This window comes from Mycobacterium sp. M26 (assembly GCF_001494595.1).
Taxonomy (GTDB): Bacteria; Actinomycetota; Actinomycetes; order Mycobacteriales; family Mycobacteriaceae; genus Mycobacterium.
In genome coordinates this window covers 1,290,734-1,344,232 of record NZ_LN929907.1, presented here as the reverse complement: position 1 = coordinate 1,344,232, position 53,499 = coordinate 1,290,734, and the positions used below count along the sequence as shown (strand labels likewise).

The window sequence follows — 53,499 nt, the reverse complement described above, 5'->3', positions numbered from 1 at the left end:
CGAGGACTGCACCAGGCGCACGTGCCCGGCGGCCCGCTCGCCGTCGATCAGGCTGGCCCGGGCCAGAGCCGCCTGGCGCACCACCTCGACGTCGTGCGGGAAGCTGTCCATCGCCTTGAGCACGGCATCGATGAGCGGTTCGTCCTTGGGCCGGCGTTCGAGCGCCTCGGCAAACCACTCGAAATGGGTTTCGTAGTCGGCGAACAGCACCGCTTCCTTGGTGGGGAAATGCCGGAAAAAGGTGCGCTGGGTGACGCCGGCCTCCTCGGCCAGTTCGGCAACGGTGACGTTGGCGAAGCCGTCACGGGCGAACCGTTCCAGGGCAACACGGCGCAACGCGTCGCGGGTGGAGCGACGGCGTTGTTCGTGCAGGTTGCTCGACATCGTGATGATCGTAGCCGATCAATTTGTCAGAACAGTCGCAATTGCGTCAGTACTGACATAAACTCCGCCGCATGACTGATTACGACGCCATCATCGTGGGGGCTGGACACAACGGATTGACCGCGGCCGCGGTCCTGCAGCAGGCGGGTCTGCGCACGCTCATCCTGGAACAGAACACCTATAGCGGCGGCATGGCGGCCACGGTCGAACTCATCGACGGATTCCACTTCGAAATCGCCGGGTCAATCCGTTTCCCCACCGCGGCCAAGATCAACAGCGAGCTCGGACTGGACACCCTGCCGGTCATCGAGAACGAGATCATGTCGGTCAACATCGGTGAGAACGGCGAAGAGCCGATGGTCTTCCACCACGACCCGATGAAGATGATGACCGAGATGACCGAAAAGCACGGCCTGGAAGCCGTGATGGGGATGGCCCAGCTCTACGCCTGGGCCACCGGTCCACGAAAGGCGTTGGGCCGCTTCGACGCACTGGAACCTCCGAAGACCATCGATGAGATGTACGCCTGCGCCGCCGACGAGAACGAGCGCCAGGCCATCCACGACATGCTGTTCGGCTCGGCGATGGACGTCATCGATCGCTACGTGCCGGATAAGGAGAAGCATGCGGTGATCCGCGGCATGCTCGCGTTCCTGGCCGTCAACTCCACCTACCGCGGGCCGTACACCCCGGGCAGCGCAACATGTTTGGCGTTCGCGCTGGCCATGCCCGAGGAGGGAGGCCAGATGACCACCAAGATCAAGGGCGGCATCGGCGCGCTGTCCGATCACCTCAAGAAGCTCTACCTCGAGGCCTCCGGCGAGATCCGCTATCGCGCCAAGGTCGACAAGATCCTCGTCGAAAACGCCAAAGTCACCGGTGTGCGACTCAAGGACGGCACCACCGTCACCGCACCCGTCGTTGTGTCCAACCTCGCGCCCGACACCACCCTGCTCGATCTCGTTGGCGCCGAGCACCTTCCGTCCTCGCTCGTCACCCGCCTCGGCGGCCGCGACCACCGCGGCTCCTATCTGCAGATCCACTTCGCGCTCGACGGCCTGCCCGAATACTCCGCGCCCTACGACTTCCTCAACGAGCCCGGAATGCAGATGTCGGTCGGCATGTTCGGTTCGCCGGAAAGCCAGCAGCGGCAGTGGGATAACTGCCGGTTCGGCGTCATCCCCGACAACCCGGCGCTGTCGATCCAGATCCCGACCGTGGGTGATCCGGAAATGGCGCCGGAGGGCAAGCACGCCGCCAGCGTGTACGTCTACGCCTTCCCCACCGAAGCACCCCGCGAGCAGCACGGTCACCTCAAGAACGAGATGGCCAAGGTCGTCATCGACAAGATCACCAAGTACGCGCCGAACTTCAAGGACATCGCGATCCGCAACATCACGTTCGCGCCGTACCACATGAACACCATGTTCGGCGCACCCAACGGTGACTTCTGCCAGGGCCTGCTGCAGCCGGAGCTGATGGGCCCGAACCGGCCCGGCCCCAAGGGTTTCCTCGACGAGCCCATCCCGATCGAGGGTCTCTACCTCGGCGGTGCGGGCTGCCACGGCGGGCCGGGCATCACGTTCATCCCGGGCTACAACGCCGGCTATCAGGTGCTCGCCGACGCCGGACGGTAGGTGCGCGGGCGGGCGTCACTCTGGCGTGACGCTCGATGCCGAGCGTTGCTCTGGTGTGACGCTCGGCGGCGCGACGCTAGGGCTTGACGGCGGCGTGCAGGGCGACGATGCCGCCGGTCAGGTTGCGCCAGCGCACCTGCGACCAGCCGGCCGCCTCGATGCGGCGGGCCAGCTCAGCCTGATCCGGCCACGCCCGGATGGACTCCGCCAGGTACACGTAGGCCTCGGGGTTGCTCGACACCGCCGTCGCCACCCGCGGCAGCGCGCGCATCAGGTACTCCTTGTAGACCGTCGAGAACACCGGCACGACCGGCGTGGAGAACTCGCACACCACCAGCCGTCCGCCGGGCTTGGTGACGCGGGCCATCTCGCGCAGCCCGGCGGAGTGGTCGACGACATTGCGCAGACCGAAGCTGATGGTCACTGCGTCGAACACCTCGTCGGCGAACGGCAGCTTGGTGGCGTCGGCGCCGACCTTGGGGACCGGGCGGGTGGCCCCGGCGTGCAGCATGCCCACCGAGAAGTCGGCGGCCACACACCACGCCCCGGACTTGGCCAGCTCCACCGTGGAGACCGCCGTCCCGGCGGCCAGGTCCAGCACCGAGTCGCCGGGTCCGATGCCCAGTGCCGAGCGGGTGGCGCGCCGCCAGGCGCGGTCCTGCCCGAGCGAGAGCACGGTGTTGGTGATGTCATAGCGGCGCGCCACGGCGTCGAACATCGACGCCACGTCACGGGGATCCTTGTCCAGCGTCGCGCGGCTCACGGACCCGACGCTACCCGAGTGGGAATCATCGGCGGGCTGAGGCGTTGGCTAGGACCATGAGCGAAAAAGTGTGGTTCATCACCGGAACATCCCGCGGCTTCGGACGGGAGTGGACGATCGCCGCCTTGGAGCGTGGTGACAAGGTCGCCGCGACCGCGCGCAACACCGACACCCTGGCCGACCTGGTCGAGAAGTATGGCGACGCGATCCTGCCGATCGCCCTGGACGTCACCGACCGGGCCGCGGACTTCGCCGCGGTGAAGAAAGCCCACGACTACTTCGGCCGCCTCGATGTGGTGGTCAACAACGCCGGCTACGGCCACTTCGGCTTCGTCGAAGAACTCAGCGAGGCCGACGCCCGCGACCAGATCGAAACCAACGTCTTCGGTGCCCTGTGGGTGACCCAGGCCGCGCTGCCGTTTCTGCGCGCCCAGGGCAGCGGGCACATCATCCAGGTGTCCTCGATCGGCGGGATCACCGCCTTCCCGCTCGTCGGGATCTACCACGCCTCCAAGTGGGCGTTGGAAGGCTTCTCCCAGTCGCTGGCGCAGGAGGTCGCACCCTTCGGCATCCACGTCACGCTGATCGAGCCGGGCGGCTTCGACACCGACTGGTCCGGCCCGTCCTCGCGGCGTTCCGAACCGCTGCCCGACTACGCCGAGTTGCACCAGCAGGTGGCCGAGGCCCGCGCCGCGCGCTGGGCCAAGCCCGGCGACCCGAAGGCGTCGGCCGCGGCGATCCTCAAGGTGGTCGACGCACCGACCCCGCCGCTGCGGGTGTTCTTCGGCGAGTCGCCATTGCAGGTGGCGCGTGCCGACTACGAGAGCCGGCTGGCCAACTGGGAGCAGTGGCAGCCCGTCGCCGTCGAGGCGCAGGGTTAGAGCCGTCGAGGCGCAGGGTTAGAGCCGTCGAGGCGCAGGGCTAGCTATATGACGTGCGCGTCGACTTGCAGAAGTTGGCGCGCCCGCCTAGCCATGCGTTCGCTGAGGTGGATCAGCCGATCCTCGTGCCCGGCCGGCATGGTGTAGGCCAACTTACGGAGCTCGACGGCAAAGGCTTGCAGTTCTTGACGAAACGTCGGGTCACTCATGAGGTCTCCCCAGACCTTGGGACTTCGGATACTGGCCAGTGTGCCCCCAATCACACTGGAACAAAACCTATCTCAGCAACAATTCAGCTGAGCGCCACGAAGTTGTCGGTATAACCGGTGCCCACCTCTCAGCGACTCGTGCAGAGCGCCACGCAACGGAGCGTGCCCGGTGAGTCGCTCAAAGGTGGGCAGTGATCATGCGGCCCGGATGCGCCGACGACCGTCGGCCTGCACCGCCTCGTAGTGCCCGAGCAGTTGGTCGCAGACCGCCGGCCAGGTCCGGCCGAGCACACTGCGCCGCGCTGCCTGCGCGTAGCGGGGCCGCTCGTCGAGCAGGTGCAGCACCGACTGGGGCAGCCGCTGCTCGAACTCGTCGACCGACAACAGCAGCCCGGTGCGATACGGGGCGACCAGATCGCGCGGCCCGCCGGCGTTCGGGGCGATCACCGGTAGCCCGGAGGCCATCGCCTCCTGGACGGCCTGGCAGAACGTCTCGTGCTCACCGGGGTGGACGAACACGTCCATGCTGGCGTAGGCGGCGGCGAGCTCGGGGCCGTAGAGCGCGCCGGTGAACACCGCACCCGGCAACAGGGCCTGCAATTTGGCCCGGTCCACCCCGTCGCCGACGATCACCAGCTGCAGGTCGTCGCGGTGCGCCAGGACGGCCAAGCGTTCGACGTGCTTCTCGGGCGCCAGCCGTCCGACGAACCCGACGATCGGCCTGCCCTGCGGTGACCACGCCGCCCGCAGCGCCGCGTTGCGGTTGGATGGCGCGAACCCGGTCACGTCGACGCCGCGACCCCAGTGATGCACTCGCGGAATATTATGGGCGGCAAGGTCTTCCATCGCCGCCGTCGACGGCGCCAGGGTCCGGTCGGCCCGCGAGTGCAGGTGCTTGGTCCACGCCCAGGCCGCGCGGGAGGCAACGCCGATGCCGTAGCTCTCGGCGAACCCGGCGACGTCGGTCTGGAACACGGCGACCGTCGGCACCCCGAGATGGCGTGCGGCGTGCAGTCCGCCGTAGCCGAGCAGGGCCGGCGACGCCAGGTGTACGACGTGCGGGTCGAAGCCGCGCAGCACGCCGACCATCCGCGGTCGCGGCACCCCCAGCGGAAGCGACGTCACCTTCGGGAACATCCGGGCCGGAACTCGGTGCACCCGGATACCGTCGTGGATGCGGTCGGCGGGACGTTCACCGCGCGGGTTGTCCGGGGCGATGACGAGTGCTTCATGACCCGTGCGGCGCAGATGCTCGAGCACCCGCAGCACGGAGTTGGTGACTCCGTTGACGTTGGGCAGGAAGGACTCGGCGACAATCGCAACGCGCACGTCCCAAGAGTGCCAGCGGCGCCTGTCAGCAAGGTTTCGTCCAGGCATACACGACACGAAAAGCTGGTGGGACGGTACGGTGCGAGCATGCGCTATCTGGCTGCGCTCGTCGTGACGCTCCTGCTGATCACCGGCTGCAGCCGGGCTGTCGCCGGTGTGGCACAAGTGGATCCGAACGGCCCGGCGACCGAGATCTCCAAGGACGGGTTCGGCGTGATCGCCGGCGACCCCAACGCCCCGGTGCAGATCGAACTGTTCACCGAACCGCAGTGCACCCACTGCGCCGATCTGCAGAAGGACTTCGGCGACGAGCTGGCCAAGTACATGAACCTCGGCCAGCTGGCCGTCACCTACCGGCCGCTGACGTTCCTGGACACCCCGAGTACCGGCGGCCATTCCGAGCGCGTCGCCAACGCGCTGTTCGCCGCGGCCGGCCCCAAGACGTCGGCGAAGGCCTTCCAGAAGTTCGTCGAGGACCTCTGGGCCCATCAGGATCCCGGCGGCAAGGGACCGAGCAACGACGAGATCGCCGACATGGCCCGGGAGAGCGGCATCGGCGCCGAGGCCGTCGCCGCCATCAAAGCCGGCAAGGACGCCGTCGACCTGAAAGATATGGCGGACACCAACTTCGAGTACCTCTACGAGGTGGATCCGGTGAGCACCGGAACGCCGACGGTGTACGACCTGAACAGCGGCGAGAAACTCGACATCTACGACAACAACTGGCTGTCCAAGCTGATCTCGTCCTGACGCGCCAGCCGGCGCTCCATCACCACCAGCCCGGTCAGTAGAATCGCGCCAACCAACCAACCCACAACGGCGACCGAAGCGGCCGGAATGATCGCCAGCGAGGCGTTACGGTCTTGCACGCGAACAAGATCCGGATCGTCACGGTCATATTCGACGTAGATGCGCATCCCGTCGGCCAGTTCCGACGGGTAGAGCACACCCAGTTCGGGGCGGTAGGTGACCCGGTCCGGGGTGACGAACTCGATGGTCGAGCGCCGCGGGCCCGCGGAGAGCACCTCGGCCTGCGCGACACCCATGTTCTGTTCGATCTGACGGTCGTTGCGCCAGGCACCGGCCACCAGCAGGATCGACTGCAGGGTCACCAGTCCGAGCACGATCCACACCGCGCATTTGCTCCACCGCAAGGCTTTTCGCGCGGGGGTGTCGACGACACCGGGTGTGCGCCGGGGTAGCGCGGGTTCCAGCAGGGCTCGCAGCCTGCGGATCACAGCGCCGCCTTGATCGCGGCGTGCAATTGGCGCAGCGAGGACCGGTCGGCCTTGACTTCCAAAACCCGCATACCGTCGTGGTTTTCGGCGAGCGCGTCGGCCAGTTCGGCGACCTCGATCTGACGCGAGTCGACGTGGTACGCCCGGCACAGCGCGCCGACGTCGACGTCGTGCGGGGTGCCGAAGATGCGCGAGGACACGTCGGAGAATCGTGGATCGCCCTGCTCGAGCAGCTCGAAGATGCCGCCGCCGTTGTCGTTGGACACCACGATGGTCAGGTTGGCCGGCGTCGGCTCCGTGGGACCGATCAACAGCCCCGAGCTGTCGTGCACGAACGTCAGGTCACCGATCAGACCGATGGTGCGGCCGGTATGTGCCAGCGCCGCGCCGATGATCGTCGACACCGTGCCGTCGATCCCGGCGACCCCACGGTTGGACCGCACCTTCAAGCCCTCGGTGTTCAGCCCCACCAGGGCGGCGTCGCGCACCGGGTTGGACGCACCCAGCACCAGCTGGTCGCCCGGGCCGACCGCGTCAGCCACCGCGGCCGCCACATGCAAGCCGGTGGTCAGCGGATGAGCCTGCAGTTGTTCGCGCACCGCGGCTACCGCGTGCCGGTTGGCGTCCGCGCAGCGTTCCAGCCAGGCCGGGTCCGGGGCGCCGATGGTCTCGGCGCGGGTGCCGGTGGCCTGGCTGTTACCGGAGACGTCGGGCCAGCGCGGTCCGGTGGTCAGAGCGAATACCGGTAGCGACGGGTCGGCCAGCAGGGTGGAGACGGGCCGGTGCAGGGTGGGCCGGCCGAGCATGATGACCTGCTGGGGTCGCAGCAGCGGGAGCGCCAGCGGGTGCAGCGCATTGGGTGCGTGCGGAGCGGTCGGCTCGGCAACGGTGGGCAGATGCGCGAGGTTGGGATGGACACCCGCGCCGTGCCCGGCGATGACGACGGTGTCCGGCGTCAGGTCGATCTCCAGCGGCTGGTCGAACGTCACCGGTGGGGTGTAGGTCCACGGCCTGCCGTCGGGACGGCCCGGCGGCACCTCACTCGGTGCGACGGCTTCGTCGGGAACCAGCGGCTCGCGCAGCGGGATGTCGAACTGCACCGGGCCGGCGTTGGCGGTGCGGGCCCCTGTCGCGGCGGCCAGCACCCGGCAGGTGGCCGAGCGCCACTGGGCGTTCAGCGAGTCCAACTTTTCGGGAGCGTCGTCGGCCAGACCCAGACTGATCGCCGCACGCACCTGGGTGCCGAAGTAGCCGAGTTGCTCGAAGGTCTGGTTGGCGCCCGTGCCCAGCAGTTCATAGGGCCGGTTAGCGGACAGCACGATCAGTGGCACCCGGGCGTAGTTGGCCTCGACCACGGCCGGGCCCATATTGGCCACCGCGGTGCCCGACGTCATCGCCACACAGACCGGGGCACCTTCGGCCACCGCCAGGCCGATAGCCAGGTAGCCCGCGGTGCGCTCGTCGATGCGGACGTGAAGCCGGAGTTTGCCCGCCCGGTCGGCGTCGTGCAGGGCGAAGGCCAGCGGCGCGTTACGGGAGCCGGGGCACAGCACGACGTCGCGGACGCCGCCGCGAATCAGTTCGTCGACGACGACCCGAGCCTGAGCCGTCGATGGGTTCACCACTACAGCGTGTCATATCGCCATTTGAGCGCCCAAACCAACAATTGGGCGTCAAAGCGCGAGTAGATCGCGCCAGAACGTCGAGTTCGGCGCAGCTCAGACGAGGGTGCCGGCGAAGAAGTCCAGCATCGCGCTGTTGACGGTGTCCGGGCGCTCCAGGAAGCCGAGGTGGCCGGTGTGCCCGATCTGGACGTAGCGGCCGTTGGGCAGGGCATCGGCGACCTCGCGGCCCAGCGCGGCCGGGGTGATGACGTCGTCGGCGAAACCGATCACCAGCACCGGCGTGGTGATCGACCGGTAGGCCGGTAGCCGGTTCTGGGTGGGCACCACCGTCAGCTGCGCACGCCAGCCGGGTGTGCGCTTGAGCGGGAACGCCGTGAACATCTCGTACCACTCGGTGATCGCACTGTCGTTGTTGATGGTCTTAGGTGAAAAGTTCTCCAGCACACGGACTTTCGCAGCATAGGCGGGCGGCAGTTCGATACCGGAGTCGGCCAGCACGTTCTCCGCGGCGCGGAACGACTGCCGGGTGGTGTCGACCCGGCCCCGGGTGCCCATGAGCACGGCCTGGCTGACCAGTTCGGGGCGGACCAGCATCAGCTCCTGGGCGATGAAGGCCCCCATTGACATCGCCACGATGCGGGTGGGGCCGCCGACCAGCTGCTCGATGATCGTCGCGGTGTCGGCGATCATCTGCTCGGTCGAGAACCCGCCGGCATTCTCGGTGGCGCCGATCCCGCGGTTGTCGAAGGTGATGCATCGGTAGCCGGCGGCCTGGAAAGCGGGCACCTGGTAGATGTGCCAGGTGCGGCCAGCGCCGCCGGTTCCAGCGATGAACAACACCGGCTCGCCGGAGCCCGTGTCGTCGTAAGCCAGGTTGATCACCTGGCAGAGGCTACGCGACCCTTCCTGCGCTTATTGCGGGCCGTCTGCAGTGCGCCCTGCCACAGCAGCCGCGCCGACTGAGAGAGCTGATGGCCGGCGATGGTCTCCTTGGACAGCAGCGCGGTGGCAGTGGCCTTGGTGGACGTCGAGGCCTTGGAGATGTGGCCGGAGTCGAACGGCGGATGCGGGTCGTATTCGATGACGAGCTGGATCGCCTTGGCGCGCGCCTCGCCGTTGATCTGACCGGCCAGCCACAACCCGAGATCGATCCCGGCCGACACCCCGGCTGCGGTGACGATCTGGCCCTCCCTCACGATCCGTTCGTCGCTGACCGGGGTGACGCCGAAGGTACGCAGCATCGGCACCACCATCCAGTGCGAGGTGGCCCGCTTGCCCTCCAGCACGCCGGCCGCGGCCAGGATCAGCGACCCCGAGCACACCGACGTCGTCCACGCGGCGGTCTCGTGCGCCTGCCGCACCCACGCGAGCACCTTTTGATCCTGGGCATGCTCGAAGGTGGACATACCGCCGGGCACCAGGATGACGTCGGGCGACGGCGTCTCGTCGAACGAGTGGGTGGCACCGACGATCAGCACACCGGAATCGGCAGTGACCGGTCCGGGCTCATGCCAGACGAAACGGACCTCGGTGTCGGGCAGGTTGCGCAACACCTCGTAGGGCCCGATGAAGTCCAGAGCAGTGAAACCGGGATAGAGCACGATGGCGATCTGGGTCATGATGTCTCCTCTAGGCGAAGGTCTTGCGGTACTGGTCGGGTGAGACGCCGATACGTCGGATGAAGTTGCGGCGCATGGTTTCTGCGGTGCCGAAGCCGCAGCGGGCGGCGATGGTCACGACGGTGTCGTCGGTCTCCTCGAGTTGCCGGCGGGCGGCCTCGGTGCGGACCCGTTCGACGTAGGCCCCCGGCGCCTCGCCGACCTCGTCGGTGAAGACCCGGGTGAAATGCCGCGGGCTCATGGCCGCACGGCGGGCCAGGTCGGTGATGCTGTGTGCGGCACCGGGTTCGGACTCGATGGCCTCCTGCACGTCACGGATCGGTTCGCGCCTGGCGCGCGGCATCCACACTGGCGCGGCGAACTGGGTCTGCCCGCCGGGCCTGCGCAGGTACAGCACCAGCCAGCGGGCGACGGTTTGGGCGACCTCGGTGCCGAAGTCCTCTTCGACGAGCGCGAGCGCCAGGTCGATGCCGGCGGTGACGCCGGCCGCTGTCCAGACCGTCGGCGTGCTGCGAATGAAGATCGGCTCGGAATCGACTGTGATGGCTGGGAATTCGCGGGCCATGCGATCGGCGAACGCCCAGTGGGTGGTAGCGCGATGACCGTCGAGCAGGCCGGCCTGGGCGGCCAGGAACGCGCCGGTGCAGACGCTGACCACCCGCCGTGAGTTGGCGACCGCCCGGTTGATCCACGCCATCGTGGCCGGGTCGGTGCGGGCGGCGTCGACACCCGCACCGCCGGGGAGCACCACGGTGTCGATATCGCGCGGGTCCGCCATGGCCTCGGCGACGAAGGCCAGACCGGTCGGGGTGGTGACCGGTGAGCCGTCCGGTGAGACCACCCTGACCTGGTAGCCGCCCTCGGTGAGCGCGGCCGCGCCGGTGAACACGTCGTGCGGCCCGACCAGGTCCAGCGCCTGCACGCCGGGGAAGCCGAGAATCACCACCGATCGCGTCATGGCTCTCAGTGTTCGCGCTCGCAGCCATGGCGTCTACGCCATGGAGCCCACAAATCAGGACATCGCAAGTCTTACGGCTGGGAAAATTCTTGAGAATCTGCTGCGAACTCCCTGTGTGGCGGCGTTAGGTTCTTGACTGAAGAAGGAGTCGCCATGACGAGATTCGTTATTGCTCCCAGTCTTGCCGGAATCGCCGTCACCGTCGCCGCGCTCACTGCGGCGCCTGCGCACGCGTCAGAAGAGTTGTCCTGTTGGGTGGAAGATCTCTGCGGCTCCGGCACTGCCAGCAGAACAGCGACAGCGAGTGCAACCACCAACCCGATCAGCGCGATCATCGGCAATGGCACCGCCGACCATCCCGACGCGGGCATTCTGATCGGCAACGGGTACAGCCCAGACCCTCTCACCTGTGGCCAGCAGTGCGACGGCGGCGATGCCGGCCGACTCTGGGGTAACGGCGGCAACGGGGCCAACGGCGGCCGCGGCGGCAACGCCTATCTGTTCGGCAATGCCGGCAACGGCGGTAATGGCACCGCCGCAACACGTTCTGGGACTGGGCAGGCCCGGCAACGGCGGCGACGGCGGCAAGGGTGGCGACGGACTTCCCGCCCTGGCCGGCGGTCCCGGCGGCCAGGGCGGATCCAGCGGCATTCTCGGCGGCCCGGGCGGCACCGGCGGAACAGGCGGTGAGGGCGGAGCGTTCGGCGGCAAGGGCGGCAACGGCGGGAGCGGCGGCAACGGCGGCGGCTTTGCCAGCGGCGGTACCGGCGGGCGCGGCGGCAACGGCGGCCTGGGTTCTATCGGCCCTAGCGGCGGTCAGGGTGGCACCGGCGGCCAGGGCGGCACCGGCGGAGACTTCGGTGGACAGGGCGGCACCGGCGGCGCGGGTGGGACCGGCGGGAAGGCCGTCAGCAACGGCTTCCCGGGAAACCCGGGCAGCCCACCCACAGGGAAATCCGGCGGTGCGGGCGGCACCGGCGGCGCCGGTGGGTCAGGCATGCCCTAACCCGCGCGCTCGATCCGTCGACGCAACGTGTGCCGAGAACGCCACGGCAGCAGCGACCAGGCGTTCAGCACTTCGAACTGAGCCATCGACAAAGCGGTCGGCATTCCGATGGCGGTGCGCGCCCCCACCAAAACCGGCCCGCGCAGCAATGGCACGTCCGACGCCGACCACCCCGAGGTGGCCAGAAGTAGTTGGGTGGCAAGACGATTCACCGGCAGGGATTCTGACCCGGGACCGGTGAACCAGAACACCACGCCGTGACGGCTGGTGAGCGACTCCCAGTGCGATCCGCTCACGGCGGCGGCGACCTGCTCGCGCGGCACCATGCCGACGCCGCCGTCGGGGGTCACCATCACCGCGGCCGGTCCGGTCGGCCGCATGAGTGTCGCTATCGACACCGACAGCACCCGTTTCCTCATGGCCGCACCTCCTGCGATCAGTATCGCGCGGGGTGTGCCGCTGCGGGGTGACGAATCCATGACCGCGAGATCGACGAAATGGCGCGATCTACTCGCAATTCCCCGCCCGTTTGTCGGTTTCGGCGGAGAGGAGCAGGGGGTGGCAGGCGCGGACGCGGGCGATCCACCAGTCGCGGCGTTCGGCGGAGGCGGCGAGCGCAGCGAGCCGGGCCGGGTCCGGCGTGACGTCGACGACGGGAAGTCCGCCGTCCACCGGGACGATGTCGGCGACGTCCTCGACGAAGAGCCCGCCGGTGCCCAGACCGCAGGCGTGCTCCAGGCGCGGCAGCGCAGCCGCGGCGGCCAGTCCGGCCGCGATGCCGACCGCGGAATCCAGTGCACTGGAGACCACCACCGGAATGTCGATCTCGGCGGCAATGCGCAGCAACGCCGAGACCCCGCCCAACGGCGCGACTTTCACCACCGCGATGTCGGCGGCCCGTGCCCGCACCACCGCCAGCGGATCGGACGCCTTGCGGATGCTCTCGTCGGCCGCGACCGCGACGTCCACCCTTCGCCGCACCTCGGCCAGTTCCGGCACGCTGCGACACGGCTGCTCGAGATACTCCAGCGGCCCGTCGGCGCTCAGCGCGCGGGCAGCGGCGACGGCCTGCTCGACAGTCCAGCCGCCGTTGGCGTCCACCCGCACGGTCGGGATCGTCGCCCGCACGGCGTTCACCCGTGCGACGTCGTCAGCGAGAGTCTGCCCCGGCTCGGCGACCTTGACCTTCGCGGTGCGCGCCCCGGGGAACCGCTCCAGCACCGACGGCACCTGCTCGGCGGGCACGGCCGGCACCGTCGCATTGATCGGAATGACGTCACGGACCGCGGGAACACCACTGCCATAAGCGGATTCGATCCCGGCGGCCAACCAGAACGCCGCCTCCGGTGGCTCGTACTCCAGGAATGCCCCGAACTCACCCCAGCCCGAGGGGCCGTCGATGAGCGCCACCTCGCGAACGGTGATGCCGCGGAAGCGCACCCGCATCGGCAACGAGACGACGTGCAGTCGCTCCAGTAGGTCCTCGAGCGGCGGCAGCATCAGATAGCGCGGTCGCGGTTCTCCCAGTACGGCTTGCGCAGATCCCGCTTGAGCAGCTTGCCGGTGGGGTTACGCGGCAACTCCGGGGAGATCTCCACGCTGCGCGGGCACTTGTAGTGCGCCAGATGCTCACGGCACCAGGCGATCAGCTCCTCCTCGGAGGTGCTCTGCCCGCCGGACAGTTCGACAACGGCCTTCACCGTCTCGCCCCACTTGTCGTCCGGGACCCCGAACACCGCGGCGTCGAGCACCGCCGGATGGTCGGTGAGCACTCGCTCGACCTCGACGGAGTAGATGTTCTCGCCGCCGGAGATGATCATGTCCTTGAGCCGGTCCTCGACGAAGACGAAGCCGTCGGCGTCGACGCGGCCGATGTCACCGGAGCGGAACCAGCCGTCCTCGGTGATCGCCGACGATGTGGCCTCGGGCTTGTTGTGGTAGCGCAGCATCAACTGCGGTGTGCGGAACCACAATTCGCCGGGTTGACCGGTCGGCACCTCGGCGAGGGTGTCGGGGTCGACGACCAGGACTTCGACCTCGCGGGCGGGCTGGCCGGCGCTGACCAGACGGTCGGGGCGCGACTCGTCGCGATGGACGTCCGGGGAGAGTTGGGTGATCGCACCGCACACCTCGGTCAGTCCGTACACCTGGATGAAGTCGGTGTCGGGCCACGCCTTGAGGGCCGCCTTCAGCAGCGCCGGCGGCATCGGTGAGGCGCCGTAGACGAACGTCTTGAGGGCACTGAACAGTTTGATCGCGTCCTCGCCGGACTCCAGCACCTTGGCCAGCACCGCGGGCACCAGGAACGTGCGGTTGGCGCCCTGCAGGATCGCTCCGGCCAGCGAGGCCCCGTCGGCCTCCCGGGTGATGATCGTCGGGATACCGGCGTGGATGCCGTACTGCACGTAGGACGATCCGCCGACGTGGAACAGCGGCATCGCCACCATGTTCTTGTCGTCGGGCCCGAATTCAAAGGTCCCGGCATTCAGCGTGTGCGCCAACAGGTTTCGCTGGCTCAGCGTCACACCCTTGGGATGACCGGTGGTTCCCGAGGAGTACATGATCAGGCAGGCGTCATCGGGCTGCACATCGTGCCCGCGCCCCACCGGGGCGGCCGCCTTCAGCATCGCCTCGTACTGATCGCCCTGCCCGCCCTCGGGGGTGACCTCGATGACGCTGTCGACGTGGGTGAGCTTGTCGCGGATCTTGTCGATCGCCGGGATCAACTCGGTGCCGACGATCAGCAGCTTGGCGCCGCAGTCGTTGAGGACGTAGTCCATCTCCTCCCCGGCCAGGCGGAAGTTGATGATCGCGGTGGCTGCGCCCAGCGAGGCGGCGGCGATCGTCGTCTCGACGCAGGCGGGGTGGTTCTTGTCCAGGAACGCGACGACGTCGCCGCGGCCGATGCCGCGCTCGGCCAGCGCACCGGCGCATCGGCGGATCCGGTCGTACCACTGCGACCAGGTCCAGCTGCGGCCCAAGTAGGAGACCGCCTCGTTGTCGGGGGTGTGCTCGGCCCAATACGCCGGCCGGTCGTCGAGGAAGCGCGGTTCGGGAGGCTGTTGCATACCGCACAGGGTGCCATGCCGATGAAAAACGGGGTTGGAGCTTGTCGATATCAGTGCACCCGTAATCGAGACGTAAGGAGCCAACCCCATGCGCTACATGATGATCATGCGGTCCACCCCGGAAGCCGAGGCCGCGATGGCCGAGCAGAACATCGACTTCGACCAGATGATCGCGATGATGGGTCGCTACAACGAGGAACTGGTGGAGGCTGGGGCGCTGTGGGCCGGCGAGGGGCTGACGCCGCCCGATCAGGGCTTCGTGGTCGACTTCAGTTCCGATCCGCCGGAAGTCGCCGACAAGCCCTACACGGGCGACTCGTTCGACGGGTTCTGGATCATCGAGGTGTCCTCGGCTGACGAGGCCAAGACGTGGGCGGCCAAGTGCCCGCTGGGCAGGGGCGTGACCCTGGAGGTCCGCCGGCTCGCCGAGGCCACCGAATTCCCCCAGGACAACGAGTGGGTCCGCCGCGAGATCCAGTGGCGCGCGGACATCGCCGAGAAGCAGGCGGCCGACGCCCGGCGGGCGGCGGGAAGGTAAGACAGCCCTTCCTTCTGATCTGGAACACGTTCTAGTCTGGAGCGCATGACCGACGAGCTGCTGCGCCATCCCCTGCATTCCGGCCACCTGACCGTCAAGGCGCTCAAGCGCAACAAGGACAAGCCGGTGCTGTTTCTGGGCGATACGACGCTGACCGGTGGTCAGCTCGCCGACCGCATCAGCCAGTACATTCAGGCGTTCGAGGCGCTGGGTGCGGGGACCGGGGCCACGGCGGGGTTGCTGTCGCTGAACCGGCCCGAGGTGCTGATGATCATCGGCGCCGGGCAGACCCAGGGCTATCGGCGGGTGGCACTACACCCTCTCGGCTCGCTGGATGACCACGCCTACGTTCTCAACGATGCGGGCGTGACGTCGTTGATCATCGACCCGAACCCGATGTTCATCGAGCGGGCGCAGGGACTGCTGGAGAAGGTGCCCGGCCTCAAGCAGGTGCTGACCCTGGGTCCGGTGCCCGAGGCGCTCGCCGACTCCGCGGTGGACCTGATCGCCGAGGCCGCCAAGTACGAGCCCAAGCCGCTGGTGGCCGCGGACCTTCCGCCCGATCACGTCGGCGGCATGGCCTACACCGGCGGCACCACCGGCAAGCCCAAAGGTGTGCTGGGCACCGCGCAGTCGATCACCACGATGACGACCGTCCAGCTCGCCGAGTGGGAGTGGCCGGAGAACCCGCGCTTCCTGATGTGCACCCCGCTGTCGCATGCCGGGGCGGCCTTCTTCGTGCCGACGATCATCAAGGGCGGCGAACTGGTGGTGCTCACCAAGTTCGACCCGGCCGAGGTGTTGCGGGTGATCGAGGAGCAGAAGATCACCGCCACCATGCTGGTGCCGTCGATGATCTACGCGCTGATGGATCATCCGGATTCCCATACCCGCGACCTGTCCTCGCTGGAGACGGTGTACTACGGCGCCTCAGCGATGAACCCGGTGCGGCTGGCCGAGGCGATCCGCCGGTTCGGGCCGATCTTCGCCCAGTACTACGGACAGTCCGAAGCACCGATGGTGATCTCGTATCTGTCCAAGGCCGACCACGACGAGAAGCGGCTGACCTCCTGCGGGCGGCCCACCCTGTTCGCGCGCACCGCCCTGCTGGACGCCGACGGCAACGAGGTGCCTCAGGGCGAGGTCGGCGAGATCTGTGTGTCCGGGCCGCTGTTGAGCGGCGGGTACCACAACCTGCCCGAGGAGACCGCCAAGACGTTCAAGGACGGCTGGCTGCACACCGGGGACATGGCCCGCGAGGACGAGGACGGTTTCTGGTTCATCGTCGACCGGGTCAAGGACATGATCGTCACCGGCGGCTTCAATGTGTTCCCACGTGAGGTCGAAGACGTGGTGGCCGAGCATCCCGCCGTCGCGCAGGTGTGCGTGATCGGCACCCCGGATGAGAAGTGGGGCGAGGCCGTCACCGCGGTGATCGTGCTGCGCCCCGATCACCCCTCCGACGACGCGTCGGTGGCCAGGGTCACCGAGGAGATCCAGGCCGCCGTCAAGGAACGCAAGGGCTCGGTGCAGGCACCCAAGCAGGTGATCGTGGTCGACTCGGTGCCGGTGACCGCGCTGGGCAAGCCAGACAAGAAGGCCGTGCGCGCCCAGTTCTGGGAAGGCGCCGACCGGGCCGTGGGCTAAGCCGCCGAGATCCGGGCCTGCTCGATCGCCTGACCGAGCGCACCCGGGGTGGCATCGGGTTCGCCGTGAGCGGGCAGCAGCGCGGCCGAACCGTAAGCACGCATCAGGGACAGGTTCTTGAGGCACTGGTTGTCGTAATCGGGATCCTCGCTGAAGACGAGCGGGCCCACGTGGCCGAACATCGGATCGCGCGTCATCAGGGTGTCGCCGGTGAACATCAAGTCCAGCCCGGGATGGTGTAGGACGCAGTTTCCCGGTGAATGTCCCGGCACCAGAATCGGTGTCAATCGCCCGGGCACCTCGAGTTCCTGGCCAGCAACGAAGGCTCGTGCGCCGGGCACCGGAGGCTGGGCGTACACCGAGTCGGCCACCGCCTCGGCGAGCATTCCACGCCCGCGCAGTGGGTGCTGACGCAGCCGGCGTGGCGGCCGGCGCACCGCCGTGGTTCGGGCGGCTTCGACGTCACGCTCGTGGACGTAGACCGGAACACCGCGGCGGTCGAACTCGCCAGCGAAGCCGAGGTGGTCGGCATGGCCGTGGGTGATCACGATGGCCTCGATATCGCGGTGGCTGCGGCCAGTGGCTGCCAGCCAGGCGTTGAGGTAGCGCAGGTGGCCGTAGAACCCGGTATCGACCAGCGTGACCGAGCGGTCCTCGGTGATGGCGTAGAAGTTCACCCGTCGGCTGCCGAGCAGCCACACCCCGTCGGCCACTTCCTGCGGGGTGCGGGCGGTGGCGAACCAGTTACGGGATCGAACGCGAGCAGCTTCCATTTCGGAAGTATGAGTCACTTCCAAAATGGAAGTCAAGGGGTTAGCGTGGTGGGGTGAATCCGCATGCCGAGGCCGACTGCCCGATGGCTCATGCGATCGGGCTTCTCGGCGACCGGTGGTCCTTGGTGGTGATCCGGGAGGCCCTCGACGGGGCGACGCGCTACGACGACTTCAAGTCGCGACTGGACATGTCCGACAACACCCTCTCGCGCAAGCTGCGCGAACTGGTCGGCGCCGGGCTACTGGAGCGCTGCACTGACCGCGGCCGGCCCCAGTACCGGCCCACGTCGGCTGCGGTTGATCTGGCGCGGGTCATTGCCCTACTGGGCGACTGGAATCAGCGCTGGTTCCCGGTCGACAATCCACGCCGACCACCGGCGGCCGTCAGTGAGGCCGCAGAGGTACTCGGCTTGGAAATCAGATAGCGCGGCGTCAGCAGAGCGCTGCGGCGCCCAGCAACCCGCCCGCGATGAGGGTGATGCCGACAACGGCGTGGCCCTGACCGGTTGCCGCCGAGATCACGATGCCCACGATGGCCGCGATCACGACAACGGTCAGAACGAAGGCCATGAAGATGCGCGAAAAGCTGCGGGGCGTCGACGACGCACCAGCGAGGGCGGCATGGGTCGGATCGTTCACAGCCGTCATCGAACACCTCCATATGTGAGGGTGCTCACCTTATCAGAGATACGTGATGCACGTCACTTATGTGCAGGGGTGTCAATTTGCGAAGTGCAACGATGGAGCCATGCTTTTACGCGCCGTCCTGTTCGATTTCTCCGGCACCCTGTTCCGTCTCGAGGAGGACGACAGCTGGTTCGCCGGCATGGAGTTGATCGACGAGGACGGCCGCAGGGAAGTCGACGAACACGTGCAGGCCGAGCTGATGGAACGGCTTACCCACCCGACCGGCGGCCGCGGCGTCGAGATGTCGCCGGAGGCCTACCAGACCTGGGTGCGTCGCGACCTGGCCTCGCACCTGCACCGCGAGGCCTACCTGCACGTGCTGCGTGCATCGGGCCTACCGGAGAACCACGCACGATCGCTGTACGCCAAGGTCGTCGACCCCGCGTCGTGGGCGCCCTATCCCGACACCGTGCAGGTGCTGCGATCGCTGCGCGAGCGTGGCCTCAAGGTCGCGGTGGTCTCCAACATCGCGTTCGACATCCGGCCGGCCTTCGAGGCGGCCGGAGCGTCCGTCGATGAGTTCGTGCTGTCCTTCGAAGTGGGGTCGGTGAAGCCCGACCCGGCGATCTTCCAGGTGGCGCTGGAGCGGCTGGGGGTGTCCGCGCAGGAGGCGGTCATGGTCGGCGACAGCGAGGAAAACGACGGCGCGGCGCGCAACCTCGGATGCGACTTCGTTCTGGTCGATCCGCTGCCGATCGAGCAGCGGCCGACGGGATTGGTCGACGGGCTCCGCGCCCACCTCTGAGCGACTCCGGGGCCCGGCGTGGATGGCCGGATTTTTCGGACCACACCATTAGTGCCCACCTTTGAGCGACTCCGGGGCCTGGCGCGGGTGACCGGATTTCCGGACCACACCATCAGTGCCCACCTTTGAGCGACTCCGGGGCCCGGTTAGGCCGGCGCTGTCGGAGGGGCGTGCGAGGGTGCCGGGTATGCCGACCCGATACGTACTGCGGGGTACCGAACTGCGGTACACGTTGACCCGCCTGCTGCAACTGACGGGCCAGAGCTCGGTTACGGAACTTGTTGCCGCGCTGGAGCTCTGGAACTTCACCGTGCCCGGACGGCCGACCAAGACGGTGTCCGACGCATTGCGCTGGGAGATGCAGCACGACCGGGTGTTGCGCCGTGGCCGCGGCCGCTACAGCGCGACCTGGATGCCGCGCAGCACCGAGCATCGGATCATCACCCGGGTATCGACACTGCGACTGGCCGCCGAGTCGCTCAGAGGCGGGCACGAGTCCCCCACGCCGGAAGACGCGGAGGGTAGCGTGGGACGTCATGGCTGACTCCGAGCGCATCACACCGCCGTGGTGGCTGAAGCCGATGAACAAAGTCTTCATGGGCGCGCTACGACTGGGCATCATCAAAGACGGCCCGGTGGTCCTGACCGTGCCGGGCCGCAAGTCCGGTAAGCCGAGGGCCACCCCGATCACCCCGTTCACCGTCGACGGCAAGCGTTATGTGGTCGGCGGTTTTCCCGGGGCGGATTGGGTGCGCAACGCCCGCGCTGCCGACGTCGCCACCCTCACCCAGGGCAAGCACACCGAACGCGTTCACATGGTCGAGTTGCCTGCCGAGGAGGCGCGACCGCTCCTGCGGGCCTTCCCCACCCTGGTGCCCACCGGCGTGAACTTCATGAAGAACGCAGGACTGGTCACCGAGGGCAGACCGGATGAGTTCGAGGCATTGGCGGGACGGTGCGCGGTGTTCCGATTCGACCCGGCCTCATGACCCGGCTGTGGATGCTCGCAGCGGCAGCACTGGTTGCCGCGACGGTCAATGCCCCTGCCGCCCAAGCAGATCCGTTCTGCACCGAGGACGGTCCCCCACCGGGTTCAGCCAGCAAGCCCTACGACGGTGGCACCCTCTGGGTCAGCCCGGACGGGCTGGTCGGCGTGACCACCGACGCGGGTAACGGCCGGGTGCGGGTGCTGAGCGCCTCGCCGATGCCGTTGCAGGCGATGGTCGTCGACGCCCAAGCCAACGGTCAGCGCCAGCTCATCGTCAGCAACGGCCGGGTGGCGCACCTGTTCGCACTCGCCGGGTGCAAGATCGACATGGTCTACGACGGTCAGGGCGAACCGTTCCAGTTCGACCTGCAGAACCTGCGCGGTAAGGGCACCGGAGTCGGGTGCAGTGACTTGGGCGACGGACCGCATCTGGTAGGACTGCAAGCACTGCCCGACGGTTCCGGGTACACAGTGCGCCGCACCGAGATCGACCTCGACGGGTCGACCGCGACCATCGGCCGCTCCGATACCGTCCCGGGCACCTCACCGCAGGACCCGGTCGTCGCATGGGCGATGACCATCAGCTGCGGCGAGCGGACCATGACCCAGGACGGAGTTCAACAGCCTTGAGTGCGGACAACCCCTTCGACCCGTCGGTGTGGCGGGTCGTCGACGGTTTCGAGGACCTGACCGACATCACCTACCACCGCCACGTCTCCGACGGCACGGTACGGGTGGCGTTCAACCGGCCCGAGGTGCGTAACGCCTTCCGGCCGCACACCGTCGACGAGCTGTACCGCACACTCGATCACGCGCGGATGTCGCCCGACGTGGGCGTGGTGCTGCTGACGGGCAACGGGCCCTCCCCGAAGGACGGCGGCTGGGCGTTCTGCTCCGGCGGCGACCAGCGCATCCGCGGGCGCACCGGCTATCAGTACGCCAGCGGCGAGACCGCCGACACCGTCGACGCTGCCCGCGCCGGTCGGCTGCACATCCTCGAGGTGCAGCGGCTGATCCGGTTCATGCCCAAGGTCGTCATCTGTCTGGTCAATGGCTGGGCCGCCGGCGGCGGGCACAGCCTGCACGTGGTGTGTGACCTGACCCTGGCCAGCCGTGAGCACGCCCGCTTCAAGCAGACCGACGCCGACGTCGGCAGCTTCGACGGCGGCTACGGCAGCGCCTACCTGGCCCGCCAGGTCGGCCAGAAGTTCGCCCGGGAGATCTTCTTCCTCGGCGAGACCTACACCGCTGAGCAGATGCATCAGATGGGGGCCGTCAATCGGGTGGTCGACCACGCCGAGTTGGAAACCGCCGGCGTGGCCTGGGCCAAGGCCATCAACGGCAAATCGCCTCAGGCGCAACGCATGCTGAAGTTCGCGTTCAACCTGCTCGACGACGGCCTGGTCGGCCAGCAGCTGTTCGCCGGGGAGGCCACCCGGCTGGCCTACATGACCGACGAAGCCGTCGAAGGTCGAGATGCGTTCCTGGAGAAGCGCGATCCCGACTGGACGCCGTTCCCGCGCTACTTCTGAGCGACGATCACGGTCTTATCGTCGCCGGCACCGGTGTCGGCGATCGCGCTGGTGCCGATAGCGATGGCGGTGTTGCCGCTGCCCGGTCCGGCGATGGCGCTGCTGCCGGTTCCGATGGCCGCGGCGAGGTTACCCGTTGAACCCGCGCCGGCACCGGCTTTCACCACCCCGTTGTCGTCGCCGATGACCCAGGCGACGTTCAGTTCCGCGTCGACCGCGGACCCCGCAGTTGTCCCAGCATCATTGTCGTTACCGCGGATCATCACTGAATTACGTTGCCCCACAGCGAAGACGCTCTGGTTCTCGTCGCCTTCGATGTCCACACTGTTGCCGATGGACCCGGCCAGCGCACCGGCGTAGATGGCCTGATTGCTGTCGCCCCGAACCCGGATCGAATTGAAATTGGACCCGGAGGTGTTGCCGGAGTTCACGCTATTGAGGTCGCCGCGGATCGACGCGCTATTGCCCAGCGCGCCTGTCGTGCCTACGTTGGCGGTGTTCTGATCGCCGAACACCCTGGCAGAACCGAAGACTCCGTATACGTTGACCGTGTTCTCGTCGCCGACGACCCACGCTCGGTTCGCCAGCGAGTTGCTGGCCGCGCCGATATTGAGCTGATTGTCGTCACCGAGGAGAAGTGCGAAGTTGCCTTTGGAGTCGGTGAGGTCGCCAACCAGTGCCGTGTTGCCGTCGCCGATGAGCTGCAGGATGTTGCCTTCCGCTCCGTCCCCGAAGCCGGCGTCGGCGGTGTTGCCGTCGCCGATGATCCAGGCGAAGTTGAACCGGGCATCGAGGCCATTACCGACATCGAGGTCGTTGCCGTCGCCGAAGACGATCCCGGTATTGCCGACATTGCCGTCGCGCCTTCCGACCTCGATTGCGGCATTGCTGTCGCCGACGACGATCGCCGTGTTGTAGCTGGCGCCCTGCCCGGCTCCGGCATAAACCCGAGTGTTGTCGTCACCCACTACGACCACCGAGTTACCGCGGGCGTCGGCGAAGCCACCGGCCTGGAACGTCCCAACGTTGTCGTTTCCCCGGATGTAGACCGAATTGCGTTGTCCCACCGCGAAGGCCCCCTGATTGCCGTCGCCCACGATCCGCACCGAGTTGCCATTCGATCCGGCAAGAGCACCCGCGTAGACAGAGGCATTGTTGTCCCCGCGGATCTCCACCGAATTGAAGTTCGACCCGGTGGTCTGGCCGGCCGACGCGGTATTGGCGTTGCCCACGATCCGCACCCGATTGCCGATGGTGTCCGGGGTGCCGGCATTACCGGTGTTGTTGTCTCCGAAGATCAGCACCGAACTCAACGTTCCCGCGGCTGTCCCGCTGCTGGTATTGCCCACCACGATCGCCCCGCTGAACAGACCGCTGGACACCGCCGAGCTGTTGGCACCGAGCGCCACCGCGAGCGAACCGAAGCCGTCCGAGGTCGACGTCGCAGTCCCCATCTGGACCAGCTGTCGGCCATTGAGCGAGACGGCGATGTCCATCGTCGGAGTCGCCGCCGCCACCGCAGTCCGCGAGGAGGACCGGGCCGGGGCGGCACTCGAGGACCGCGCGGAGGAATCCCGTTTAGCCGAGCCGGTGGACGAACCCGCGTCGGCCAGCGCTATCGGAGCAGCGGCGAGGCCGGACCCCACCCCCAATGCGATCGCCAAAGCTCCGACCCGGCCAACATAACCCGCATGACCCCTCATGACCGCTCCTGTGCGCTCGACCTGTCCTTGCCTTCGCAAGCTATCGGCATCGTCGTCAATTTGCTGCGGTTTCGACACCGCCGTCATCGTTAGACTCGGGATCCGTGAATCCGTTGCGCCGCAGGTTGACCGAAGCCATCGCGCTGGCCGGTATGCGTCCCCCGATCAGCGTGCCCACCGGCACCACGGTCAGCTTGCGCGGTAAGCGCGTCCTGGTCACCGGCGCCTCCTCGGGGATCGGCGAGGCCGGCGCCGAAATGTTCGCCGAAGCGGGCGCCGACGTCATCGTGGTGGCTCGCCGCGCCGACCTGCTCGACGCCGTCGCCGACCGCATCACGGCCAGCGGGGGTTCGGCACGCGCGATCCCCTGCGACCTTGCCGACCTCGATGCCGTCGACGCCCTGGTCGACGCCGTCGGCGATGTCGACATCCTGGTCAACAACGCGGGCCGCTCGATCCGCCGCCCGCTGGCCGACTCACTGGATCGGTGGCACGACGTCGAGCGCACCATGGCGCTCAACTACTACTCCCCGCTGCGCCTGATCCGGGGTTTTGCTCCCGGCATGATCGAACGCGGCGATGGCCACATCATCAACGTCTCCACCTGGGGTGTGCTGAGCGAGGCCTCGCCGTTGTTCGGGGTGTACAACGCCTCGAAGTCCGCGCTGAGCGCGGTGAGCCGGGTCATCGAAACCGAGTGGTCGAACCAGGGCGTGCACTCGACCACGCTGTACTACCCGTTGGTGGCGACCCCGATGATCGCGCCGACGCGGGCCTACGACGGCCTTCCCGCCCTCAGCCCGCGCGAAGCCGGCCAGTGGATGATCGACGCGGCGCGACACCGGCCGGTGCGCATCGCCCCGCGCATCGCGGTCACCGCCCGCGCCATCGACGTCGTCGCCCCGGGCGTGCTCAACCGGATGATGAAGCGTCAGCGCATGCAGCCCAACTGAGGTAGACACACAACCATGGAGATCCTGGCGAGCCGGATGCTGTTTCGGCCGGCCGACTACGAACGCTCGGTGCGCTTCTACCGCGACGACATCGGTCTGGCCATCGCCCGCGAATACGGCGGCGGCATCGTGCTCTACGCCGGGCAGTCCCTGATCGAACTCGCTGCACACGGCGCGCCCACCAAGCCGGGTGGACCATTCCCCGGCGCGCTGTGGCTGCAGGTGCGCGACGTCTACGCCACCGAAGACGAATTACGAAGCCGCAGTGTGGAAATCGCCCGAGAAGCCCGGCAGGAGCCGTGGGGTCTGCACGAAATGCACGTCACCGACCCCGACGGGGTGACGCTGATCTTCGTGCAGATTCCCGACGATCACCCGCTGCGCAGAGACACCCGCGGCTGATCGACTAGCCGTGGTCGGCCAGCGGCCAGCCCACCATCGCCAGCCGCCCGGCGACCTGGTTGATCTCGTCGGGTGTCGGCTCTTTCTCAATGGTTTCGCGGATGGCAGCGCGAATCTGATCGGCTGTCACCGGGCTTTCGGCGTCACCGTCCTTGAGGATCGTGAACGCGGCGGACACCACCTCGTCCTCCGACAGCGTCCGCTTCAGCAGCGCCAGCAGCGGGTAGTAGTCCTTCGGCGGGACGCCGTCGGGGAAACCACTGCGAAGCCAGCCCAGGACGTTCTGGAAGAAGCTCGACTGCTCAGTCTGCGTCGACATCAGCCACTCACTTCTTGGGCAGCATCGGGAACAGATCAATCCCGAAGTGGTGGATGATCGTCGCCCTGGTGATCCAGGCGACCGCGGTGAGGATCACCAGCGACACGAACACGAACAGCAGGATGCCGAGGTACTTCAGCGCCGGATTGGGCTTGTGGATCACGTGGTCGGCTTCTTCACCACCGGCGCCGAACGAATAGGCCAGCATCCCGGTGGCGAACAGGGCCGGCAAGCCGGCTCCCAGGACCAGCCCGACGATGAGCACCTTGAAGATGGACTCGAAGTAATGCATCTACGTTGTCCTTCTGCTCGAAGCCGCGGTCAGACCGACGCCGTGGGCTTGGTCGGCTTGGCTGGCTTGACGGGCTTGGTGGCTTCGCGAACCTCTGCCGGCACAACCGAATTCGTGGACGTATCCCACTCGGCGTTGACGTTGCGATGGTCGACCTTCTGCTGCTGGGCCCGCCACCACATGTAGAACGACAGACCCACCAGGAGGACGAAGATCAGTCCGTCGCCCATCAACTGGGATCCGGTGATGTCCTTAACGAGGTAGGACACCCCGTAGGACAGCGCGCCGACGAGACCCGCGGCAGGCAAGGTGATCAGCCAGGCCACGGCCATCCGGCCGGCCACCGCCCAGCGGACCTCAGCGCCCGGCTTGCCGACGCCGCTGCCCAGGATGGACCCCGTGGCGACGTGGGTGGTGGACAACGCCATACCGGCGGCGCTGGAGCTCAGGATGATGGCGGCCGATGAGGCTTCGGCGGCCAGGCCCTGGGGCGATTCGATCTCGACCAGACCCTTGCCGAGCGTGCGGATCACCCGCCAGCCACCGAGATAGGTGCCCAGGCCGATCGCCACCGCGCAGCTGAAGATGATCCAGAACGGCAGGCCGTCCTTCTTCACGTCGCCGGTCAGGTGACCGGTGGTGATCAGCGCCAGGGCGATCACGCCCATCGTCTTCTGGGCGTCATTGGTCCCGTGCGACAGCGCGACCAGCGAGGCGGTGGCGATCTGCCCCCAGCGGAAGCCTTCCTCGCGGCGGCGGGCCAGCACCTTGCGGGTGATCCGGTACACCAGCCAGGTGCCGCAGGCCGCGACAAGGCCGGCGATCACCGGGGCCGCGAGCGCGGGAATCAGCACCTTCTGGGTGACGCCGGTCCAGTTGACGCCGTTGGTGCCGAGCGCGGCCAGACCGGCACCGATCAGTCCGCCGAACAGGGCGTGCGAGGAACTCGACGGGATGCCGAACAGCCAGGTGAGCAGATTCCAGAGGATGCCGCCGATGAGTCCGGCGAAGATGATCGTCAGGCCCATCGAGGCGTCGATGTTGGGCAGCAGCTGACCGGTCTTGGAGTCCTGGACCTTGAGCACCGAGGTGGTGACGGTGACCGCCACCTCGACCGAGAGGAAGGCGCCGATGAGGTTCAGGATGCCGGCCAGCAGCACGGCGGTCTTGGGCTTGAGCGCACCGGTGGCGATCGAGGTCGCCATCGCATTTCCGGTGTCGTGGAAGCCGTTGGTGAAGTCGAAAGCCAACGCGGTGGCAATCAGCAGCACCAGGATGATCATCTCGCCACTCATGGCTGTGATTCTGCTGGGTCGTGGGACCCTTTGACTAGTTGCCGAAAGTCACCGGAATGGCCCCGATCAGGGAATTTGCGAACAGCCCGCAGGTGTTCACCTGCTGTTCATCTTCCGGAGTTGCTGGGTTGGCCCGTTCGGTGGGGGTCGAGGTAGATCAATAGGGCGGTGCAGTCGTGCGCCAACTAGGATTTTCGACATCCATCGGGCGCCTCACACGCCCCGGGCAGGGAGACGCCGCGGTGACCAACTTCATCACCAAAATCGTGGCCTGGATCAAATCCGGGTACCCCGATGGAGTGCCGCGCCCCGACCAGGTTCCACTGTTCGCACTGCTGCGCCGCCGGCTCAGCGATGAGGAGGTCAAGGCCGTCGCCCACACCCTCCTCGACGGTGGCGACTTCGACCACATCGACATCGGTGTCCTCATCACCCAGATCACCGACGAACTGCCCGCACCCGACGACATCGAACGGGTTCGGGCCAAGCTGGCGGCCTACGGTTGGCCGCTGGACGATCCGCGAGACAGCGAGGACGTCGAATAACCACGCTACGAGCACTGGCCATCCCTCCCGGCCCATCGGCACTGTCGCTGATGGCCGCCCTCGAGGGGGTGCTCGACGGGCGCGATGCCCCGCTGGTGCCGATCCCGGCCGGTGATCTGCGGGAGAGTGAATTGCTGACCACCTCGCTGCGGGTCGGCGAGGAGATCGACGACGACGTGGCCCTGGTGGTCTCGACGTCGGGCACCACCGGAACACCCAAGGGCGCGATGCTCACGCCGGCTGCGTTGATCGCCAGCGCGTCAGCCACCCACGACCGTCTCGGCGGCCTCGGCACCTGGCTCCTCGCGCTGCCCGCCCACCACATCGCCGGCATCCAGGTGTTGGTACGCAGCCTGCAGGCCGGCACCGTACCCGTCGAACTCGATGTCTCGGCAGGTTTCGACGTGACCGAATTGCCCACGGCGATAGCTCAATTGGGCTCCGGCCGTAAGTACACCTCGCTGGTGGCGACCCAACTCGCCAAAGCTCTGCTGAACCCCGAGGCCACCGCGGCGCTGGCCGAACTCGACGCCGTGCTCCTCGGCGGCGGCCCCGCCCCGCGGCCGGTGCTCGAGGGTGCGACAGCGGCCGGAATCGCGGTGGTGCGGACCTACGGCTCGAGTGAAACCTCGGGCGGCTGCGTGTACGACGGTGTGCCACTGGACGGGGTCCGGATCCGGCTCGACGACGGAACCGAACCGGGTGAGGGCCGCATCGTGATCGGTGGTTCGACGTTGGCCAAGGGCTATCGGACGCCGCCGAATCCGGACCCGTTCGCCGAGTTGGGCTGGTTCCACACCGACGACCTCGGCAGGTTCGACGACGCCGGACGTCTGGTGGTGCTGGGCCGGGCCGACGAGGCGATCAGCACGGGCGGGCTGACGGTAATGCCCGCGCCGGTCGAGGCCGTGCTCTCGCGGCATCCGGCTGTCGCCGACTGCGCAGTCTTCGGGGTGCCCGACGACCGTCTGGGCCAGCGGGTGGTAGCCGCCGTGGTTCTGGTGGCCGGCGCGGTCGAGCCGAGTGTGGCCGAGATCAAGGAGTATCTGGCGCATTCGCTGGATTCGACGGCCGCACCGCGGGAACTCCACGTCGTGGACGAACTGCCCCGCCGCGGCATCGGCAAACTCGACCGCCGGGCACTGCGGCAACGCTTCGAAAACGGTGGAGATTTGCCAGGCGGCTATGGTTGGTGAACAATTGTTCACTGAAGGAGGTCTTCTATGGGCGAGCTGAAGTATCTCGACCTGCACGGTGACCAAGTGGCCTACCTCGACGAGGGTCAGGGCGAGGTGATCCTGCTCCTACACGGGATGGCCGGCAGTTCACAGACCTGGCGTTCGGTGATCCGTCCGCTGTCGCGTCGCTACCGCGTGGTGGCGCCCGACCTGCTCGGCCACGGTCACTCGGCCAAACCCCGCAGCGACTATTCACTGGGCGCCTTCGCGGTCTCGCTGCGCGATCTGCTCGACGAGATCGGCGTGGCACGGGCCACGGTGGTCGGGCACTCGCTCGGTGGTGGCGTGGCGATGCAGTTCGTCTATCAGCACCCCGACTACGCCGAGCGGCTGATCCTCATCGGCAGCGGTGGGCTGGGTCCCGACGTCGGCTGGACCCTGCGCCTGCTGTCGGCGCCCGGGGCCGAGCTGATCATGCCGATCATCGCGCCGCCGCCGGTGCTGTCGGTCGGCGAGAAGGTCCGCTCCTTCTTCGCCAAGATGGGTGTGGAATCCCCGCGCGGCGCCGAGATCTGGAATGCCTACAGTTCGTTCTCCGATCCCGAAACCCGTCAGGCGTTCCTGCGCACGCTGCGCTCGGTGGTGGACTATCGCGGCCAGGCCGTCAGCGCGCTGAACCGCCTGCACGTCAAAGCCGATCTGCCGACCATGGCGATCTGGGGCGACGAAGACGCCATCATTCCGGTCCAGCATGCCTACGCCGTGCAGGAGACCCGGCCCGACGTCCGGCTGGAAGTGCTGTCCGGGGTGGGCCATTTCCCTCAAGTGGAGCGGCCGATGGAGGTGGTCGACCTGATCGAGGACTTCATCGCCAGCACACCGGGTGCCGTCGTCGATCAGCCCGCCACCCAGGTGTGAGTTCGCGCTTCGCGTCCGCGCCTGTCGCGCGGCTGGCCACGGTCACTCCGGAGGGCCGCCCGCATACGGTGCCGATTGTGTTCGCCGCCGACGGAGATGTGGTGTACACCGCGGTGGACGGTAAGCCGAAGTCGACGAATCGTCTACGCCGCCTGGCCAATATCGCCGCGAACCCGGCAGTGAGCGTTCTGGTCGACCAATACGACGAGGACTGGTCGCAGCTGTGGTGGGTGCGGGCCGACGGAATCGCGGCGGTGCTCACCGAGGGACCGGAGTTCGAGCACGCACTGGCGTTGCTGCGGGCGAAATACCCTCAGTACGAAACGGTTTCGCTGGATGGACCGGTAATCCGGATCGCCGTGACTTCGTGGGCCAGCTGGCCCTAGTGTGCGCCGACGGCACGGTAGGCGTCGAGGATTCCGCCCCAGCCATTGGGCGAGGAGAAGACTGCCTTCAGCTCGTCCGCCCGATCGCCGAAACGCTCCAAATGACCATGCCGCAAGGCAAGTTTCGTGTGCCCCGGTTCGGATTCGACGAAGGTGATGTCGACATCGGTTTCGAACTCTGGGTCGTAGCGCCAGTCCGCATCGAGCTGCCAGGCGAGCACCAGGCGATGCGGCGGCTCCCACGCCAGCACCCGTCCCCACTGACATTCGCTGCCGTCGGCACTGCGCTCGTACCAGCGCCCGCCGATCCAGGGTTCGATCACCACAGCCTCGAAGGGCGCTGCGCCGATCGAATGACTGGCCGGCCAGAACTCCGACATGCGGGCGGTGAACAGATCAAAAGCGGCCTCAGGTGCCAGCGGCACGCCGATGGTGCGGGTGACGTGTACGTCGGAATCGGACTGAATGGTCATCGGTGGCGTCCTTCCTTGCGATGCGCTTCGGCCTCGGCCAATAGCGCGAAGTTGTCGAGGGTGGTTTCCCAGAAGCTGTCGAAATAGGCCCGCACGGCCGCCAATCCGGCCTGGTTGACGCGATAGAGCCGCCGGGTTCCGACGGCGGTCTCCACCACGAGCCCGGCGTCTTTGAGGACCCGTAGATGTTGCGAGACCGCAGGCCGGGATATCGGTAGTTGGTCGGCGAGCACGCCGACCGCAACGGGACCTCGGGCCACCTTCTCGAAGATTGACCGGCGGGTCTTGTCGCCGAGGGCGTCGAGGACGGCTGACGCGGACATATCCGTAAGTTACAACTAACGGTAAGCAGCAGTCAACCGTTAGTTTTCACTTACCTCTATCTGGCTGGGAACGCCGGATCTCGCCGGGCGTTGTCCCTTTGAGCTGCTTGAGGCACCTGGTCAGATGCGGTTGCCCGGAGAAACCCGTCATATGTGCGATCGCGGCGATGGGCAGATCCGTGCGACCCAGCAATTCGGCGGCCTGATCCGCCCGCAGGCGCATGAGGTACTGGTGTGCCGGCAGACTCGTCGCCTCTTTGAAGGCAGCGGCGAAGACCCGCCTCGGCAGACCGACATGCTCAGCCATCCGGTCGACGGTCCACGGCTCAGCGAGTGTCTGCTCGAGGTCGGCAAGCAGGGCAGCCAGAGCCGCGGAGGTCAGACGTGCCGCGGCCGGGTCGGACTCCTGCCCCTGGGCCAGTCTGAGCACATTGGCGACGATGACTCCGAGCGACCACATCTGCGCCGCCTCGGTGTCGGATTGGCCGCCTTCGAGCCGGCGCGCGAGTTCGGCGACTACCGCGTCGCGAGCAGGGCCCCGCAGCAGCGGCGCGAGGTCATCGAGATCCCCACCACCAGCCTGCCGAACCAAGTGGTCGGCCAACGACGGGTCCACCTGGAGCAGCGTCAACTCACGGCCATCGTCAATCCGAAACGCCGTAGGCCGGTCCGGCAAGCTCAGCAACAGATCACCGGGCCGGGTGTAGACCCGCCGCAGTCCCGCTCCCAAATCGATGTACGCATAGGAGCTGCCGCGCCGGACGACCCGAAGCTGGAGCAGGCCGGTCGGCGGATGGTCATAGTCACCCGCCGGAAAGAACACCCTCGACACCGACCACCGCGCGCCGTTCGGCACGTCGGGATAGTCGGCCATCACCTGGGTTGTCTACCACGATCGATCCCGCTTCATAGCGGCGGATCGTGTAACGGGCGCATTGTGAAAGACAATCCGTCGCCGCCCGACCATCCTGGGCACCGATGAACGCAGGAGCGATGGTCGGCCAACCCGGTGAACATGACCAGGCAGCCTTTGACCCGGTTGAACATCAGGTGATCACTACCTGGCCGGTAGGCACCTTCGTGGAGAACATCGCGCTTCTTCCGAGCGGTGATTTCGCTGTGACAGTGCACAATCGGCACGAGGTGCACCGGGTGAGCATCGACGGCGAGCGCCATCTCTGGGCCCCGATGCCCACGGCGCCGGCCGGTGTGATCGCCGGATCCGACGGCGTGTTCGTGGTGGGCGGCGAGCCGGGACAAGGACCTCACCATCTTTACCACGTCGCCGATTCCGGGGCGGTGTCCGAGATCGCGGCGATCCCGGACACGCTTTTCCTCAACGGGTTCACCCCCGGCCCGGCCGGCTTCGGCTATGCCGTCGACTCCATTGCCGGCACGGTGATCGCGATCGAATTCGAGACCGGCGCATCCCAGGTAGTGATCGCCGACGAGCGTTTGCAGAAGATCTCGCCGGAACCGATGTTGCCCGGGGCCAACGGAATCAAGGCAGCGGACGGTGCGCTGATCGTCACGAACACCGACCGGACCATGGTGCTCTCGGTCCCGGTCGACAGTGCCGGATGGCCGACCGGAACTGTAGAGGTCATCGCAGAGCGGCTGCGCGGGGATGACCTGGCGGTGGCCACAGATGGAAACCTGTTCATCGCCAACCACATTCACAACACCGTGATCCGATTGAATCCGACGACCGGCGATCGGGTCGCGGTGGCAGGACCCGACCAGGGAATGCCCGGCTCCACGGCGTGTACCTTCGGGCCACCTAAGTGGGCCAGCAGCCTGTTCGTCACGACGACGGGAGGAATCGTGATGCCGTGGAACGGCGTGGTCGAGGAGGCCAAGCTGGTCCGCCTCGACGTTGGGACCACCGGTCGCCACCTAGGGTTCCCCGCACCCCAGGAGAGCCGGTGACCGACAAGAGGCATCGAATCCTGATGATCGTCACCAACCACGGCGATATCGACGGTCGTCCCACCACGGGTGTCTGGTTCTCCGAGTTCGCCGAACCGTACGCGGCTCTCACGCTCGCCGGTGCGGACGTGATCGTCGCCAGCCCGCACGGCGGACCAGCACCCGTCGACCCTCGCGGGTATCCGAGCCGCGACCAGATCGCCGACGTCCGCGATGCACTGGCCGCCCTGAACGCCACCGTGCGCCTGGACTCGATCCACATCGACGACGTCGACGGCATATTCGTCCCCGGCGGGCATGGCCCGATGTTCGATCTGGCAAGCGATCCCGGCACCAAACAGGTGATCGCGGCAGCGTGGGAGCAGGGCAAGCCCGTTGCGGCGGTGTGTCACGGTCCCGCGGCGCTGCTGGAGGTCGCGCTCAGTGACGGTTCGACGCTGCTACACCGCCGCCGGGTCACCGGCTTCACCCATGGCGAAGATGCCGCCGACGCGCTTTTCGAACATATGCCGTTCTCCTTGCAGGACAGAATGATTGCCGAAGGAGCCGACTTCGTCGAGCAGTCGCCCGGTACCGTCCACGTCGAGACGGATGGCTTGTTGGTGACCGGCCAGAACCCCGCGTCGGCGTCTGCGACGGCGGAAGCATTCCTGGCTGTTCTCCGGACCGGAGTGCGCTGACCATGCCCCGCTACCTCCTGGAATGCGTCATCTCCCTTGACCGCCTCGAGACCATGGCTGCCGCGCGCGCAGCGCATTACGAGTTCCTGATCGCCAATCAGTACCGCATTCTCTTCGGTGGCCCCGCCCGGTTGAGGAGCGACGGCCCGCCGCAGAGCATGGTCATGGTGATCGAAGCGGCCAGCGAAGATGCCGCAATCGAGTTCATCAGTTCTGAGCCCTACAACCGGTTGGGCGCCTTCTCGTCGGTGAGTGTGCGCTGCTGGACTCAGGTCATCCCCGAACCCAGCCCGGGAACACTGCAAAGCACGCTGGAATCCGAACAACGACGCCAATCCGGCCAGACACCGTCGTGACCTGAGCCCCGCCCGGTCCGTACTCTGAATACTTGTGAGCATCGGGCGCAAGGAAGCGATTGCAGTCAGCGTCGGCATGCTCCTGGTGGTGGCAGCCTTCGTCGTCCCCCACCTGAACCTCGGCATCGTCACTCCGCTGATCAACAGCACGCCCGAGCAGATCAACAGCTTCGCGCAGACCGCCCCGATCTTCGGTTGGTGGAATGCACATGTCGGCTGGGGCACGGTTCCAGCCATCCTGATCGGCCTTGCCGCCGTGATCTGGGGCAGCTCGATTGCCCAGCGACTGTCCTGGCGCGCACTGACATTCACGGTCTGGGCAACCTCGTTCGCCTGGGCGTTCGCGCTGGCCATGATCGACGGCTGGCAGCGCGGCTTCGCCGGCCGGCTCACCGCCCGCCACGAGTATCTGCGTCAGGTGCCGACGATCACCGACATTCCGGAGGCCGTGCGTACCTTCTCCAGCAGAATCCTGGATTTCCAGCCGAATTCGTGGATCACCCACGTCTCAGGCCATCCCCCGGGCGCGCTGCTGACGTTCGTCTGGCTCGACCGCATCGGGCTCGGCGGTGGGGCGTGGGCCGGGTTGTGGTGCGTCCTGATCGGCTCGTCGGCGGCCGCAGCGGTGATCGTCGCGGTGCGTGCGCTCAGTGACGAAGCCACGGCACGGCTTGCGGCGCCGTTCGTGGCGGTGGCCCCTACCGCCATCTGGATCGCCGTGTCGGCCGACGGGTACTTCGCCGGTGTTGCCGCGTGGGGTATCGCGTTGCTGGCGTTGGCCGTTCGCCAGCGTGTGCGCTATCCGTGGGTTGCCGCGGCCGGGGCGGGTCTCCTGCTCGGCTGGGGCATCTTCCTGAACTACGGCCTGGGACTGATGGCGCTGCCCGCGGTGGCCGTGCTGATCTGCGCCGCCGACTGGCGCACCGCTGTTCGGACCCTGGTTCCGGCTGTGCTGGCCGCACTGGCGATCGTCGCGGTGTTCGCGGTCGCCGGGTTCTGGTGGTTCGACGGCTACACCCTTGTCCAGCAACGCTACTGGCAAGGTATCGCCACGAATCGGCCGTTCCAGTACTGGGGCTGGGCCAACTTCGCCTCGGTGGTGTGCGCCGTCGGCCTGGGCACCGTCGCGGGTATCGGCCGGGTGTTCGACATCGCCGCGATCAAGCGACGTTCGGGCCTGCACATGCTGGTGCTCGCGGCGTTGGCGGCGATCGTGTTCGCCGATCTGTCCATGCTGTCGAAGGCCGAGACCGAACGGATCTGGTTGCCGTTCGAGGTGTGGCTGACGGCCGCGGGCGCGCTGTTACCCGCCCGCACCCACCGGTGGTGGTTGAGTCTCAACGTCATCGGAGCCCTGCTGCTGAACCACCTGATCCTGACGAACTGGTAGCAGCCGGTCACCGACGAGGTACAGCAGCGCCGCACCCCACACCACCGCAAGCGCGATCCAGAACCCCGCCTGATAGTTGCGGTCCAGCACGGTCAAGTTGTCCAGATGCTGTCCAGGCTTGGAGTAGACCGGAATGGCCAAGGCGACCAGCACCACCGTCAAGAGTCCGGCCACCAGAACCGGCGTCCACCACTTGTGCGGGAGTAGTCGCCGGCCGGCAAAGCCGAGCGCCAGGCAGAGCGGCGCGAACACCGCGTCGTGTAGGAGCACACCGATCAGCGACCATGCCACGATGCGGATGATCACCTCAGTGGAGTTGTCCCACAACAGCACTGCACCGTAGACACCGACAGCCAGGCCTGCCAGCAGTAACAGCCCCCTGATCGCGGTCACTGGACCACCTCGATCCGGGTCAGCCATTTCGTTTGCAGCACACCGGGTCGCGTCGGGGCGATCAGACGACACGGATACCCGTGGTCGAGATCCAAGGTCTCACCGTTGAGCTTCAGCGCGATCAGCGTCATCGAGTCACGGGCATGGCGAGCCGGAAGCACGGTGCGCGAGTAGGGACCCGGCCGCTCCAGCGAGATCATCCGGACATCCGAATCAGGTTGACCACCCACCGCTTTCACCAGATCGGCAAGAACCACACCGGTCCAGTCTGCAGTGGCGCTCCATCCCTCGACGCACGCGATCGGCAGCCGGTGCGTGGTCTGCGGCATGGCGGCCAGTTCGTCCAGCGAGAAGGCTTTGGTGGTCGCCCCGTTGACGACAGTCAGCCGATAGTCCGGCGACTGCGCAGGTCGGATCACCCCGGCCGCCCACGCCGTCCGGTTCACCGGAACGCCCTGCGGCCCGTTGCCGGACCGCGGCGCCAGCAGGCTGACATGCCGAAGCCACGAAACCGTCTGCCCCGCAGTGAGAACCGTCGCAGCCCCGACCGCAAGCCAGGTTCCGCCCAGCACGGCCCGGCGACTCGGACCGCGGTGCGGCATCAGTTCACCGGTGGGGATGTCATCGAGTGGTTCGCCCAGTGCACGCCGGATGACCGGCAGCTTCACCGCGATGTGCACCAGCACCGCACCCGCGGCGACGTAGGCCATCGCGTAATGGCTGGTGGTGAAGAAGAACTTGAAGGCATACCACTGCGCGATGTTCATGACGCCGGTGGACAGCTGAAACAGCATGGAGCCCACCAGAACCAGGATCGAGGCGCGCTCCAGCTGCCGGGTCAGCCCACCGATGATGGGGCGCTCGAACAGCTTCGGGTACACCGACCACAGCTTGACCACCAGAAGCGGGATCGCGGCGATCCCGGCGATCACGTGCAGGCCCTGGGTGAACTGGTAAAGCCACACCGGGCGGGTGGGCCAGAAGAACCACGGCTGCGGATGCTGGATGAAATGGCTGACCAGGCCGGTGATGAAGCAGATGGTCACGGCGATACCGAGTGCGACCCCCACCCGGGCCGTCACCGCGGTGCCACGCAAGGAGTACTTGGTGGCGGTGGTCGACTCCGCCGTCATGACAGCGCGAGTGTAGCCACGACGCGGTTGCCGATTGGGTGAATCGACGCCAAGGCCAGCCCGACCTCATCGGCCAGCGCGGCCGCACAATCGATCCCCACCGCCGCCCACCGGAACCACGGGCCGATACTGCGCGAGGATTCCAGCCGCACCCAACTGGCACGAACCCCGGCGACCGCGGGATCGAATTCGACCACGCAGTGCCCCCCGCGCGACATCAGCTCGGCAGCCCGGCGCAGTACCCGCCGCGGGTCGCCGGCCAGCCCGACGTTGCCGTCGGCCAACAGCACTGTGCGCCAACGGCCGGTGGCCGGTAGCGGGTCGAACACGTCGCGCAGCAGCGCCGGGGCGCCGTTGCGCCGGGCCAGCCGGACGGCCGTCTCGGACTGGTCGACTCCGAGCGCCGGTATGCCGCGCCGAACCAGGTGAGCCACCAGACGTCCTGGGCCACAACCCAAATCGATGGTCGGGCCGTCGCAGAGGTCGACCACCGCGGTGTCGAACGTCTGATCCGAGCTGTGCCCGAACCAGCTGTGCACCGGCAACCGATGCAGCCTGCCGTCGTCATGGCGGAGCCAACACCGCTCGCCGTCGAGCGCACGGTCGTAGAGCTGTCCTAACACGTCATACCTCTCGCGTGACATGCGCGAACCGGCTTGTTGACCGGCAGGCCGCGCGGACCGACGGGATGTCGCCGACGGTGTCGACGTCGTGCAGCTCCTCGACGAGCGTCACGTCGATCCCTGTGTGCCGGAGCGCGCGAAGCGTTACAGCGCCCGTGTCGTCCTGCGACATCGGGACGTCGCGCAGGCATTCGGCAGTAGCCGGGTCGGACACTCCGAGCACCCACCAGCCGCCGTCGCGGGCCATCCCGAGCAGCGCCGGTGTCGCTTCCAGCGTCCGCGCGCACGCGGTGAGCAGCTCGGCACTGACCTGAGGGGTGTCCATGCCGATCTGCAGCACCGGTCGCCCGGCGGCCGCGTCGGCATGGGCATTGACCAGCCGGTCGACGAAGTCATCCCCGCGCTGGTCGATCACGGTGAACGAGCGCAGCCGCTCCCGGATCTCTGCCGGGCGGCAGGCCTGGTCGAGATCGCCGGTCATGGCGACCACCCGGTGCGCCACCGGTGTTGCGGCCACCGCGTCGAGCGTGTCCAGCAGCGCCGCTGCGGCAATGTCGGCGGCAGCCTCCGGACCCAGCGTCGCCGCCAGTCGTGTCTTGGCCAGGCCTGGCACCGGAGCTTTGGCCACCACGAGAAGAGTCACCGGGATCGCGGGCTGCGTCACGAGATGACCTTCCAAAAGTCGAGCGCTGCAGTGAAGCTCCCCCGCACCGACCCGCTGACCTTGGACTTCCCTGCGGTGCGGGGGCCGTAGTCGACGTCGACCTCGACCACCCGCCATCCCGCGGCCGCGGCACGGACCAGTAGTTCGAGCGGGTACCCAGAACGGCGGTCCATCACTCCCAGACCCAGGAGCGCGTCGCGTTTCGCCACTCGCATCGGTGCGATGTCGTGCACGGGCAGCGAGTGCCGGGTGCGCAGCCGCCAGCACACCGCAGCCGTTCCCAAGCGCGCATGCCAGGGCCATTTCAGGCCGCGAACCGGCCTGCGCCGGCCGGTCACCATGTCGGCGCCGCGCTCCAGTTCGGCGACCAGGCGCGGCAGGTCGCCGGGGTCGAGTGATCCGTCGCCGTCGAGCACGGCGACCAGTGGCGTCGCGGCGGCCACGACTCCAGCATGAACTGCCGACCCGTAACCCGGCCGCGTTTCGTGAACGACGTCGGCCCCGTGCGCCCTGGCGACGTCCGCGGTGCCGTCGGTGCTGTTGTTGTCAACGACCAGAGCGCGATAACCAGCGGGAATGGCGGCCAGTACGCCAGGAAGTGAGTCGGCCTCGTTGAGGCAAGGCAAAACCACCGTTACCGAACAGTCGGGCATGCTGCCAACCTAGGTGAGCAGTCGCAAGACAGTGACAAAACCATGACGTCGCTGCAGGTGGGGGCCTTTTGCCGCTACCCTCGGTTACATGACGGCCAGGGTTCTGATCGCCGACGATGACACCGTCGTGCGCGACGTGGTGCGTCGTTATCTGGAGCGCGACGGACTGGAAGTCACGGTTGCGGGCGACGGAAGCGAGGCGCTTCGGGTGCTGGGCACCCAACGTATCGACGTCGCCGTTCTCGACGTGATGATGCCCGGCCCCAATGGCCTGTCGCTGTGCCGGACGCTGCGCCAGGGCGGGGACTACAGCGTCCCGGTGATCCTGCTGACCGCCCTCGGCGAGGAGGACGATCGGATCGCCGGGCTCGAGGCCGGGGCCGACGACTATCTGACCAAGCCGTTCAGTCCTCGCGAGCTGGCTCTGCGGGTGCGCTCGGTCCTGCGCCGGGCCCCGTCCCCCGCTGCCGCGCTGCCGCTGGAGATCACCGTGGGCGATCTGACGGTGTCGACGGCGTCGCGCTCGGTGTCCATCAACGGCAAGCCGGTGGGGCTGACCAACCGTGAGTTCGATCTGCTGCTGTTCTTCCTGACCCACACCGACACGGTGTTCTCCCGCGAGGAGCTCCTGCAGAAGGTGTGGCGCTGGGACTTCGGTGACCTCTCCACGGTCACGGTGCACGTCAAGCGGCTGCGCTCCAAGCTCGGCGAACACCACCGCGTACAAACGGTCTGGGGCCGTGGGTACTTGTGGCGGGGTGAAGCCGGCGGCGGTGATCGTGCCACCGCCTGATATCGCGGAAATTATCCTACTGGCGCTGGCGTGTTCACTGCCGGTGGTGGTGCTCGGCTGGTTGATCATCCGGCTGGCCAGGTCTTGGTCGATGACCGTGACGATGGTGGCGCTGGTGCTGATCCCGGTGCTGGCGACACTGACCGGTGTGCTGGGCGCCAGCGGCTTCATGATCACCGATACGTTCGCCCGCACCGCCGTGGTGCTCGGCATCGTGGCCGTGGTGACCGTTCCCTCTGCCGTCATGCTGGCGCGCTATCAGGCTCGACGAACCGTGTGGGAGCAGGAGATTCGCGATGCCGAGCGGGCTGCCGAGCAGTCCCGGCGTCGGCTGGTCGCCTTCGTCAGCCATGATCTGCGCACGCCACTGGCCGGGATTCGCGCGCTGGCCGAGGCGATCGCCGATGGCGTGGTGAGCGACGACGAGGTCCAGGTACAGGCCAAACACATTGAGCAGGAGTCGATCCGGCTCTCGGAAATGGTCGACGACCTCTTCGAGATGTCCAAGATCAACGCCGGGGCGGTGTATGCGCCCTACGAGAAGGTGGCGTTGGACGAAGTCGTCGACGACGTGCTCTCGGCGCACCGGATGGCCGCCGAGCGGGCCGGGGTGCATCTGGAGGTGTCCGTGCCGCCCAAGCCGGTCCGGGTGGTCGGCAGCGACCGGGCTCTGGTCCGCGTGCTGTCGAACCTGGTGGCGAACGCCATTGCCCACACCCCCACGGGCGGGTCGGTGAAGCTGGCGGTCGGCTCAGATACCAAGGGCGCCTGGGCGCGCGTCGACGACACCGGGGTCGGCATCAACGAAGCCGACCTGCCCAGGGTGTTCGACATCGCCTACCGCGGCTCCAACGGCCGGGTGGCGCGCACCGATCCGTCACTGCCGAGCGGTTCCGGGCTCGGGCTGGCGATCGCGGCAGGTTTGGTGCAGGCCCACCGCGGCACCCTGTCGGCGCACAACCTGCCCACCGGGGCGCGCTTCGAGGTACGCCTTCCCCTGGCCGACTAACCTGTGAAGGTGAAGGGAGGCACCGTTGTCTGTTGCCCGTCGTGAACGAGCTGCTCTTGTCGAAAGCCTGCGCAGTGTGGGGCCTGATGCGCCCACGCTGTGTGAGGGGTGGACGGCCCGAGATCTTGCTGCCCACTTGGTGATTCGGGAGTACCGGCTGGACGCGGCGCCGGGCATTCTGATCCCGGCCTTCGCCAGCCACACCGCCAAGGTGCAAGACGAGGTGGCCCGTGGCGACTGGAACGCGCTGCTGGACAAGATCGCCGCCGGGCCGCCACTGTATTCGCCGCTGAAGGCACTCGATGCGGTGGCCAACGCGGCCGAGATGTTCATCCACACCGAGGATGTGCGCCGGGCCCAGCCGGACTGGACTCCGCGCCCGCCGGACCCGGAGCTGGCCGCCAAGCTGCGCCGCACCCTGTCGATGACGGCCAAGATGACGTTGGCCAAGATCCCGGCCAAGCTGGAACTGCGCACCCCGGACGGTGAGACGGTGCTGACGGCGGGCAGCGGCCCGACCGTGACGGTCACCGGGCCGGTCGAGGAACTGGTGCTGTTCGCCTCCGGGCGCGTCGCCCGGGTGGAGTACGGCGGGGACGACGCGGCGGTGCAAGCCGTGCGCGACGCCCCGAAGAGCTTCTAGGCCTTCCGAAGCAGCAGCGACAGTAACCTCACGGCGGTCCAGAGCCCTTCTGACCGCCGTGAGGTTACTGTCGCGGATCGGTTAGTCCTCCAGTGAGCGGGACAGCCGCTCGGCGGCGTTGACGTAGTCCTCGATGAACTCCAGCACTACCTCGCGGGCCGGCTTGACCTTGTTCATCAGCCCGACACCCTGACCGACGAAGTAGGTGGCCAGCTGCTGCGCGCCGGGATGTCCGTTCTCGGCCAGCTTGTCGATACGGCGTAGCACCGGCTCGGCGATCATCGACTGCAGCGGCAGTGGAAGGGGTTGGCGGCCGCCCTGATTCGGCAACCACGCATCGGTCCAGTCCGAGCGCAGCTGGCGCGACGGCTTGCCGGTGCGGCCCGCTGAGCGAATCGTGTCCCGGGAGGAGGCCGCCAAGAACTTCTGCACGGTGTGCGGGGCGGTCTCGGCCTCCTCGGTGGTCAGCCACACCGACCCGGTCCAGGCGCCGGCCGCGCCGAGGGCGACCGAGGCCGCCATCTGCCGTCCGGTCACGATGCCACCGGCAGCCAGCACGGGCACCGGCTTGCCGATGGCCTCGATCGCCTCGATGACTTCGGGGATGAGCACCAGTGTGGTGACCTCGCCGCAGTGGCCGCCGGCTTCGGTGCCCTGCGCAATGAGCAGGTCCACACCGGCATTGACCTGCTTGATGGCATGCTCCTTGGCGCCCACCAGGGCCGCGACCGGGATGCCGGTCCGCTTGCCAGCGTCGATCATGTAGTCCGGTGGCACACCGAGGGCGTTGGCCATCAACTTGATCGGGTGGTTCAGCGCCACCTCGAGCAGGCTCGCGCCGGTGTCCCCCGACAGCGACGACGCTGCGATGCGTGGCTTCTCGTCGGCCTCGATACCGTGGGCAGCCAGCAGGCCGTCGATGAAACTGCGGTAGTCCTCCGGGATGCGGTCGGCGAGTTGGCCGACGCTCAGGTTCTCGCCCTTGCCCTCGAACTTGGCCGGCACGATGATGTCGACCCCGTACGGCTTGCCCTTGACCTGCTCGTCGATCCAGGTCAGCTCCTGGTCGAGCTGATCAGGGCGAAACGCGGTACCGCCGAGCACGCCGAAGCCGCCGGCGTTGGTCACCGCGGCGACGACGTCGCGGCAGTGGCTGAACGCAAACAGCGGGAAGTCGATGCCGAACTGGTCGCAGATCTCTGTCTTCACCCGCTCAGTATGCGACACCCTCCGGCATCTACCAACCACCCGGTTGGTCAGCGCATACTCGGCGCGCGGCGTTACGCCCGCAGTGGCGCGAAAGCAAACTCCTGCAGCCCGGCAACCGGACCGATCGCGGCACGGAAGCCGAGCCGCTCACTAGCGCGCGCCGGGTCTGCCACGATGTGGCGGACATCGCCGCTGCGGTACTGCCCGGTGACCACGGGAGCCGGACCCCCTCGGGCCTCGCACAGCCGGGTCGCGACGTCGAGGATCGAAATCGGCTGTCCGGAGCACACATTGGCGGCCAGAAATCCACCCGCCTCGGATCGGATGGCGGCGGCGTTGGCGGCGGCAACATCGTCGACGTGCACGAAATCGCGCATCTGGCCGCCGTCCTCGAAGACCCTGGGCGGCTCACCCTTCTCCAGGGAGGACCGGAAGATCGCTGCCACACCGGAATACGGGGTGTCGCGCGGCATGCCGGGGCCGTACACGTTGTGGTAGCGCAGCGCCACCACCGAACCGCCGGTCGACTCCGCCCACGCCAGCGCGTAGTGCTCCTGGGCGGTCTTGCTGGCGGCGTACAGACTTCGCGGTGTCAGCGGTGCATCCTCGTCGACCAGCTGCCACTGTAGTTCCTCGCCACCGAGCGGGCAGCGGTGCTCGAACACCCCGGCGTCGAGGTCAACCTTGGTGCGCGGCAACGGATCCACCGCACCGTGCTTGGGGCAGGTGTATCCGCCCTGGCCGTACACCACCATGGACGAGGCCAGCACCAGCCGGTTGATCCCCGCCCGGTACATCTCGGCCAGCAGCACGGCGGTGCCGTAATCGTTGTGGGTCGCATACGACGGGGCATCGGCGGCGTTCACCCCGGCGCCCACGACAGCAGCCTGGTGACAGACGGCGTCGACCCCAACCAGCAACGGCGCCAACGCATCCGCATCGCGCACATCGATACGGTGACAGCTGTCCGGCAGCTCGGCGCCGGCTCCGTGCGCGGCGTCGAGCAGGACGTCGGTCGCCACCACCTCGTGCCCGTCGGCCAGCAGCGCGGCCCACACCCGGCTGCCGATGAAACCGGCTGCGCCGGTGAGCAGAACCCTCACGGCAGGTCGAAGGGCAGCTCGACACCTTCGTGGGCCAGGCAGTGGGTGCAGACCCGTTCGGAGGCCACCTGATCGATCGCCTCGTGCACCAGCTTCTTGAACGGCACCAGGTTCTTCTCGAACTCGGCGAAGACGTCGACCGCCCGCACCCCGGCCCCGACGTCGATCCCGGCGTCGAGATCGGTCACCAAAGCGATTGCGGCGTAGCACATCTCCAGCTCGCGGGCCAGCACCGCCTCGGGATAGCCGGTCATGTTGATCAGGGTGAAGCCCTGGCGGGCGAACCACTGGCTTTCCGCACGAGTGGAGAACCGGGGGCCCTGCACCACCACCATGGTGCCGCCGTCGATCACGCCGGGCAGGTCGGTGGCGGCGGCGCGCAGCGTCGGGCAGTACGGGTCGGCGAAGCCGACATGGATGCCGCCGGAATCGAAGTAGGTGTCGGCGCGGCCGCGGGTGCGGTCGACGAGCTGGTCGGGGACGACGATCGAACCGGGCCCCAGATCGCGGGTCAGGCTGCCGACCGCGCACGGCCCGAACACCCGTCGCACCCCGAGGGCACGCAGCGCCCACATGTTGGCGCGGTAGGGCACCGTGTGCGGCGAGAACTCGTGGCTCAGACCGTGCCGCGGCAGGAACGCGACCTCGTGCTCCCCCACCCGGCCCACGGTGATCGGCGCACTGGGTTCGCCGTAGGGGGTGTCCAGGTTGACGCTGCGGGCGTCGGCACCGAAGAAGCTGTAGAAGCCGCTGCCGCCGATGACTCCGATCATCCGACCATTGTGGGCCATTCGCTGCGTGCGACGATGTCGGGCATGGCAAGCGTTGCGCAGTGGATCGAGGGGGCCAGGCCGCGGACCCTGCCCAACGCGATCGCCCCGGTGATCGCCGGCACCGGTGCGGCGGCGTGGCTGCACGAGGCTGTCTGGTGGAAGGCCCTGCTGGCGCTGGCCGTTTCGATGGCGCTGATCGTCGGCGTCAACTACGCCAACGACTACTCCGACGGCATCCGCGGCACCGACGACGTGCGCTCGGGGCCGCTGCGGTTGGTCGGGTCCAGGCTTGCCACCCCGCGCGCGGTGCTCACCGCCGCCGTGGTGAGCCTCACCGTCGGTGCGGTCGCCGGGCTGGCCCTGGCGATCCTCAGCGCACCGTGGCTGATCGCGGTCGGGGCGGTGTGTATCGCCGGCGCGTGGCTGTACACCGGCGGATCGCGGCCCTACGGCTATGCGGGGCTCGGCGAGGTCGCGGTGTTCGTGTTCTTCGGCCTGGTCGCCGTGCTGGGCACGCAGTACACCCAGGCGCTGCGGATCGACTGGGTCGGTGTCGTGCTGGCGGTGGCCACCGGAGCGTTGTCGTCGGCGGTGCTGGTGGCCAACAACCTGCGCGACATCCCCACCGACACGGTGTCGGGCAAGACCACGCTGGCGGTGCGACTCGGCGACGCCCGGACCCGGGTGCTCTACCAGTCGCTGCTGGGCCTGGCCGGCGTCCTGACCCTGGTATTGATCGCCGCCACGCCGTGGTGCGCGGCCGGCCTGGTCGCCACGCCGCTGGCGGTGCGGGCCGCCGGCCCGGTGCGCCGGGGCCTGGGCGGCCGGGAGTTGATCCCGGTGCTGCGCGACACCGGCCTGACGATGCTGGTGTGGTCAATCGCGGTGGCTGTGGCGCTGGCCCTCGGCTAGCCGCCAGTCGCGCATCGATTCTGCGCTCAGGGCGTCGAAACGGGCCTCAAGCCCGCCCTCACCGCAGAATCGATTCCGGCCCCGCTAGTTGTCGGGCTTGTCCCCGCGCAGCCGGGCGCGCAACTGCTCGCGGTCGGTGCGGCGCCGTTCGTCGACCTGCGCGATGCTCGCGGTGGCGCGCTTGCGCAGCGGGGCCAGCACCCAGATACCCAACGGCAGGGCGATGACGATCGCGAACAGCATCGCGATCACGAGCGGGAACTGATGAACGCCGATCAGCTGCGCGAAGTAATAGATCACAGCGGTCAGGGCGACCACCAAGACGAGCCTCGCCAGCGTGTACACGACGACGTCGCGGACCATGCGGCCCGTAGAGCCGCCCGAATTGTCTGACACGGCGCCGAGCCTACCGACGCGCGTATATTCGGACCAAGGAGGTTGTCGTGCTGTACCTGCTGCTCGCCCTGATCATCGCCGCGGTGGTCTACGTCGGTTGGCGCGCTGTGCGCGCGCAGGCGAACCGCCCGACAACGCGTGTCATCGGTCCCGACGACGACCCGGACTTCCTGTGGCGCCTGAGCCGCGGGGACAACAACAACCCGAACAACCCGCGTTAGGCGAACCGCTCGTCATGGTTGGTGGCGGGAAAACCGTCAGCCACCACCGCCGCCAGTTCGATCAGTGCCGTGCGGGTCTTGGGCCGCAGCCGCTCCAGATCGATTTCGGCGCCCTCTTCCAGGTGCGGGTCGAACGGCACCAGGCGCACCGCCCGGCAGCGCCGCGAGAAATGGTCGACGACCTTCTGCATGTCAACCTTGCCGGAGCGCGGTCGCACCGCATTGATCACACACACCGACCGGCGCACCAGGTCCTGATGGCCGTGGGCGTCCAGCCAGTCCAGGGTGGCCGAGGCGCTGCGCGCGCCGTCCACCGAACCTGAACTCACCACGATCAGGGTGTCGGCCTTGGACAGCACCGACGCCATCGCCGAGTGCATCAGCCCGGTGCCGCAGTCGGTGAGCACCAGGCTGTAGAAGCGCTCCAGGACGTCCACGGCCCGGTCGTAATCCTCGGCGCTGAACGCCTGCGACACCGCGGGATCGCTCTCCGAGGCCAGCACCTCCAGCCGGCTCGGCCCCTGCGAGGTGTAGCTGCGGACATCGCTGTAGCGCTCGATGCCCTCGGCGTCGCGCAGCAGGTGGCGCACCGTGGCCGGGGTTTCCAGCGGCACCTTCTGGCTCAGCGTGCCGCGATCCGGGTTGGCGTCCACCGCGATCACCCGGTCACCGCGGATGGAGGCGAACGTGCCGCCCAGCGTCGCGGTGATCGTGGTCTTGCCGACGCCACCCTTCAGCGACAGCAGCGCGATCTTGTAGCAGCCCTGCAGCGGACGGTTCACCTGGGCGACGAGGTTCTTGTTCTGCGCGTCGCGTGGGCTCTCGCCGACGTTGATGAGCTTGCCCGAGGCCAGGTACAGCAGCCGGCGCCAGCCCGAGGACGGCGGCGGCTTGACCTGGCGCAGCAGTGCGCTGGTCGACAGGTCCGGGTACGGCGTCGGCGGCACGCTCGGCCGGTACGACGGCACCGGCGGCACCTCGTTGACGTAGGAGTTGTAGTACGGCGCCGCTGCCGGGATCGGGTCGAGCGGAATACCGATCGGCGGCGTCGCCGTCACCCAGTCGGGCTCCGGCTGGGCAGCCGACGTGGCGGGATCAGAGAACCGCTGAACGCGGAACACCGTTGTCGCATCAGTCAATTCGCGGTCCGGACGCGGACCATGTTGATCGGACACGTGCACTTCCCCCTGACTTTCGTTTCGGGTCGAGTGATTCTCGTGCAGTACTTCCAAACCCTAGCGCAGGGCGGGATCAGCTCACTCCGGCATACGAGTGCAGGCCGACGGTGACCAGGTTGATGAAGAACAGGTTGAACACCATCGCGACGAAGCCGACCACGTTGATCCAGGCGGCCTTCTTGTCGCGCCAACCAGCCGTCGAGCGGGCATGCAGGTAGGCGGCGTAGACCACCCACGCGATGAACGACACCGTCTCCTTGGGGTCCCAGCCCCAGTACCGGCCCCAGGCCTCTTCGGCCCAGATTGCGCCGAAGATCACACCGAAGCCGAAGATCGGGAACGCGAAGATCGTGGTCCGGTAGGCGATGCGGTCCAGGGTCTGGGCGTCGGGCAGTTTGGCGACGATCCGAGCGAGGCCACCGTCAGCGTCAGGTTCGCCGAAGCGCGACATCCTCAGCAGGAACAGGATGCTGGCCACACCGGCGACCAGGAACACCCCGGAGCCCAGGCTCACCACCGAGACATGGATCGGCAGCCAGTAGGACTGCAGCGCGGGCATGACGGGTGCGGCGTTGGTGTAGAGCCACTTGCCGGACACCGTCAGCAGGATCAGCACCGGGACGAGCACGAACACCCACAGCGCGCGGTACTGCGGCTTGCGCAGCACCACCGCGGCGGCGACCAGTCCGCAGAAGCTGGTCAGGTTGATGAACTCGTACATGTTGCCCCAGGGCGCGCGGGTGGTGGCCAGACCACGCAGCACGATGCAGGCGAACAGCAGCGCGATACCGACGTACACCAGGGCCAGGCCGGCCTTACCGACACGTTCGTCGGTGGACAGCTTGGGGGTGTCGACGACGACGCCGGGCCGGTCGCTGTCGGCGGTCACCGCCGCCCCAACCAGCTCACGGGCCTCCACCTTGCGGCCGCGGCTGTAGGCCAGCTCGACCGCCAGCAGCAGCAGCGCGCCGACGAGCACGACGATCGACGAGGTGAACGCCCAGTCGGAGTACCGGGCCAGGCCGATGTCGATATGTTCGGTATTCACGATCAGACCTTCTCTTTCGACGGCGCCGGGTCCGTCAACAACCGCTCCGTGAGCTTTTCGAACTCGTTGCCCCAGCCGGAGTTGTCGGTGCGGGCCAGACCGCCTAGCTCGACCTTTACCGTACCGGGCGCCCCTGCGTGAGGTTCAATCCTGGCCCACACCCGCCGGCGCCGCACGATCAGCGACACCAGCAGGCCAGCCATCATCGACATCGCGAACACCAGCACCCACACCTGGCCCGGGTCGTGGGACACCTGCAGGTTGACGAACGGGGTGGCGCTGTCGAAGCGCACCACGGTGCCGTCGTCGAGCCGCACCTCTTCGCCCTGGCGCAGGTTGACGCGCTTGACCTTGGTGAGCCGCTTCTGCTCGAGCAGCCGGTGGTCGAGGGTGAACAGTGACTGCGGACGTCCGGTGTCCAGCCCGGTGTCACCCCGGTAGATGTCGATGGCAACCGCGGGGTCGTTGAGTGCGGGGTAGCTCGAGGAGAGCAGGGTGCCGTCGAACTCGGCGGTGGGGGCGAACAGGCCCATGATCGCCAGCTGGTGCTTGCGCCGCTCGGTGGCATCGGGGTACATCCCGCCGGGCGGGTCCACCCGGATCACCCCGGAGGACAGCAGCGTGCGCGGATCATCAGGCCGCCACTGCAGGGTCTGGGTGCGCTTCTGCCCGTTGGGGAACGTGACGGTGAACGTCGGTGCGTAGCCGTGGCCCTGCAGGTAGACCCGGTCACCGCCGATGCGCAACGGATGGTTGACCTCGAGGCGGTACGGCTGCCAGGTGTTGGTGACCAGATCCTGGCCGGCCTGGTACTCGATGTTCGACGCGAACGAGGTGGCCTGCCCGCCGGGGAGATAGCGCGCCTGGAAGTCGTTGACCTTGATGCACATCGGGTACAGCGAGGTGCCGTCGACGTTGTTACCCGCGCGGAACGAGTCGAACGCGGCCGGCGATGCCGAGCAGAAGCCCGGGCCGCCGTTGGCGATGACGATGACGTTGCCCTCGTAACCGAAGAGCTTGCCCACCGCGATGGCGACCAGCAGACCGAGCAGCGAGAAGTGGAAGACGATGTTGCCGAACTCGCGCAGGTAGCCCTTCTCAGCTGAGATCTCTGCGACCTCGCCGTCTTGGCGGGTGACGCGCCGCCAGCCGGTGAGCCGCCCGCTGATGGACTCGGCGACGGACTCCGGGGTGCCGGTGAGATCGGCCTCGGCGAACTTCGGTAGCCGGGACAGGTTGCGCGGGGCGGGAACCGGGGTGGAGCGCAGGGTTCGGGCGTGTTCGATCATTCGCGGCGTGAGGCAGCCGACCAGCGAGATGAACAGCAGCACGTAGATGGAGGTGAACCAGAAGCTGGAGAACACCTCGAAGAACTGCAGCCGGTTCAGCCAGGGTCCGATGACGGTGTGGTCGGCGATGTACTGCTCGACCTTGGCGTCGTTGAGGCTGCGCTGCGGCAGCAGTGCACCGGGGACGGCGGCCAGTGCGAGCAGAAACAGCAGCACCAGCGCGGTGCCCATCGAAGTCAGCGCGCGCCAACCAGCCCGCGCCCACCGCGCGAGCAGACGCAAAATCGCACTCGGAGAGCCCGTTTTGTGCGAGTTTGCGTCTGCTCGCGGGGAGGTAAGGGTCATATCGGCAGCCTCACGTCGGAGACGAACGCATCGCGCACCCAGGAGATGAAGTCGTTCCACAATCCGGTCACCAGGGCCAGGCCGACGGCGATCAGCAGCAGGCCGCCGAAGATCTGGATGGCCCGGGTATGGCGGCGCAGCCACCCGAATCCGTTGACCGCCCAGCCTGATCCGAGCGCCAGCAGGACGAACGGGATACCCAGGCCCAGGCAGTAGGCGATCACCAGCGCCACCCCGCGGGCCACATTGGCGCCGTCGGTGGCCGAGGCGACGGTGATCACACCGGTCAGCGTGGGCCCCAGGCACGGCGTCCAACCCAGGCCGAACACCGCACCCAGCAGTGGGGCGCCGGCCAGGCCGGCCAGCCGGCGCGGGGTGAACCGGGCCTGACGCTGCAGGGCGGGCACGAAACCGATGAACACCAGGCCCATCAGAATCGTCAGCACACCGCCGACCCGTTGCAGCAGAATCTGATTGGTGATCAGTGTGGTCGTCATGCCGAGCACGGCGACGGTCCCCAGCACGAACACGGCGGTGAAACCGGCGACGAACAGCAGGGCCGACCCGGCGACCCGCCAGCGCTGGGTTTTGATCGCCACCTGACCGGTGGCTGCATCGAGGTCGTCGACTCCGACGACGGCCGCCAGATACGACAGGTAGCCCGGCACCAGCGGCACCACGCACGGCGAGGCGAAGGAGACCAGTCCGGCGAGCACGCAGACACCGAGAGCCAGCAGCAGCGGGCCCGCAGCGGCGGTCTCGGCGAATCCGGTCATGGCGCTGCAGGTTTCGGCGCCGGTTCGGCCGCGAGCCGCTGCACGACGGGCAGCAGATCCTCGGCCAGCAGTTCGCGCAGAAAGACCGCGGCCACCCGGTGTTCGCGATCCAGGACGATCGTCGACGGGATGACGGTGGTCGGGTACTTGCCGCCGAACGCGATCATGGTGCGCATCGCGGGGTCGTAGATGGACGGGAACGTCACCTTGCGGTCGACCACGAAGTCCTGCGGTGCGCTGATGTCATTGTCGCGCACGTCGATACCGAGGAAGGCGACCCCGAGGTCGCGGGTCTGGTTGTAGACCTTCTCCAACTGGGTGATCTCGGACCGGCACGGACCGCACCACTGGCCCCATACGTTGACGACGACGACCTTGCCCTGGAAATCGTTGAGCGAGATCGTCTTCGACGGGTCCATCAGCTCCGGACCCGACAGCGGACCGGGGGTGCCCCGGCTGGCCGGCGGGTCGTAGAAGATGTCGGTCTTACCGCCCGGTGCGACGAACTCGAACGTCCCACCCTGGGCGACGGCGTCGTCACCGGTGGAGCAGCCGGCCAGTACCGCCGCCGCCACCAGGAGGACCGCCAGCCGCTTCACCGCCCGCCGAGCTCCGCGTAGCCCCAGCCGACATACTCGTCGCCGTCGAAGTAGAACGATGTCAGCGACGCCAGGTTGCACAACCGGCGGGTCGGGAAATGATGCAGCGGTTGGTCGTTCATCGCGCGGCGCAGCGTCTCCACCGGCAGCTGGTGGCTGACGCAGACCGCTTCATGGCCGGTGGCCTTGGTCCGGGCCCGGTCCACGGCAGCCTTCATCCGGACCGCGATCTGGTGGTAGGGCTCACCCCAGGACGGCTGACGTGGATTGCGCAGGTGCCACCAGTTGCGCGGGTCGCGCAGGGCGCCGTCACCAGGGGAGACCTTCTCGCCCTGGAACACGTTGAGCGACTCGATGAGTTCGGCGTCGACGTCGACATCCAGGCCGTGGTGGGCGGCGATCGGGGCGGCGGTCTCCTGGGCGCGCTCCAGCGGTGAGGCCACCACATAGACGATGTCGCGGCTGGCCAGCCAGCTGGCCACCGCCTCGGCCTGCGCACGGCCGCGGTCGGACAGGTGGAAGTCCGGCAGGCGGCCGTAGAGGATGCCCTGCGGGTTGTAGACCTCGCCGTGACGCATGACGTGCACGGTGGTCCGGTCTGTCATTGCTTGGCCTCCGCGGCTGCCCGGGCCGCGGCAGGCAGGGCCGCGGCAATCCGATCGAAGGCGTCGTCATCCAGAACTGCAGAGACGAACCAGGTTTCGAAGGCGCTCGGCGGGGCGTACACCCCGCCGGCCAGCAGGGCGTGGAAGAACGCGGGGAAGCGCCAGGTCTCGCTGGCCCGTGCCGAGGCGAAGTCGGTGACCGGCTCCTCGGCGAAGAACACCGACAGGAAGCTGCCCGCCCGGGCTACCTGGTGGGTGACACCGGCATCGGTGAGCGCCTCGGTGAGCAGGGCGGCCAGCCGGTCGGCGTTGGCGTTGAGTTTCGCGTACACCGCGTCGTCGGCATTGCGCAGCGTCGCCAGCCCGGCGGCCACCGCCACCGGGTTCCCCGACAGCGTGCCGGCCTGGTACACCGGCCCGAGCGGAGCCAGGCGTTCCATCACGTCGCGGCGGCCACCAAACGCGGCGGCCGGTAGCCCACCGCTCATCACCTTGCCGAAGGTGAACAGGTCCGCGTCCACGGGATCGACTCCGTACCAACCACTTCGGCTGATCCGGAAGCCGGTCATCACCTCGTCGATGATCAGCAGCGACCCATGCTCAGCGGTGATCCGGCGCAGCGCGGCGTTGTATCCGGGCAGCGGTGCGACCGCACCCATGTTGCCCGGGCTGGCTTCGGTGATCACCGCGGCGATGGTGTCCCCGAACTTGGCGAACGACTCTTCCACCGCAGCAATATCGTTGTAGGGCAACACGATCGTATCCGCGGCGGTGGCGCCGGTGACACCCGGCGAGGACGGCAGGCCCAGCGTGGCCACCCCGGAGCCGGCGTCGGCCAGCAGCGCATCGACGTGACCGTGATAGCAGCCGGAGAACTTGATCACCTTCGAGCGGCCGGTGAACCCGCGGGCCAGCCGCACCGCACTCATGGTGGCCTCGGTGCCGGAGTTCACCAGCCGCACCCGCTCGACCGGTGCCACCCGTGCCACGATCTCGGCGGCCAGGTCGGTCTCCCCCGGTGTCGGGGCCCCGAACGACAGCCCGTTGGCCGCCGTCCGTTGCACCGCCTCCACGACGGCCGGGTGCGCATGACCCAGGATCATCGGACCCCAGGAGCACACCAGGTCGACATAGCGGTTGCCGTCGGCGTCGGTCAGCCAGTAGCCGTTGGCCGAGGTGATGTAGCGCGGCGTGCCGCCCACGGAGTTGAAGGCCCGCACCGGGGAGTTCACCCCGCCGGGAATGACCTCGCAGGCGTCGGCGAACAGCCGCGCCGAGACGGCGGTCGAGGCGGCCTGATCCGTACTGCTCATGGCCACCAGTGTCCCAGCCCGAACATGGTTGTCCACTACAGGGTGTAGTTCCCAGAAACCGCGCAGAGCGGTACGCATATTCTCGTAGCCGTGTCTTCCGTGTCCGACCGCATGAGCCGACGTCAACTGGCGTCGGGCGCTGGGGCGGACAGTGTTGCCACCGTCACTCTCGCCGACCTCGAACGCGGCCAGCGCGCCACCGTCGTGGGCTATGGCGACGAGGTCGCCGCCTCCACCGCCCGCCGGTTCTTCGACCTCGGCATCGTGCCCGGTATCGAGGTCACCATGGTGCGCCGCGCCCCGCTGCGCGATCCGGTGATATTCCGGGTCGGGGACTACGAGATCGCCCTGCGCACCACCCAGTCGCGCTGCATCCACGTGGAACGGGTGAGTTGAGCGGACATCACCACCACGGCGGCGGAACCGCCGAGGCCAACATCGGGCTGACCCGCTTCGCCGTCGTCGGTAGCCCCAACTCGGGCAAGACCACCCTGTTCAACGCGATGACCGGGCTGCACGCCAAGACCGGCAACTATCCGGGCGTCACGGTGGCCCGCTTCGAGGGCCGGATGCGGCTCGGCGAGCAGACCGTCGTCGTCGAGGACCTGCCCGGCACCTACAGCCTGGACCCGATCAGCCCGGACGAGCAGATCGTCGTCGACGTCCTCGACACCGACCACCACAACACCCGCGTCGACGTCCCCGACGCCCTGCTGGTGCTGCTCAACGCCACCACGCTGCGCCGCTCGCTGGGACTGCTGGCCCAGCTGCTGCAGACCGGCCTGCCGGTGTGTGTGGTGCTGACTTTCACCGATGACCTGGCCCGCCGCCGCGGCACGCTGGACGTCACCGCACTGAGCCGGGCGCTCGGTGTTCCCGTGGTGCCGGTGGTCGCCGGGCATCGCGACGGGGTCGAGGCGCTGCGGGCGGCGATGGCCGACCACCAGGCGTGGACCACGCCGGTGGTGCTGCCACCCACCGACACCGCCGAAGTGACCGCGTGGGTGGACTCGGTGTTGGCCGCGGCGGGCTACGAGGTGCCCGACCTGGAT

Annotated in this window: 65 protein-coding genes and 1 pseudogene (2 of these 66 only partly in view); 29 read left to right on the top strand and 37 right to left on the bottom strand. The window is 67.8% G+C overall.

All coding sequences use genetic code 11. The features are described from left to right. Positions 1 to 390 carry the 5' portion of a TetR/AcrR family transcriptional regulator gene (locus tag BN3385_RS06440; protein ID WP_059015751.1) on the bottom strand. The gene continues 210 nt to the left of window position 1, outside the view, so 390 of the gene's 600 nt are visible here — the first part of the coding sequence; its start codon is at positions 388 to 390; its stop codon lies off the left edge, out of view. A 65-nt stretch (positions 391 to 455) separates the two neighbouring features. Between BN3385_RS06440 and BN3385_RS06435 the strand changes: the two genes are divergently transcribed. Then, positions 456 to 2,021, top strand: coding sequence for a phytoene desaturase family protein (locus BN3385_RS06435; RefSeq protein WP_059015750.1), 1,566 nt, complete (start codon positions 456 to 458; stop codon positions 2,019 to 2,021). Between the two features lie 76 nt (positions 2,022 to 2,097). On the opposite strand, the gene BN3385_RS06430 is transcribed toward BN3385_RS06435, so the two are convergent. Further along, a complete protein-coding gene (locus BN3385_RS06430) occupies positions 2,098 to 2,784 on the bottom strand; it encodes a demethylmenaquinone methyltransferase (protein WP_059015749.1) in 687 nt (228 codons plus the stop codon). Positions 2,785 to 2,840: 56 nt separating this feature from the next. Between BN3385_RS06430 and BN3385_RS06425 the strand changes: the two genes are divergently transcribed. Next, positions 2,841 to 3,665, top strand: coding sequence for an SDR family oxidoreductase (locus BN3385_RS06425; RefSeq protein ID WP_059015748.1), 825 nt, complete (start codon positions 2,841 to 2,843; stop codon positions 3,663 to 3,665). Positions 3,666 to 3,709: 44 nt separating this feature from the next. Here BN3385_RS06425 and BN3385_RS28535 read toward each other — a convergent pair whose 3' ends face one another. Beyond that, positions 3,710 to 3,874 carry a hypothetical protein gene (locus tag BN3385_RS28535; RefSeq protein ID WP_197415133.1) on the bottom strand — a complete coding sequence of 55 codons (165 nt, stop codon included), beginning with the start codon at positions 3,872 to 3,874 and terminating at the stop codon, positions 3,710 to 3,712. Between the two features lie 195 nt (positions 3,875 to 4,069). Beyond that, positions 4,070 to 5,203, bottom strand: a complete 1,134-nt coding sequence (locus BN3385_RS06415; protein WP_059015746.1) for a glycosyltransferase family 4 protein — start codon at positions 5,201 to 5,203, stop codon at positions 4,070 to 4,072. Positions 5,204 to 5,290: 87 nt separating this feature from the next. Here BN3385_RS06415 and BN3385_RS06410 point away from each other — a divergent pair, with 87 nt between their 5' ends. Next, positions 5,291 to 5,953, top strand: coding sequence for a DsbA family protein (locus tag BN3385_RS06410; protein WP_059015745.1), 663 nt, complete (start codon positions 5,291 to 5,293; stop codon positions 5,951 to 5,953). On the opposite strand, the gene BN3385_RS06405 is transcribed toward BN3385_RS06410, so the two are convergent. The 5 genes from BN3385_RS06405 to BN3385_RS06385 all read right to left on the bottom strand — a co-directional run bounded on the left by BN3385_RS06405 (position 5,914) and on the right by BN3385_RS06385 (position 10,643). Continuing rightward, entirely contained in the window at positions 5,914 to 6,438 is a 525-nt protein-coding gene (locus BN3385_RS06405; RefSeq protein ID WP_082690390.1) for a DUF3592 domain-containing protein, read from the bottom strand. The genes BN3385_RS06410 and BN3385_RS06405 overlap by 40 nt on opposite strands. Continuing rightward, positions 6,438 to 8,063 (bottom strand): 2-succinyl-5-enolpyruvyl-6-hydroxy-3-cyclohexene-1-carboxylic-acid synthase, encoded by a 1,626-nt coding sequence (gene menD / locus BN3385_RS06400; RefSeq protein ID WP_059016458.1) that lies wholly within the window; start codon positions 8,061 to 8,063, stop codon positions 6,438 to 6,440. Before menD ends, BN3385_RS06405 begins: the two co-directional genes overlap by 1 nt. A gap of 96 nt (positions 8,064 to 8,159) precedes the next feature. Further along, positions 8,160 to 8,948, bottom strand: a complete 789-nt coding sequence (locus tag BN3385_RS06395) for an alpha/beta fold hydrolase (RefSeq protein WP_082690302.1) — start codon at positions 8,946 to 8,948, stop codon at positions 8,160 to 8,162. Next, on the bottom strand, positions 8,945 to 9,685 hold the full coding sequence (locus BN3385_RS06390; protein ID WP_059015744.1) for a DJ-1/PfpI family protein: 741 nt from the start codon (positions 9,683 to 9,685) through the stop codon (positions 8,945 to 8,947). Before BN3385_RS06390 ends, BN3385_RS06395 begins: the two co-directional genes overlap by 4 nt. A gap of 10 nt (positions 9,686 to 9,695) precedes the next feature. Next, positions 9,696 to 10,643 (bottom strand): GlxA family transcriptional regulator, encoded by a 948-nt coding sequence (locus BN3385_RS06385; RefSeq protein ID WP_059015743.1) that lies wholly within the window; start codon positions 10,641 to 10,643, stop codon positions 9,696 to 9,698. A gap of 526 nt (positions 10,644 to 11,169) precedes the next feature. Here BN3385_RS06385 and BN3385_RS29170 point away from each other — a divergent pair. Then, the gene (locus BN3385_RS29170; protein ID WP_059015742.1) at positions 11,170 to 11,649 is read left to right on the top strand and encodes a hypothetical protein; all 480 of its coding nucleotides are present in this window, start codon (positions 11,170 to 11,172) and stop codon (positions 11,647 to 11,649) included. On the opposite strand, the gene BN3385_RS06375 is transcribed toward BN3385_RS29170, so the two are convergent. The 3 genes from BN3385_RS06375 to BN3385_RS06365 all read right to left on the bottom strand — a co-directional run bounded on the left by BN3385_RS06375 (position 11,646) and on the right by BN3385_RS06365 (position 14,717). Then, complete coding sequence (locus BN3385_RS06375) at positions 11,646 to 12,068, bottom strand: hypothetical protein (RefSeq protein WP_156432600.1); 423 nt, start codon at positions 12,066 to 12,068, stop codon at positions 11,646 to 11,648. The genes BN3385_RS29170 and BN3385_RS06375 overlap by 4 nt on opposite strands. Positions 12,069 to 12,156: 88 nt before the next feature. Then, a complete protein-coding gene (locus BN3385_RS06370; RefSeq protein WP_059015740.1) occupies positions 12,157 to 13,149 on the bottom strand; it encodes an o-succinylbenzoate synthase in 993 nt (330 codons plus the stop codon). Beyond that, a complete protein-coding gene (locus BN3385_RS06365; RefSeq protein WP_059015739.1) occupies positions 13,149 to 14,717 on the bottom strand; it encodes a long-chain-fatty-acid--CoA ligase in 1,569 nt (522 codons plus the stop codon). Before BN3385_RS06365 ends, BN3385_RS06370 begins: the two co-directional genes overlap by 1 nt. Positions 14,718 to 14,805: 88 nt before the next feature. Here BN3385_RS06365 and BN3385_RS06360 point away from each other — a divergent pair, with 88 nt between their 5' ends. Then, positions 14,806 to 15,255 carry a YciI family protein gene (locus BN3385_RS06360; RefSeq protein ID WP_059015738.1) on the top strand — a complete coding sequence of 150 codons (450 nt, stop codon included), beginning with the start codon at positions 14,806 to 14,808 and terminating at the stop codon, positions 15,253 to 15,255. 45 nt (positions 15,256 to 15,300) lie between these two features. Then, on the top strand, positions 15,301 to 16,902 hold the full coding sequence (fadD8, locus tag BN3385_RS06355) for a fatty-acid--CoA ligase FadD8 (RefSeq protein WP_059015737.1): 1,602 nt from the start codon (positions 15,301 to 15,303) through the stop codon (positions 16,900 to 16,902). On the opposite strand, the gene BN3385_RS06350 is transcribed toward fadD8, so the two are convergent. Beyond that, positions 16,899 to 17,675, bottom strand: coding sequence for an MBL fold metallo-hydrolase (locus BN3385_RS06350; RefSeq protein ID WP_059015736.1), 777 nt, complete (start codon positions 17,673 to 17,675; stop codon positions 16,899 to 16,901). The two genes, fadD8 and BN3385_RS06350, sit on opposite strands and share 4 nt — an antisense overlap. A 53-nt stretch (positions 17,676 to 17,728) precedes the next feature. Here BN3385_RS06350 and BN3385_RS06345 point away from each other — a divergent pair, with 53 nt between their 5' ends. Further along, entirely contained in the window at positions 17,729 to 18,100 is a 372-nt protein-coding gene (locus BN3385_RS06345) for a winged helix-turn-helix transcriptional regulator (RefSeq protein ID WP_059015735.1), read from the top strand. 7 nt (positions 18,101 to 18,107) lie between these two features. On the opposite strand, the gene BN3385_RS06340 is transcribed toward BN3385_RS06345, so the two are convergent. Further along, positions 18,108 to 18,323: a hypothetical protein gene (locus BN3385_RS06340; protein ID WP_059015734.1), complete on the bottom strand. Its 216-nt coding sequence runs from the start codon at positions 18,321 to 18,323 to the stop codon at positions 18,108 to 18,110. Positions 18,324 to 18,423: 100 nt separating this feature from the next. On the opposite strand from BN3385_RS06340, the gene BN3385_RS06335 reads away from it, so the two are divergent. The 5 genes and pseudogenes from BN3385_RS06335 (at position 18,424) to BN3385_RS06315 (ending at position 21,627) form a co-directional block, all read left to right on the top strand. Next, positions 18,424 to 19,107: an HAD family hydrolase gene (locus BN3385_RS06335; protein WP_059015733.1), complete on the top strand. Its 684-nt coding sequence runs from the start codon at positions 18,424 to 18,426 to the stop codon at positions 19,105 to 19,107. A gap of 187 nt (positions 19,108 to 19,294) precedes the next feature. Then, positions 19,295 to 19,601 (top strand): annotated as a pseudogene (locus tag BN3385_RS28865) (hypothetical protein); the annotation flags it as partial. 42 nt (positions 19,602 to 19,643) lie between these two features. Beyond that, on the top strand, positions 19,644 to 20,096 hold the full coding sequence (locus tag BN3385_RS06325) for a nitroreductase family deazaflavin-dependent oxidoreductase (RefSeq protein ID WP_059015732.1): 453 nt from the start codon (positions 19,644 to 19,646) through the stop codon (positions 20,094 to 20,096). Then, positions 20,093 to 20,725 (top strand): hypothetical protein, encoded by a 633-nt coding sequence (locus BN3385_RS06320; RefSeq protein ID WP_059015731.1) that lies wholly within the window; start codon positions 20,093 to 20,095, stop codon positions 20,723 to 20,725. Before BN3385_RS06325 ends, BN3385_RS06320 begins: the two co-directional genes overlap by 4 nt. Next, positions 20,722 to 21,627 (top strand): 1,4-dihydroxy-2-naphthoyl-CoA synthase, encoded by a 906-nt coding sequence (locus tag BN3385_RS06315; protein ID WP_059015730.1) that lies wholly within the window; start codon positions 20,722 to 20,724, stop codon positions 21,625 to 21,627. The genes BN3385_RS06320 and BN3385_RS06315 overlap by 4 nt, the downstream gene beginning before the upstream one ends. On the opposite strand, the gene BN3385_RS06310 is transcribed toward BN3385_RS06315, so the two are convergent. Next, on the bottom strand, positions 21,618 to 23,330 hold the full coding sequence (locus BN3385_RS06310) for a beta strand repeat-containing protein (protein WP_156432599.1): 1,713 nt from the start codon (positions 23,328 to 23,330) through the stop codon (positions 21,618 to 21,620). The genes BN3385_RS06315 and BN3385_RS06310 overlap by 10 nt on opposite strands. Positions 23,331 to 23,482: 152 nt before the next feature. Here BN3385_RS06310 and BN3385_RS06305 point away from each other — a divergent pair, with 152 nt between their 5' ends. Both BN3385_RS06305 and BN3385_RS06300 read left to right on the top strand, forming a co-directional pair. Further along, on the top strand, positions 23,483 to 24,283 hold the full coding sequence (locus tag BN3385_RS06305; protein ID WP_059016456.1) for an SDR family oxidoreductase: 801 nt from the start codon (positions 23,483 to 23,485) through the stop codon (positions 24,281 to 24,283). Positions 24,284 to 24,298: 15 nt separating this feature from the next. After that, positions 24,299 to 24,685, top strand: coding sequence for a VOC family protein (locus BN3385_RS06300; protein ID WP_059015728.1), 387 nt, complete (start codon positions 24,299 to 24,301; stop codon positions 24,683 to 24,685). A 4-nt stretch (positions 24,686 to 24,689) separates the two neighbouring features. Here BN3385_RS06300 and BN3385_RS06295 read toward each other — a convergent pair whose 3' ends face one another. From BN3385_RS06295 to BN3385_RS06285, 3 genes are read right to left on the bottom strand one after another with little or no spacing between them, the layout of a single operon-like run. Further along, the gene (locus BN3385_RS06295; protein ID WP_059015727.1) at positions 24,690 to 25,004 is read right to left on the bottom strand and encodes a DUF3349 domain-containing protein; all 315 of its coding nucleotides are present in this window, start codon (positions 25,002 to 25,004) and stop codon (positions 24,690 to 24,692) included. Positions 25,005 to 25,011: 7 nt separating this feature from the next. Next, positions 25,012 to 25,296, bottom strand: coding sequence for a hypothetical protein (locus tag BN3385_RS06290; RefSeq protein WP_059015726.1), 285 nt, complete (start codon positions 25,294 to 25,296; stop codon positions 25,012 to 25,014). Between the two features lie 29 nt (positions 25,297 to 25,325). Further along, entirely contained in the window at positions 25,326 to 26,591 is a 1,266-nt protein-coding gene (locus BN3385_RS06285; RefSeq protein WP_059015725.1) for an inorganic phosphate transporter, read from the bottom strand. Between the two features lie 242 nt (positions 26,592 to 26,833). Between BN3385_RS06285 and BN3385_RS06280 the strand changes: the two genes are divergently transcribed. The 4 genes from BN3385_RS06280 (at position 26,834) to BN3385_RS06265 (ending at position 29,618) form a co-directional block, all read left to right on the top strand. Continuing rightward, positions 26,834 to 27,136, top strand: a complete 303-nt coding sequence (locus tag BN3385_RS06280) for a DUF3349 domain-containing protein (RefSeq protein ID WP_059015724.1) — start codon at positions 26,834 to 26,836, stop codon at positions 27,134 to 27,136. Positions 27,137 to 27,204: 68 nt separating this feature from the next. Further along, positions 27,205 to 28,332, top strand: a complete 1,128-nt coding sequence (menE, locus tag BN3385_RS06275; RefSeq protein ID WP_502688054.1) for an o-succinylbenzoate--CoA ligase — start codon at positions 27,205 to 27,207, stop codon at positions 28,330 to 28,332. A 27-nt stretch (positions 28,333 to 28,359) separates the two neighbouring features. After that, the gene (locus tag BN3385_RS06270) at positions 28,360 to 29,232 is read left to right on the top strand and encodes an alpha/beta fold hydrolase (RefSeq protein WP_059015722.1); all 873 of its coding nucleotides are present in this window, start codon (positions 28,360 to 28,362) and stop codon (positions 29,230 to 29,232) included. Further along, on the top strand, positions 29,229 to 29,618 hold the full coding sequence (locus BN3385_RS06265; protein ID WP_059015721.1) for a TIGR03668 family PPOX class F420-dependent oxidoreductase: 390 nt from the start codon (positions 29,229 to 29,231) through the stop codon (positions 29,616 to 29,618). Before BN3385_RS06270 ends, BN3385_RS06265 begins: the two co-directional genes overlap by 4 nt. On the opposite strand, the gene BN3385_RS06260 is transcribed toward BN3385_RS06265, so the two are convergent. From BN3385_RS06260 to BN3385_RS06250, 3 genes are read right to left on the bottom strand one after another with little or no spacing between them, the layout of a single operon-like run. Continuing rightward, positions 29,615 to 30,091, bottom strand: a complete 477-nt coding sequence (locus BN3385_RS06260; protein ID WP_059015720.1) for an SRPBCC family protein — start codon at positions 30,089 to 30,091, stop codon at positions 29,615 to 29,617. The two genes, BN3385_RS06265 and BN3385_RS06260, sit on opposite strands and share 4 nt — an antisense overlap. Further along, entirely contained in the window at positions 30,088 to 30,414 is a 327-nt protein-coding gene (locus tag BN3385_RS06255; protein WP_059015719.1) for an ArsR/SmtB family transcription factor, read from the bottom strand. The genes BN3385_RS06260 and BN3385_RS06255 overlap by 4 nt, the downstream gene beginning before the upstream one ends. Before the next feature lie 46 nt (positions 30,415 to 30,460). Further along, positions 30,461 to 31,288 carry a helix-turn-helix domain-containing protein gene (locus BN3385_RS06250; RefSeq protein WP_156432598.1) on the bottom strand — a complete coding sequence of 276 codons (828 nt, stop codon included), beginning with the start codon at positions 31,286 to 31,288 and terminating at the stop codon, positions 30,461 to 30,463. Positions 31,289 to 31,392: 104 nt separating this feature from the next. Here BN3385_RS06250 and BN3385_RS06245 point away from each other — a divergent pair, with 104 nt between their 5' ends. The 4 genes from BN3385_RS06245 to BN3385_RS06230 are packed head-to-tail and all read left to right on the top strand — an operon-like array spanning position 31,393 to position 34,769. Beyond that, complete coding sequence (locus tag BN3385_RS06245) at positions 31,393 to 32,343, top strand: SMP-30/gluconolactonase/LRE family protein (RefSeq protein WP_156432597.1); 951 nt, start codon at positions 31,393 to 31,395, stop codon at positions 32,341 to 32,343. Continuing rightward, complete coding sequence (locus BN3385_RS06240; RefSeq protein WP_156432596.1) at positions 32,340 to 33,023, top strand: type 1 glutamine amidotransferase domain-containing protein; 684 nt, start codon at positions 32,340 to 32,342, stop codon at positions 33,021 to 33,023. Before BN3385_RS06245 ends, BN3385_RS06240 begins: the two co-directional genes overlap by 4 nt. Before the next feature lie 2 nt (positions 33,024 to 33,025). Beyond that, complete coding sequence (locus BN3385_RS06235) at positions 33,026 to 33,379, top strand: YciI family protein (protein ID WP_059015715.1); 354 nt, start codon at positions 33,026 to 33,028, stop codon at positions 33,377 to 33,379. A 34-nt stretch (positions 33,380 to 33,413) separates the two neighbouring features. Then, positions 33,414 to 34,769: a hypothetical protein gene (locus BN3385_RS06230; RefSeq protein WP_059015714.1), complete on the top strand. Its 1,356-nt coding sequence runs from the start codon at positions 33,414 to 33,416 to the stop codon at positions 34,767 to 34,769. On the opposite strand, the gene BN3385_RS06225 is transcribed toward BN3385_RS06230, so the two are convergent. Genes BN3385_RS06225 through BN3385_RS06205 form a run of 5 tightly spaced genes read right to left on the bottom strand, consistent with a single transcriptional unit; the run spans position 34,683 to position 38,235 of the window. After that, the gene (locus BN3385_RS06225; protein ID WP_059015713.1) at positions 34,683 to 35,162 is read right to left on the bottom strand and encodes a hypothetical protein; all 480 of its coding nucleotides are present in this window, start codon (positions 35,160 to 35,162) and stop codon (positions 34,683 to 34,685) included. The genes BN3385_RS06230 and BN3385_RS06225 overlap by 87 nt on opposite strands. Further along, positions 35,159 to 36,295, bottom strand: a complete 1,137-nt coding sequence (locus BN3385_RS06220; RefSeq protein ID WP_059015712.1) for a molybdopterin-dependent oxidoreductase — start codon at positions 36,293 to 36,295, stop codon at positions 35,159 to 35,161. Before BN3385_RS06220 ends, BN3385_RS06225 begins: the two co-directional genes overlap by 4 nt. Then, a complete protein-coding gene (locus tag BN3385_RS06215; RefSeq protein WP_059015711.1) occupies positions 36,292 to 36,918 on the bottom strand; it encodes a methyltransferase domain-containing protein in 627 nt (208 codons plus the stop codon). Before BN3385_RS06215 ends, BN3385_RS06220 begins: the two co-directional genes overlap by 4 nt. Before the next feature lies 1 nt (position 36,919). Further along, on the bottom strand, positions 36,920 to 37,582 hold the full coding sequence (locus BN3385_RS06210; protein WP_059015710.1) for a TIGR04282 family arsenosugar biosynthesis glycosyltransferase: 663 nt from the start codon (positions 37,580 to 37,582) through the stop codon (positions 36,920 to 36,922). Continuing rightward, entirely contained in the window at positions 37,579 to 38,235 is a 657-nt protein-coding gene (locus tag BN3385_RS06205; RefSeq protein ID WP_059015709.1) for a glycosyltransferase family 2 protein, read from the bottom strand. Before BN3385_RS06205 ends, BN3385_RS06210 begins: the two co-directional genes overlap by 4 nt. Positions 38,236 to 38,323: 88 nt before the next feature. Between BN3385_RS06205 and BN3385_RS06200 the strand changes: the two genes are divergently transcribed. The 3 genes from BN3385_RS06200 to BN3385_RS06190 are packed head-to-tail and all read left to right on the top strand — an operon-like array spanning position 38,324 to position 40,680. Next, positions 38,324 to 39,028, top strand: coding sequence for a response regulator transcription factor (locus tag BN3385_RS06200; RefSeq protein ID WP_059015708.1), 705 nt, complete (start codon positions 38,324 to 38,326; stop codon positions 39,026 to 39,028). Continuing rightward, a complete protein-coding gene (locus tag BN3385_RS06195; protein ID WP_502688041.1) occupies positions 39,009 to 40,037 on the top strand; it encodes a sensor histidine kinase in 1,029 nt (342 codons plus the stop codon). Before BN3385_RS06200 ends, BN3385_RS06195 begins: the two co-directional genes overlap by 20 nt. 25 nt (positions 40,038 to 40,062) lie before the next feature. Continuing rightward, positions 40,063 to 40,680: a TIGR03085 family metal-binding protein gene (locus tag BN3385_RS06190; RefSeq protein WP_059015707.1), complete on the top strand. Its 618-nt coding sequence runs from the start codon at positions 40,063 to 40,065 to the stop codon at positions 40,678 to 40,680. Between the two features lie 81 nt (positions 40,681 to 40,761). Here BN3385_RS06190 and BN3385_RS06185 read toward each other — a convergent pair whose 3' ends face one another. From BN3385_RS06185 to BN3385_RS06175, 3 genes are all read right to left on the bottom strand, one after another. Beyond that, the gene (locus BN3385_RS06185) at positions 40,762 to 41,889 is read right to left on the bottom strand and encodes an NAD(P)H-dependent flavin oxidoreductase (RefSeq protein WP_059015706.1); all 1,128 of its coding nucleotides are present in this window, start codon (positions 41,887 to 41,889) and stop codon (positions 40,762 to 40,764) included. Positions 41,890 to 41,960: 71 nt separating this feature from the next. Beyond that, positions 41,961 to 42,992, bottom strand: coding sequence for an NAD-dependent epimerase/dehydratase family protein (locus BN3385_RS06180; RefSeq protein ID WP_059015705.1), 1,032 nt, complete (start codon positions 42,990 to 42,992; stop codon positions 41,961 to 41,963). Next, positions 42,989 to 43,765, bottom strand: a complete 777-nt coding sequence (locus tag BN3385_RS06175) for an S-methyl-5'-thioadenosine phosphorylase (protein ID WP_059015704.1) — start codon at positions 43,763 to 43,765, stop codon at positions 42,989 to 42,991. The genes BN3385_RS06180 and BN3385_RS06175 overlap by 4 nt, the downstream gene beginning before the upstream one ends. A 42-nt stretch (positions 43,766 to 43,807) precedes the next feature. On the opposite strand from BN3385_RS06175, the gene BN3385_RS06170 reads away from it, so the two are divergent. Further along, positions 43,808 to 44,677 (top strand): 1,4-dihydroxy-2-naphthoate polyprenyltransferase, encoded by an 870-nt coding sequence (locus BN3385_RS06170; protein WP_059016454.1) that lies wholly within the window; start codon positions 43,808 to 43,810, stop codon positions 44,675 to 44,677. Between the two features lie 84 nt (positions 44,678 to 44,761). Here BN3385_RS06170 and BN3385_RS06165 read toward each other — a convergent pair whose 3' ends face one another. Beyond that, positions 44,762 to 45,073 carry a DUF4229 domain-containing protein gene (locus tag BN3385_RS06165; RefSeq protein WP_059015703.1) on the bottom strand — a complete coding sequence of 104 codons (312 nt, stop codon included), beginning with the start codon at positions 45,071 to 45,073 and terminating at the stop codon, positions 44,762 to 44,764. Positions 45,074 to 45,120: 47 nt separating this feature from the next. Here BN3385_RS06165 and BN3385_RS28530 point away from each other — a divergent pair, with 47 nt between their 5' ends. After that, complete coding sequence (locus tag BN3385_RS28530; protein WP_197415132.1) at positions 45,121 to 45,294, top strand: hypothetical protein; 174 nt, start codon at positions 45,121 to 45,123, stop codon at positions 45,292 to 45,294. On the opposite strand, the gene BN3385_RS06160 is transcribed toward BN3385_RS28530, so the two are convergent. The 7 genes from BN3385_RS06160 to hemL form a co-directional block, all read right to left on the bottom strand. Further along, complete coding sequence (locus tag BN3385_RS06160) at positions 45,291 to 46,433, bottom strand: MinD/ParA family ATP-binding protein (protein WP_502688053.1); 1,143 nt, start codon at positions 46,431 to 46,433, stop codon at positions 45,291 to 45,293. The genes BN3385_RS28530 and BN3385_RS06160 overlap by 4 nt on opposite strands. Positions 46,434 to 46,545: 112 nt before the next feature. Then, complete coding sequence (gene ccsB, locus BN3385_RS06155; RefSeq protein WP_059015702.1) at positions 46,546 to 47,520, bottom strand: c-type cytochrome biogenesis protein CcsB; 975 nt, start codon at positions 47,518 to 47,520, stop codon at positions 46,546 to 46,548. A 2-nt stretch (positions 47,521 to 47,522) separates the two neighbouring features. Next, positions 47,523 to 49,040: a cytochrome c biogenesis protein ResB gene (locus tag BN3385_RS06150; protein ID WP_231748643.1), complete on the bottom strand. Its 1,518-nt coding sequence runs from the start codon at positions 49,038 to 49,040 to the stop codon at positions 47,523 to 47,525. A gap of 110 nt (positions 49,041 to 49,150) precedes the next feature. Then, positions 49,151 to 49,930, bottom strand: coding sequence for a cytochrome c biogenesis CcdA family protein (locus BN3385_RS06145; RefSeq protein ID WP_059015701.1), 780 nt, complete (start codon positions 49,928 to 49,930; stop codon positions 49,151 to 49,153). Then, positions 49,927 to 50,529, bottom strand: a complete 603-nt coding sequence (locus BN3385_RS06140) for a TlpA disulfide reductase family protein (RefSeq protein WP_059015700.1) — start codon at positions 50,527 to 50,529, stop codon at positions 49,927 to 49,929. Before BN3385_RS06140 ends, BN3385_RS06145 begins: the two co-directional genes overlap by 4 nt. Beyond that, the gene (locus BN3385_RS06135; RefSeq protein ID WP_059015699.1) at positions 50,526 to 51,134 is read right to left on the bottom strand and encodes a histidine phosphatase family protein; all 609 of its coding nucleotides are present in this window, start codon (positions 51,132 to 51,134) and stop codon (positions 50,526 to 50,528) included. Before BN3385_RS06135 ends, BN3385_RS06140 begins: the two co-directional genes overlap by 4 nt. Further along, the gene (gene hemL / locus BN3385_RS06130; protein ID WP_059015698.1) at positions 51,131 to 52,447 is read right to left on the bottom strand and encodes a glutamate-1-semialdehyde 2,1-aminomutase; all 1,317 of its coding nucleotides are present in this window, start codon (positions 52,445 to 52,447) and stop codon (positions 51,131 to 51,133) included. Before hemL ends, BN3385_RS06135 begins: the two co-directional genes overlap by 4 nt. A 90-nt stretch (positions 52,448 to 52,537) precedes the next feature. Between hemL and BN3385_RS06125 the strand changes: the two genes are divergently transcribed. After that, positions 52,538 to 52,843, top strand: a complete 306-nt coding sequence (locus tag BN3385_RS06125; RefSeq protein WP_197415131.1) for a FeoA family protein — start codon at positions 52,538 to 52,540, stop codon at positions 52,841 to 52,843. Further along, on the top strand, positions 52,840 to 53,499 hold the 5' portion of the coding sequence (gene feoB, locus BN3385_RS06120) for a ferrous iron transporter B (RefSeq protein WP_059015696.1). The gene runs 1,293 nt beyond the window's last position; the window shows 660 of its 1,953 coding nt (coding positions 1-660); it begins with the start codon at positions 52,840 to 52,842; its stop codon lies off the right edge, out of view. Before BN3385_RS06125 ends, feoB begins: the two co-directional genes overlap by 4 nt.

What these genes read in the sequence shown, in the direction of transcription:
- BN3385_RS06145 (WP_059015701.1), bottom strand. Translation starts at nt 49,930, where the DNA reads ATGACCGGATTCGCCGAGACCGCCGCTGCGGGCCCGCTGCTGCTGGCT.
- BN3385_RS06410 (WP_059015745.1), top strand. Translation starts at nt 5,291, where the DNA reads ATGCGCTATCTGGCTGCGCTCGTCGTGACGCTCCTGCTGATCACCGGC.
- BN3385_RS06325 (WP_059015732.1), top strand. Translation starts at nt 19,644, where the DNA reads ATGGCTGACTCCGAGCGCATCACACCGCCGTGGTGGCTGAAGCCGATG.
- BN3385_RS06390 (WP_059015744.1), bottom strand. Translation starts at nt 9,685, where the DNA reads ATGACCCAGATCGCCATCGTGCTCTATCCCGGTTTCACTGCTCTGGAC.
- BN3385_RS06175 (WP_059015704.1), bottom strand. Translation starts at nt 43,765, where the DNA reads ATGATCGGAGTCATCGGCGGCAGCGGCTTCTACAGCTTCTTCGGTGCC.
- fadD8 (WP_059015737.1), top strand. Translation starts at nt 15,301, where the DNA reads ATGACCGACGAGCTGCTGCGCCATCCCCTGCATTCCGGCCACCTGACC.
- BN3385_RS06300 (WP_059015728.1), top strand. Translation starts at nt 24,299, where the DNA reads ATGGAGATCCTGGCGAGCCGGATGCTGTTTCGGCCGGCCGACTACGAA.
- BN3385_RS06270 (WP_059015722.1), top strand. Translation starts at nt 28,360, where the DNA reads ATGGGCGAGCTGAAGTATCTCGACCTGCACGGTGACCAAGTGGCCTAC.
- BN3385_RS06205 (WP_059015709.1), bottom strand. Translation starts at nt 38,235, where the DNA reads ATGCCCGACTGTTCGGTAACGGTGGTTTTGCCTTGCCTCAACGAGGCC.
- BN3385_RS06250 (WP_156432598.1), bottom strand. Translation starts at nt 31,288, where the DNA reads ATGGCCGACTATCCCGACGTGCCGAACGGCGCGCGGTGGTCGGTGTCG.
- hemL (WP_059015698.1), bottom strand. Translation starts at nt 52,447, where the DNA reads ATGAGCAGTACGGATCAGGCCGCCTCGACCGCCGTCTCGGCGCGGCTG.
- BN3385_RS28535 (WP_197415133.1), bottom strand. Translation starts at nt 3,874, where the DNA reads ATGAGTGACCCGACGTTTCGTCAAGAACTGCAAGCCTTTGCCGTCGAG.
- BN3385_RS06135 (WP_059015699.1), bottom strand. Translation starts at nt 51,134, where the DNA reads ATGACAGACCGGACCACCGTGCACGTCATGCGTCACGGCGAGGTCTAC.
- BN3385_RS06340 (WP_059015734.1), bottom strand. Translation starts at nt 18,323, where the DNA reads ATGACGGCTGTGAACGATCCGACCCATGCCGCCCTCGCTGGTGCGTCG.
- BN3385_RS06150 (WP_231748643.1), bottom strand. Translation starts at nt 49,040, where the DNA reads ATGGGCACCGCGCTGGTGCTGCTGTTTCTGCTCGCACTGGCCGCCGTC.
- BN3385_RS06200 (WP_059015708.1), top strand. Translation starts at nt 38,324, where the DNA reads ATGACGGCCAGGGTTCTGATCGCCGACGATGACACCGTCGTGCGCGAC.
- BN3385_RS06335 (WP_059015733.1), top strand. Translation starts at nt 18,424, where the DNA reads ATGCTTTTACGCGCCGTCCTGTTCGATTTCTCCGGCACCCTGTTCCGT.
- BN3385_RS06295 (WP_059015727.1), bottom strand. Translation starts at nt 25,004, where the DNA reads ATGTCGACGCAGACTGAGCAGTCGAGCTTCTTCCAGAACGTCCTGGGC.
- BN3385_RS06365 (WP_059015739.1), bottom strand. Translation starts at nt 14,717, where the DNA reads ATGCAACAGCCTCCCGAACCGCGCTTCCTCGACGACCGGCCGGCGTAT.
- BN3385_RS06375 (WP_156432600.1), bottom strand. Translation starts at nt 12,068, where the DNA reads ATGAGGAAACGGGTGCTGTCGGTGTCGATAGCGACACTCATGCGGCCG.
- BN3385_RS06245 (WP_156432597.1), top strand. Translation starts at nt 31,393, where the DNA reads ATGAACGCAGGAGCGATGGTCGGCCAACCCGGTGAACATGACCAGGCA.
- BN3385_RS06255 (WP_059015719.1), bottom strand. Translation starts at nt 30,414, where the DNA reads ATGTCCGCGTCAGCCGTCCTCGACGCCCTCGGCGACAAGACCCGCCGG.
- BN3385_RS06310 (WP_156432599.1), bottom strand. Translation starts at nt 23,330, where the DNA reads ATGAGGGGTCATGCGGGTTATGTTGGCCGGGTCGGAGCTTTGGCGATC.
- BN3385_RS06370 (WP_059015740.1), bottom strand. Translation starts at nt 13,149, where the DNA reads ATGCTGCCGCCGCTCGAGGACCTACTGGAGCGACTGCACGTCGTCTCG.
- BN3385_RS29170 (WP_059015742.1), top strand. Translation starts at nt 11,170, where the DNA reads ATGGCACCGCCGCAACACGTTCTGGGACTGGGCAGGCCCGGCAACGGC.
- BN3385_RS06435 (WP_059015750.1), top strand. Translation starts at nt 456, where the DNA reads ATGACTGATTACGACGCCATCATCGTGGGGGCTGGACACAACGGATTG.
- BN3385_RS06305 (WP_059016456.1), top strand. Translation starts at nt 23,483, where the DNA reads ATGCGTCCCCCGATCAGCGTGCCCACCGGCACCACGGTCAGCTTGCGC.
- BN3385_RS06350 (WP_059015736.1), bottom strand. Translation starts at nt 17,675, where the DNA reads ATGGAAGCTGCTCGCGTTCGATCCCGTAACTGGTTCGCCACCGCCCGC.
- BN3385_RS06290 (WP_059015726.1), bottom strand. Translation starts at nt 25,296, where the DNA reads ATGCATTACTTCGAGTCCATCTTCAAGGTGCTCATCGTCGGGCTGGTC.
- BN3385_RS06170 (WP_059016454.1), top strand. Translation starts at nt 43,808, where the DNA reads ATGGCAAGCGTTGCGCAGTGGATCGAGGGGGCCAGGCCGCGGACCCTG.
- BN3385_RS06360 (WP_059015738.1), top strand. Translation starts at nt 14,806, where the DNA reads ATGCGCTACATGATGATCATGCGGTCCACCCCGGAAGCCGAGGCCGCG.
- BN3385_RS06285 (WP_059015725.1), bottom strand. Translation starts at nt 26,591, where the DNA reads ATGAGTGGCGAGATGATCATCCTGGTGCTGCTGATTGCCACCGCGTTG.
- BN3385_RS06425 (WP_059015748.1), top strand. Translation starts at nt 2,841, where the DNA reads ATGAGCGAAAAAGTGTGGTTCATCACCGGAACATCCCGCGGCTTCGGA.
- BN3385_RS06235 (WP_059015715.1), top strand. Translation starts at nt 33,026, where the DNA reads ATGCCCCGCTACCTCCTGGAATGCGTCATCTCCCTTGACCGCCTCGAG.
- BN3385_RS06220 (WP_059015712.1), bottom strand. Translation starts at nt 36,295, where the DNA reads ATGACGGCGGAGTCGACCACCGCCACCAAGTACTCCTTGCGTGGCACC.
- BN3385_RS06320 (WP_059015731.1), top strand. Translation starts at nt 20,093, where the DNA reads ATGACCCGGCTGTGGATGCTCGCAGCGGCAGCACTGGTTGCCGCGACG.
- BN3385_RS06260 (WP_059015720.1), bottom strand. Translation starts at nt 30,091, where the DNA reads ATGACCATTCAGTCCGATTCCGACGTACACGTCACCCGCACCATCGGC.
- BN3385_RS06385 (WP_059015743.1), bottom strand. Translation starts at nt 10,643, where the DNA reads ATGACGCGATCGGTGGTGATTCTCGGCTTCCCCGGCGTGCAGGCGCTG.